The 54,631-nt window shown below is 71.2% G+C and carries 55 protein-coding genes (2 of these 55 running past the window's edge); 23 read left to right on the top strand and 32 right to left on the bottom strand.

What is annotated here, in order from left to right; translation table 11 throughout:
* The 5 genes from QBL25_RS37985 to QBL25_RS37965 form a co-directional block, all read right to left on the bottom strand.
* Positions 1-1,464 carry the 5' portion of an ATP-binding cassette domain-containing protein gene (locus QBL25_RS37985; RefSeq protein ID WP_409061501.1) on the bottom strand. Its footprint begins 939 nt before the window's first position, so the window shows 1,464 of its 2,403 coding nt (coding positions 1-1,464); it begins with the start codon at positions 1,462-1,464; the stop codon falls past the left edge of the window.
* Between the two features lie 148 nt (positions 1,465-1,612).
* Entirely contained in the window at positions 1,613-2,023 is a 411-nt protein-coding gene (locus QBL25_RS37980) for a VOC family protein (RefSeq protein ID WP_409061500.1), read from the bottom strand.
* Positions 2,024-2,182: 159 nt separating this feature from the next.
* Positions 2,183-2,260, bottom strand: coding sequence for a 50S ribosomal protein bL37 (locus QBL25_RS37975; protein ID WP_370443954.1), 78 nt, complete (start codon positions 2,258-2,260; stop codon positions 2,183-2,185).
* A 162-nt stretch (positions 2,261-2,422) separates the two neighbouring features.
* Positions 2,423-3,052 (bottom strand): cysteine hydrolase family protein, encoded by a 630-nt coding sequence (locus tag QBL25_RS37970; RefSeq protein WP_409061499.1) that lies wholly within the window; start codon positions 3,050-3,052, stop codon positions 2,423-2,425.
* 117 nt (positions 3,053-3,169) lie between these two features.
* Positions 3,170-4,162 carry a GlxA family transcriptional regulator gene (locus QBL25_RS37965; RefSeq protein ID WP_409061498.1) on the bottom strand — a complete coding sequence of 331 codons (993 nt, stop codon included), beginning with the start codon at positions 4,160-4,162 and terminating at the stop codon, positions 3,170-3,172.
* A gap of 229 nt (positions 4,163-4,391) precedes the next feature.
* Between QBL25_RS37965 and QBL25_RS37960 the strand changes: the two genes are divergently transcribed.
* Both QBL25_RS37960 and murJ read left to right on the top strand, forming a co-directional pair.
* On the top strand, positions 4,392-5,018 hold the full coding sequence (locus tag QBL25_RS37960) for a hypothetical protein (RefSeq protein ID WP_409061497.1): 627 nt from the start codon (positions 4,392-4,394) through the stop codon (positions 5,016-5,018).
* Positions 5,019-5,065: 47 nt separating this feature from the next.
* The gene (murJ, locus tag QBL25_RS37955; RefSeq protein WP_409061496.1) at positions 5,066-6,748 is read left to right on the top strand and encodes a murein biosynthesis integral membrane protein MurJ; all 1,683 of its coding nucleotides are present in this window, start codon (positions 5,066-5,068) and stop codon (positions 6,746-6,748) included.
* Between the two features lie 88 nt (positions 6,749-6,836).
* Here the strand turns inward: murJ and QBL25_RS37950 are convergent, their stop codons facing one another.
* Positions 6,837-8,060 carry a phospholipase D-like domain-containing protein gene (locus tag QBL25_RS37950; RefSeq protein ID WP_409061495.1) on the bottom strand — a complete coding sequence of 408 codons (1,224 nt, stop codon included), beginning with the start codon at positions 8,058-8,060 and terminating at the stop codon, positions 6,837-6,839.
* Positions 8,061-8,232: 172 nt separating this feature from the next.
* Here QBL25_RS37950 and QBL25_RS37945 point away from each other — a divergent pair, with 172 nt between their 5' ends.
* Positions 8,233-8,475 carry a DUF6411 family protein gene (locus QBL25_RS37945; RefSeq protein ID WP_409061494.1) on the top strand — a complete coding sequence of 81 codons (243 nt, stop codon included), beginning with the start codon at positions 8,233-8,235 and terminating at the stop codon, positions 8,473-8,475.
* A gap of 57 nt (positions 8,476-8,532) precedes the next feature.
* Here the strand turns inward: QBL25_RS37945 and QBL25_RS37940 are convergent, their stop codons facing one another.
* The gene (locus QBL25_RS37940; RefSeq protein ID WP_409061493.1) at positions 8,533-9,150 is read right to left on the bottom strand and encodes a TOPRIM nucleotidyl transferase/hydrolase domain-containing protein; all 618 of its coding nucleotides are present in this window, start codon (positions 9,148-9,150) and stop codon (positions 8,533-8,535) included.
* An 87-nt stretch (positions 9,151-9,237) separates the two neighbouring features.
* Positions 9,238-10,089, bottom strand: a complete 852-nt coding sequence (locus QBL25_RS37935) for a LysR substrate-binding domain-containing protein (protein ID WP_409061492.1) — start codon at positions 10,087-10,089, stop codon at positions 9,238-9,240.
* An 80-nt stretch (positions 10,090-10,169) separates the two neighbouring features.
* On the opposite strand from QBL25_RS37935, the gene QBL25_RS37930 reads away from it, so the two are divergent.
* Positions 10,170-10,544: a DoxX family protein gene (locus QBL25_RS37930; RefSeq protein ID WP_409061491.1), complete on the top strand. Its 375-nt coding sequence runs from the start codon at positions 10,170-10,172 to the stop codon at positions 10,542-10,544.
* Positions 10,545-10,606: 62 nt separating this feature from the next.
* Here QBL25_RS37930 and QBL25_RS37925 read toward each other — a convergent pair whose 3' ends face one another.
* From QBL25_RS37925 to QBL25_RS37890, 8 genes are all read right to left on the bottom strand, one after another.
* Positions 10,607-11,332 carry a M15 family metallopeptidase gene (locus QBL25_RS37925; RefSeq protein WP_409061490.1) on the bottom strand — a complete coding sequence of 242 codons (726 nt, stop codon included), beginning with the start codon at positions 11,330-11,332 and terminating at the stop codon, positions 10,607-10,609.
* A gap of 71 nt (positions 11,333-11,403) precedes the next feature.
* Positions 11,404-12,081: a class F sortase gene (locus QBL25_RS37920; protein WP_409061489.1), complete on the bottom strand. Its 678-nt coding sequence runs from the start codon at positions 12,079-12,081 to the stop codon at positions 11,404-11,406.
* A 185-nt stretch (positions 12,082-12,266) separates the two neighbouring features.
* The gene (locus QBL25_RS37915; RefSeq protein ID WP_409061488.1) at positions 12,267-12,656 is read right to left on the bottom strand and encodes a hypothetical protein; all 390 of its coding nucleotides are present in this window, start codon (positions 12,654-12,656) and stop codon (positions 12,267-12,269) included.
* A gap of 213 nt (positions 12,657-12,869) precedes the next feature.
* Complete coding sequence (locus QBL25_RS37910) at positions 12,870-15,275, bottom strand: phosphoketolase (RefSeq protein WP_409061487.1); 2,406 nt, start codon at positions 15,273-15,275, stop codon at positions 12,870-12,872.
* Between the two features lie 283 nt (positions 15,276-15,558).
* Positions 15,559-17,076 (bottom strand): sialate:H+ symport family MFS transporter, encoded by a 1,518-nt coding sequence (locus tag QBL25_RS37905; protein WP_409061486.1) that lies wholly within the window; start codon positions 17,074-17,076, stop codon positions 15,559-15,561.
* Positions 17,077-17,137: 61 nt separating this feature from the next.
* The gene (locus QBL25_RS37900; protein ID WP_409061485.1) at positions 17,138-17,836 is read right to left on the bottom strand and encodes an N-acetylmannosamine-6-phosphate 2-epimerase; all 699 of its coding nucleotides are present in this window, start codon (positions 17,834-17,836) and stop codon (positions 17,138-17,140) included.
* The gene (locus QBL25_RS37895; RefSeq protein WP_409061484.1) at positions 17,833-18,825 is read right to left on the bottom strand and encodes an ROK family protein; all 993 of its coding nucleotides are present in this window, start codon (positions 18,823-18,825) and stop codon (positions 17,833-17,835) included. Before QBL25_RS37895 ends, QBL25_RS37900 begins: the two co-directional genes overlap by 4 nt.
* Positions 18,822-19,781, bottom strand: a complete 960-nt coding sequence (locus tag QBL25_RS37890) for a dihydrodipicolinate synthase family protein (RefSeq protein WP_409061483.1) — start codon at positions 19,779-19,781, stop codon at positions 18,822-18,824. Before QBL25_RS37890 ends, QBL25_RS37895 begins: the two co-directional genes overlap by 4 nt.
* Before the next feature lie 153 nt (positions 19,782-19,934).
* Between QBL25_RS37890 and QBL25_RS37885 the strand changes: the two genes are divergently transcribed.
* A complete protein-coding gene (locus tag QBL25_RS37885; protein ID WP_409061482.1) occupies positions 19,935-20,645 on the top strand; it encodes a FadR/GntR family transcriptional regulator in 711 nt (236 codons plus the stop codon).
* Here QBL25_RS37885 and QBL25_RS37880 read toward each other — a convergent pair.
* From QBL25_RS37880 to QBL25_RS37870, 3 genes are all read right to left on the bottom strand, one after another.
* On the bottom strand, positions 20,642-22,081 hold the full coding sequence (locus QBL25_RS37880; protein WP_409061481.1) for an exo-alpha-sialidase: 1,440 nt from the start codon (positions 22,079-22,081) through the stop codon (positions 20,642-20,644). The genes QBL25_RS37885 and QBL25_RS37880 overlap by 4 nt on opposite strands.
* A gap of 118 nt (positions 22,082-22,199) precedes the next feature.
* On the bottom strand, positions 22,200-23,201 hold the full coding sequence (locus tag QBL25_RS37875; protein WP_409061480.1) for an acetylxylan esterase: 1,002 nt from the start codon (positions 23,199-23,201) through the stop codon (positions 22,200-22,202).
* A 173-nt stretch (positions 23,202-23,374) separates the two neighbouring features.
* A complete protein-coding gene (locus tag QBL25_RS37870; RefSeq protein ID WP_409061479.1) occupies positions 23,375-24,106 on the bottom strand; it encodes a FadR/GntR family transcriptional regulator in 732 nt (243 codons plus the stop codon).
* A gap of 176 nt (positions 24,107-24,282) precedes the next feature.
* Here QBL25_RS37870 and QBL25_RS37865 point away from each other — a divergent pair, with 176 nt between their 5' ends.
* The 5 genes from QBL25_RS37865 (at position 24,283) to QBL25_RS37845 (ending at position 30,946) form a co-directional block, all read left to right on the top strand.
* On the top strand, positions 24,283-25,878 hold the full coding sequence (locus QBL25_RS37865) for an ABC transporter substrate-binding protein (protein ID WP_409061478.1): 1,596 nt from the start codon (positions 24,283-24,285) through the stop codon (positions 25,876-25,878).
* 80 nt (positions 25,879-25,958) lie between these two features.
* Positions 25,959-26,909 (top strand): ABC transporter permease, encoded by a 951-nt coding sequence (locus QBL25_RS37860; RefSeq protein WP_409061477.1) that lies wholly within the window; start codon positions 25,959-25,961, stop codon positions 26,907-26,909.
* A gap of 1 nt (position 26,910) precedes the next feature.
* On the top strand, positions 26,911-28,923 hold the full coding sequence (locus QBL25_RS37855) for a dipeptide/oligopeptide/nickel ABC transporter permease/ATP-binding protein (protein ID WP_409061476.1): 2,013 nt from the start codon (positions 26,911-26,913) through the stop codon (positions 28,921-28,923).
* A complete protein-coding gene (locus QBL25_RS37850; protein ID WP_409061475.1) occupies positions 28,920-30,014 on the top strand; it encodes an oligopeptide/dipeptide ABC transporter ATP-binding protein in 1,095 nt (364 codons plus the stop codon). Before QBL25_RS37855 ends, QBL25_RS37850 begins: the two co-directional genes overlap by 4 nt.
* On the top strand, positions 30,011-30,946 hold the full coding sequence (locus QBL25_RS37845) for a dihydrodipicolinate synthase family protein (protein WP_409061474.1): 936 nt from the start codon (positions 30,011-30,013) through the stop codon (positions 30,944-30,946). Before QBL25_RS37850 ends, QBL25_RS37845 begins: the two co-directional genes overlap by 4 nt.
* 52 nt (positions 30,947-30,998) lie before the next feature.
* Here the strand turns inward: QBL25_RS37845 and QBL25_RS37840 are convergent, their stop codons facing one another.
* Entirely contained in the window at positions 30,999-31,391 is a 393-nt protein-coding gene (locus QBL25_RS37840) for a hypothetical protein (protein WP_409061473.1), read from the bottom strand.
* A gap of 658 nt (positions 31,392-32,049) precedes the next feature.
* Here QBL25_RS37840 and QBL25_RS37835 point away from each other — a divergent pair.
* Positions 32,050-32,541, top strand: a complete 492-nt coding sequence (locus QBL25_RS37835; RefSeq protein ID WP_409061472.1) for a MarR family winged helix-turn-helix transcriptional regulator — start codon at positions 32,050-32,052, stop codon at positions 32,539-32,541.
* A 131-nt stretch (positions 32,542-32,672) separates the two neighbouring features.
* Here QBL25_RS37835 and QBL25_RS37830 read toward each other — a convergent pair whose 3' ends face one another.
* Positions 32,673-33,836: a PP2C family protein-serine/threonine phosphatase gene (locus tag QBL25_RS37830; protein WP_409061471.1), complete on the bottom strand. Its 1,164-nt coding sequence runs from the start codon at positions 33,834-33,836 to the stop codon at positions 32,673-32,675.
* 371 nt (positions 33,837-34,207) lie between these two features.
* Between QBL25_RS37830 and QBL25_RS37825 the strand changes: the two genes are divergently transcribed.
* The gene (locus QBL25_RS37825; protein ID WP_409062921.1) at positions 34,208-35,050 is read left to right on the top strand and encodes an RNA polymerase sigma factor SigF; all 843 of its coding nucleotides are present in this window, start codon (positions 34,208-34,210) and stop codon (positions 35,048-35,050) included.
* Positions 35,051-35,270: 220 nt separating this feature from the next.
* Positions 35,271-35,510: a DUF5133 domain-containing protein gene (locus tag QBL25_RS37820; protein WP_409061470.1), complete on the top strand. Its 240-nt coding sequence runs from the start codon at positions 35,271-35,273 to the stop codon at positions 35,508-35,510.
* A gap of 69 nt (positions 35,511-35,579) precedes the next feature.
* On the opposite strand, the gene QBL25_RS37815 is transcribed toward QBL25_RS37820, so the two are convergent.
* On the bottom strand, positions 35,580-35,906 hold the full coding sequence (locus tag QBL25_RS37815) for a plasmid stabilization protein (RefSeq protein WP_409061469.1): 327 nt from the start codon (positions 35,904-35,906) through the stop codon (positions 35,580-35,582).
* 292 nt (positions 35,907-36,198) lie between these two features.
* Here QBL25_RS37815 and QBL25_RS37810 point away from each other — a divergent pair, with 292 nt between their 5' ends.
* Together QBL25_RS37810 and QBL25_RS37805 are read left to right on the top strand one after the other, a co-directional pair.
* Positions 36,199-37,041: a SigB/SigF/SigG family RNA polymerase sigma factor gene (locus tag QBL25_RS37810; RefSeq protein WP_409061468.1), complete on the top strand. Its 843-nt coding sequence runs from the start codon at positions 36,199-36,201 to the stop codon at positions 37,039-37,041.
* 351 nt (positions 37,042-37,392) lie between these two features.
* Positions 37,393-37,857: a peroxiredoxin gene (locus QBL25_RS37805; RefSeq protein ID WP_409061467.1), complete on the top strand. Its 465-nt coding sequence runs from the start codon at positions 37,393-37,395 to the stop codon at positions 37,855-37,857.
* A 28-nt stretch (positions 37,858-37,885) separates the two neighbouring features.
* On the opposite strand, the gene QBL25_RS37800 is transcribed toward QBL25_RS37805, so the two are convergent.
* Genes QBL25_RS37800 through QBL25_RS37790 form a run of 3 tightly spaced genes read right to left on the bottom strand, consistent with a single transcriptional unit; the run spans position 37,886 to position 40,367 of the window.
* Positions 37,886-38,242, bottom strand: coding sequence for an STAS domain-containing protein (locus tag QBL25_RS37800; protein WP_409061466.1), 357 nt, complete (start codon positions 38,240-38,242; stop codon positions 37,886-37,888).
* Positions 38,239-39,558 carry a SpoIIE family protein phosphatase gene (locus tag QBL25_RS37795; RefSeq protein WP_409061465.1) on the bottom strand — a complete coding sequence of 440 codons (1,320 nt, stop codon included), beginning with the start codon at positions 39,556-39,558 and terminating at the stop codon, positions 38,239-38,241. Before QBL25_RS37795 ends, QBL25_RS37800 begins: the two co-directional genes overlap by 4 nt.
* Complete coding sequence (locus tag QBL25_RS37790) at positions 39,558-40,367, bottom strand: alpha/beta fold hydrolase (protein ID WP_409061464.1); 810 nt, start codon at positions 40,365-40,367, stop codon at positions 39,558-39,560. The genes QBL25_RS37795 and QBL25_RS37790 overlap by 1 nt, the downstream gene beginning before the upstream one ends.
* Positions 40,368-40,698: 331 nt before the next feature.
* On the opposite strand from QBL25_RS37790, the gene QBL25_RS37785 reads away from it, so the two are divergent.
* The 5 genes from QBL25_RS37785 to QBL25_RS37765 all read left to right on the top strand — a co-directional run bounded on the left by QBL25_RS37785 (position 40,699) and on the right by QBL25_RS37765 (position 46,236).
* Positions 40,699-41,091, top strand: coding sequence for an ATP-binding protein (locus QBL25_RS37785; protein ID WP_409061463.1), 393 nt, complete (start codon positions 40,699-40,701; stop codon positions 41,089-41,091).
* Positions 41,092-41,295: 204 nt separating this feature from the next.
* Positions 41,296-41,802 (top strand): hemerythrin domain-containing protein, encoded by a 507-nt coding sequence (locus QBL25_RS37780; protein WP_409061462.1) that lies wholly within the window; start codon positions 41,296-41,298, stop codon positions 41,800-41,802.
* Positions 41,803-41,944: 142 nt separating this feature from the next.
* Entirely contained in the window at positions 41,945-44,452 is a 2,508-nt protein-coding gene (gene uvrA, locus QBL25_RS37775; protein ID WP_409061461.1) for an excinuclease ABC subunit UvrA, read from the top strand.
* Between the two features lie 64 nt (positions 44,453-44,516).
* On the top strand, positions 44,517-45,026 hold the full coding sequence (locus QBL25_RS37770) for an RICIN domain-containing protein (RefSeq protein ID WP_409061460.1): 510 nt from the start codon (positions 44,517-44,519) through the stop codon (positions 45,024-45,026).
* Between the two features lie 205 nt (positions 45,027-45,231).
* Positions 45,232-46,236 carry a DMT family transporter gene (locus QBL25_RS37765; protein WP_409061459.1) on the top strand — a complete coding sequence of 335 codons (1,005 nt, stop codon included), beginning with the start codon at positions 45,232-45,234 and terminating at the stop codon, positions 46,234-46,236.
* 38 nt (positions 46,237-46,274) lie between these two features.
* Here the strand turns inward: QBL25_RS37765 and QBL25_RS37760 are convergent, their stop codons facing one another.
* Positions 46,275-46,805 carry a GNAT family N-acetyltransferase gene (locus QBL25_RS37760; RefSeq protein ID WP_409061458.1) on the bottom strand — a complete coding sequence of 177 codons (531 nt, stop codon included), beginning with the start codon at positions 46,803-46,805 and terminating at the stop codon, positions 46,275-46,277.
* Between the two features lie 52 nt (positions 46,806-46,857).
* Complete coding sequence (locus QBL25_RS37755; protein WP_409061457.1) at positions 46,858-47,622, bottom strand: class I SAM-dependent methyltransferase; 765 nt, start codon at positions 47,620-47,622, stop codon at positions 46,858-46,860.
* Between the two features lie 197 nt (positions 47,623-47,819).
* Here QBL25_RS37755 and QBL25_RS37750 point away from each other — a divergent pair, with 197 nt between their 5' ends.
* Entirely contained in the window at positions 47,820-48,341 is a 522-nt protein-coding gene (locus QBL25_RS37750; protein WP_409061456.1) for a winged helix-turn-helix transcriptional regulator, read from the top strand.
* Here QBL25_RS37750 and QBL25_RS37745 read toward each other — a convergent pair.
* Positions 48,328-49,164, bottom strand: a complete 837-nt coding sequence (locus QBL25_RS37745) for an endonuclease/exonuclease/phosphatase family protein (RefSeq protein ID WP_409061455.1) — start codon at positions 49,162-49,164, stop codon at positions 48,328-48,330. The genes QBL25_RS37750 and QBL25_RS37745 overlap by 14 nt on opposite strands.
* Positions 49,165-49,518: 354 nt before the next feature.
* Between QBL25_RS37745 and QBL25_RS37740 the strand changes: the two genes are divergently transcribed.
* Positions 49,519-49,698, top strand: a complete 180-nt coding sequence (locus QBL25_RS37740; RefSeq protein ID WP_409061454.1) for a hypothetical protein — start codon at positions 49,519-49,521, stop codon at positions 49,696-49,698.
* A 60-nt stretch (positions 49,699-49,758) separates the two neighbouring features.
* On the opposite strand, the gene QBL25_RS37735 is transcribed toward QBL25_RS37740, so the two are convergent.
* The 3 genes from QBL25_RS37735 to QBL25_RS37725 form a co-directional block, all read right to left on the bottom strand.
* On the bottom strand, positions 49,759-50,679 hold the full coding sequence (locus QBL25_RS37735) for an endonuclease/exonuclease/phosphatase family protein (RefSeq protein WP_409061453.1): 921 nt from the start codon (positions 50,677-50,679) through the stop codon (positions 49,759-49,761).
* 52 nt (positions 50,680-50,731) lie between these two features.
* Positions 50,732-51,664, bottom strand: a complete 933-nt coding sequence (locus QBL25_RS37730) for an endonuclease/exonuclease/phosphatase family protein (protein WP_409061452.1) — start codon at positions 51,662-51,664, stop codon at positions 50,732-50,734.
* 326 nt (positions 51,665-51,990) lie between these two features.
* Positions 51,991-53,091 carry a chitinase gene (locus tag QBL25_RS37725; RefSeq protein WP_409061451.1) on the bottom strand — a complete coding sequence of 367 codons (1,101 nt, stop codon included), beginning with the start codon at positions 53,089-53,091 and terminating at the stop codon, positions 51,991-51,993.
* Between the two features lie 238 nt (positions 53,092-53,329).
* Between QBL25_RS37725 and QBL25_RS37720 the strand changes: the two genes are divergently transcribed.
* Entirely contained in the window at positions 53,330-54,148 is an 819-nt protein-coding gene (locus QBL25_RS37720) for an ankyrin repeat domain-containing protein (protein ID WP_409061450.1), read from the top strand.
* A gap of 29 nt (positions 54,149-54,177) precedes the next feature.
* Here QBL25_RS37720 and QBL25_RS37715 read toward each other — a convergent pair whose 3' ends face one another.
* On the bottom strand, positions 54,178-54,631 hold the end of the coding sequence (locus QBL25_RS37715; protein WP_409061449.1) for a GDSL-type esterase/lipase family protein. The gene runs 743 nt beyond the window's last position; 454 of the gene's 1,197 nt are visible here — the last part of the coding sequence; its start codon lies off the right edge, out of view; the stop codon is at positions 54,178-54,180.

The following is a 54,631-nucleotide window of genomic DNA, read 5'->3' as shown; positions in this document are numbered from 1 at the left end:
GAGCGCGGCGCGGTCGTCGAGATGACGGCCGGTGACGGTGTCGCTGGCCCGCAGGCCGTCGAGGGTGCCCTCGTAGCAGACGGCTCCGCCCGCCGAACCGGCCCCTGGGCCCAGGTCCACGACGTGGTCGGCGATCGCGATCGTCTCGGGCTTGTGCTCGACGACCAGCACGGTGTTGCCCTTGTCCCGCAGGCGCAGCAGCAGCTTGTTCATCCGCTCGATGTCGTGCGGATGCAGGCCGATCGTGGGCTCGTCGAAGACGTAGGTGACGTCGGTGAGCGAGGAGCCGAGGTGGCGGATCATCTTGACGCGCTGCGCCTCGCCACCGGACAGCGTGCCCGCGGGGCGGTCGAGCGAGAGATAGCCGAGGCCGATCTCCACGAACGAGTCGAGGGTCTGCTGGAGCGCGGTGAGCAGCGGCGCCACCGACGGTTCCTTCAGGCCGCGGACCCACTCGGCCAGATCGCGGATCTCCATCGCGCAGGCGTCGGCGATGCTGATCCGCTTGATCTTCGAGGACCGGGCCCCTTCGCTGAGCCGCGTGCCCTCGCACTCGGGGCAGGTGGTGAAGGTGACCGCCCGCTCCACGAACGCCCGGATGTGCGGCTGCATCCCCTCCTTGTCCTTGGAGAGGAACGACTTCTGGATCTTGGGGATCAGCCCTTCGTACGTCAGGTTGACGCCGTTGACCTTGACCTTGACCGGCTCCCCGTAGAGGAAGTCCCGCAGTTCCTTCTTGGTGTAGTCGCGGATCGGCTTGTCCGGGTCAACGAAGCCGGACTGCGCGTAGACCTGCACGGTCCACTGGCTGTCCGACTTCCAGCCGGGGATGGTGAACGCGCCCTCGGACAGCGACTTGGAGTCGTCGTAGAGCTGGGTGAGGTCGATGTCGGAGACCGAGCCCCGGCCCTCGCAGCGCGTGCACATGCCGCCCGTACGCTGGTAGGTCGCCTTCACGGTCTTGGTCTTGGCGTCACCGCGCTCGACGGTGATCCCGCCGCTGGCCCGGACCGACGCGGTGTTGAAGGAGTACGCGCTGGGCGGGCCGATCTGCGGCTTGGCGAGCCTGCTGAAGAGGATGCGCAGCATCGCGTTGGCGTCGGTGGCGGTGCCGACCGTGGAGCGGGGGTCGGCGCCCATCCGCTGCTGGTCGACGATGATCGCGGTGGTGAGTCCGTCGAGGACGTCGACCTCGGGGCGCGCCGGCGTCGGCATGAAGCCCTGCACGAAGGTGCTGTACGTCTCGTTGATCATCCGCTGGGACTCCGCGGCGATCGTGCTGAACACCAGCGAGCTCTTGCCCGAGCCGGAGACACCGGTGAACACCGTCAGACGTCGCTTGGGGAGCTCGATGCTGACGTCCTTGAGATTGTTCACGCGCGCGCCGTGCACCCGGATCAGGTCATGGCTGTCGGCGGCGTGAAGCTCGGGCGACCGTGTCGTCCTTCTCTTGGCCGGGCTCATGGTGTCTCCATCTGTCGGGCGGAGCCGCCCCGCGCGGTCTCCGTCGGTGTCGCCTGGCTCGATCTGATCATCGTCGAGCACTACGTCAGGTTCTACTTCGTCGGCGTGCGCGCGGCAATGGTTCGCCGCCCGCCTCGGGGGCGCCCTCTCAGCGCAGCTCCTTGATGCGGAGGAGGTTGCCCGCGGGGTCGCGGACGGCGCAGTCGCGCACGCCGTAGGGCTGTTCGGTGGGCTCCCGGACGATCTCGGCGCCCTGGGCCCGCAGGCGCGCGAAAGTGGCGTCCAGGTCGGTGGTGGCGAGGAGGAGGCCCGCGTAGGTGCCCTTGGCCATCATCTCGACGATGGTGCGGCGCTCGGCGGCCGTGATGCCGGGGTCGACGGCGGGCGGCTGGAGGACGACGGAGACCTCGGGCCGGCCGACGGGGCCGACGGTGATCCAGCGCAGCCCGTCGTGGCCGACGTCGTGGCGGATCTCGAAACCGAGGGAGTCCCGGTAGAAGGCCAGGGAGGCGTCCGGGTCACTGTGCGGGAGGAAGCTCGCGTGCAGGGTGACGTCCATGCACGGCACGCTAGGCGGGGGCCGGGAGCCGGCGCTTCTCGAATCCTGACCGGTTCGGGCGCCAGATTCCCGAAGGACGCTGCGGGGCGCTTCGGGGGCTGGAAAGGCCTCGAGGGCGGCACCGGTGGTGCCGCCCTCGATCGATCACCGCGCCTGTCGTCAGGACTGGGGACGGCTGCCGTGGTTCGCGCCGTTCTTGCGGCGGGCCTTCTTCTTGCGACGTCGCTTCGAGGACATGGATACCTCCGTGGTTCCGGTGTTGCTTCCCGGGCTCGAAGCCCGGGCGATCATGCGCCCCCTACCCACGCCGACGCCTGGTCATGATGTGTCCTACGTCACTACGCGCGCCACCCGTGGCGATCGGCACCCCACAGGGCCGCGGGCCCGGGGCGCAGGGGCTCAGGCCGGGAGCGCGTCGACGGTGGGGACGACGGTGCCGAACAGGTCGGTGACGCTGGTCAGAGCCGCGCTCTGGAGCGCGGCGGCGGGCAGGACCGTGCCGTCGGGGGCGGTGAGGGCGCGGGTGGCGGTGGCCTCGGCGACGACGGTGGGGCGGTAGCCGAGGTTGAACGCTCCCTGGGCGGTGTAGTTGACGCACATGTGTGTCATGAAGCCGGCGAGGACCAGATCCTTGCCGCTGCCCGGGGCGATCCCCAGGTCCGTCAGCGTCTTCTCCAGCTCGGTGGCGTGGAAGGAGTTGGGGAACTGCTTGACCACGACCGCCTCGCCGTCCACCGGCGCGACCTCGTCGCTGATCGCCCCGATGTGGGCGCGGATGTCGTAGGGGGAGCCTTCCCCGCCGTCGTTGAGGACGTGGACGACCGGGATGCCCGCGGCACGGGCGCGCTCCAGGAGGCGGGCGCCGGCCGCCAGCGCCGCCTCGGCGCCGTCCAGGGCCATGACGCCGGTGCGGTAGGTGTTCTGGAAGTCGATGAGGATCAGTGCGGAGTCGGCCAGCCGGGGCGGCTGGTTGTCCAGGCCGATCACGTCGCGCAGGGTCGTGGAGGGGCGGCTGGTGTGCGTGGTCATGGGTGGGATGCCTTTCGTGTGGTGGCGGTGGTGGTGCTGGTGGGTGTGCGGCATGCGGCGGACGGCATGGCGAAGCCGCGGGACTCGCCCGCACGCCCGGTTCAGGGATGGTGGGATTCAGCTGGTCTGGACGCGGAAGCGGCGGCGGTAGGCCGCCGGGGTGGTGGCGAGCTGGCGGTTGAACGCCCGGTGCAGCGTCTCCACCGAGCCGAGCCCGGCGGCGGTCGCGACGTGGTCGAGCGGACCGTCGGTGGTCTCCAGGAGGCGGCGCGCCACCTCGACGCGGGCGGCTTCCACGTAGTCGGCGGGGCTGGTGCCCGTCTCCTGTTTGAACACCCGGGCGAAGTGCCGCTCGCTCAGGCACATCCGGGCGGCCAGCGCGGCGGCCGACAGGTCCTCGTCGAGATGCTCGGCGATCCACAGCCGCAGTGCGTCGATGTCGCGGCGGGCGGAGGCCGGGCGGCTGAGCGGCACGGAGAACTGGCTCTGGCCGCCCTGCCGCTTGAGGTACATGACCAGTTGCCGGGCCACCGACAGGGCCACGTCCTCGCCGTGGTCCTCGGCCACGAGCGCCAGGGCGAGATCCAGGCAGGCACTGATCCCGGCCCCGGTCCACAGCCGGCCCCGGTCGGTGCGGACGAAGATGGGGTCCGGGTCGACCGTGACGGCGGGGTGCTCGGCGGCGAGCTGGGCGGCGGTCGACCAGTGGGTGGTCGCCGTCTTCCCGTCGAGGAGGCCGGCCGCCGCGAGGACGTGCGCGCCCACGCACACCGAGGCCACGCGGCGGGCCTGCGGCGCGGTCGCCTTGACCCAGTCCACGACCTCCGCGTCGATCCGGGCGACGGGGCCCGCGGCGGTCATGTCGACGGCGCCGGGCACCAGGAGGGTGTCCACCTGCCCGCCGACCTCGTCGAAGCCCACGTCGGCGAGGAGCCGCACCCCCGCCGACGTACGGACCTCACCGGCGCGCGGCCCGGCGAGGCGGACCTGGTAGCCGGCGCGGCCCGCGGTCTCCCGGTTGGCCAGCGCGAAGACCTCGGCCGGGCCGGTGACGTCGAGGAGATCGACATCGGGGAAGACCGCGATGACGACCCGGTGCGAAGGGGACATGCCCCCATCCTCACGGCCCCCACCGATGGCCGCAATGACGGTTCCCTGTCACATCCGGACACGCACCCCACACGGAGGGCCTTGAGCCACGGGGCCCGTTTTCGGACGTCCGCCGGCGCGGACGCATCACGAGCTGATCACGTCCTTCGTGTTTCAACCGCGTGTGACCTAACGTATGGCGCCTGGTTCAACCTTGGGGGGACATATGCGCGTTCGCGCTACTGCGGCTGTGGCCGCCATGCTTCTGGCCGCTCTGACCGCGTGCGGCGGCAGTGACGGTGGGGACGGTGCCGGCACCGCCGACACGAAGTCGGGGAACGGTGCGAAAGGGGCGGCCAAGAAGGTCGACTGCGCCGACGAGAACATAAGCCAGGCCGACTGGACCAAGCACTGCTCCGACGAAGGCGCCGGCGCCGACGCGGAGGGGGCGGAGGAGAAGGCCACGGGGCTGACGTTCGGCGAGTCCTACTCCTGGCCCGACGGCCTGAAGGTGTCCGTCACCGAGGCGAAGGTGTTCTCGGACTACGACGCCGACATGATGGAGTCCGCCGAGCCCGGCAAGACCGACTTCCGCGTGCGGCTGAAGCTGACGAACTCCGGCAAGTCCGCCGTCGCCCTCGACGATCTGTCTCTCATCGTCGAAGGCGCCACGAAGGGCGGCGAGGCCGGGCAGACCGCCTTCGAGAAGGGCGCCGAACCGCTCCAGGGACGCCTCGCTCCCGGCGTCTCCGCGACGAAGACCAACGACAACGTCCTGGAGACGAAGTACGGGAAGAAGATCGTCGTCACCGTGCAGCGCAACAGCGAGAACTACGACCTGGACTTCCCGGAGTTCGCGGGCGCCATCACCGGCTGACGAGGGCCGGCGGCAGCCGCCGGCCCTCGTCGGCATAGGTTGACCGCATGGTGGAGGGGGCGAGCCCTGCGGCGAGGAGCGTGCCGCAGGAGCAGCGGGACGGCGGGCAGCGTGCCGCCCGGCAGCGGAAGGAGCCGGGCGGGCTGGTCCGTTCGTCGCTGCTGATGGCCGCCGGCACGGTGGTGTCACGGGCGACGGGCCTCATCCGGCAGGTGCTGCAAGCCGCCGCGCTGGGCACGGGCCTGCTCGCCAGCACCTACAACACGGCCAACACCGTGCCGACGAGCCTGTACACGCTCCTGATCGGCGGTGCGCTCAACGCCGTCCTGGTACCGCAGTTGGTGCGGGCCAGGGCGACGCAGCCCGACGGCGGCCGCGCCTACGAACAGCGTCTGGTGACGCTCGTGGTGTGCGTGCTCGGCATCGGGACGGCGCTGGCGGTGTGGGCGGCCCCGCAGATCGTGGGCCTGTACATGCGCGACACGCCCGCCACCCACGAGTCGTTCGCACTGACGGTGACGTTCGCCAGGTTCCTGCTCCCGCAGATCTTCTTCTACGGCCTCTTCGGCATCTACGGCCAAGTCCTCAACGCCCGCGAGAAGTTCGGCGCGATGATGTGGACGCCGGTGCTGAACAACGTGGTCCTGGTGGGGATGTTCGCCGCCTACCTGACCCTGATGACCGTGCCCGATCAGGTGGAGGACATCACCGCCGCGCAGGTGCGGCTGCTGGGCATCGGCACGACGGCGGGCATCGCCCTCCAGGCCCTGGCCCTGGTCCCGTTCGCCCGGGCCGCGGGCTTCCGGTTCCGGCCGCGTTTCGACTGGCGGGGCACCGGCCTGGGCAAGAGCGTCCACGCGGCGAAGTGGACGCTGCTGTTCGTCCTGGCCAACCAGGCGGCCCTGACCGTCGTCACGAACTACGCCAACGCCGCCGACCAGGAGCTGCCCGAGGCCGGCATCGGCTACTCCGCCTACACCTACGCGCAGACGATCTGGCTTCTGCCGCAGTCCATCGTGACCGTGTCCCTGGTGACGGCCCTGCTGCCGCGCATGAGCCGCGCCGCGGCACAAGGCCGTCTCCAGGACCTGGGCGCGGACCTCGCCCGGGCCCTGCGCGTCAGCGGCGTGATCATCGTGCCCGCCGCCTTCCTGTTCCTCGCCCTGGGACCGCAGTTCGCCTTGCTGCTCTTCGCCCACGGAACGGCGGACGCCGCGTCGGCCCGCCCGCTGGGACACATGCTCCAGGCCTTCGGACCCGGGCTCATCCCGTTCTCCGCCCAATACCTCCTGCTGCGCGGTTTCTACGCGCTGGAGGACACCCGCACGCCCTTCCTCATGGCGTCCTGGACCGCGGCGGTGAACATCGCCCTGGCCACGGCCTGCCACCTGCTGCTGCCCGCCCGCTGGGCGGTCGTGGGCATGGCCGGGGCCTACACCCTGTCCTACCTGGCCGGGCTCGCGCTCACCGCGTACCTGCTGCGCCGACGGCTCGGAGCTCCCATCGGCGACGGCGGCCTGGGCCGCGCCTACGGCAAGCTGCTGTGTGCCGCGGGCCCGGCCGCGGGCCTCGGCTGGGCGGCGACGCGTGCGTGCGGTCGGCTGGGAAGCGGAACGTGGCCCACTGCCGCCGCGCTCCTCGCCGGGCTGGTCACCACGGTCCTCGGATACCTCGTCCTGGCCCGGCTGCTGAAGGTCGGCGAGCTGCGGCGCCTGCCCGGGATGCGCTGAGCCGAGGCGCCCGGGCACCCGTCCCCGACACCGGCTCCGGGACGCGCCCCAAAGACCCGGTCAGGACCGTCCGCTCAGGTGCCGCACCTCACAGGAAGCGGCGGATCGGCCGGACCGCAAGCTCCCCGGCCCGCTGGACGACGGTGCGCCGCTTCCAGCGGCCCGGCCGGATCTGCTCGCTGACCGCCACGTCCTCGGCGAAGTGCTCGTCCAGGGTCGCGGTGAACTCCGGGTCGAGGACCGCGAGCATGACCTCCTCGTCGTGGTCGAGGGAGCGGCGGTTGAAGTTCGTCGACCCGATCAGCGCGGCGACCCCGTCCACGGTGATGATCTTGGCGTGCATCATCGTCGGCTGGTACTGGAAGATCTTCACCCCGCACGCGGTGAGGTCCTCGTAGTAGTGCTGTCCCGCCAGGCGGCTGACCCGCTTGTCGGTGTGCGGTCCCGGCAGCAGGATCTCCACCTCGACCCCGCGCCGCGCGGTGTCGCACAGCAGCTCGACGAAGTACGAGTCCGGCGAGAAGTACGCGGTGGACAGCCGGACGCGGCTCTCGGCCGACTCCAGCATGACCCGGATCAGCGTCTGCATGTCCTGCCAGCCGATGCTGGCCGAGCCGCGCACCACCTGCACGATGGCGTCGCCCTGCGGGCGCTGCTCGATGAACCGGTCGCGGTCGTCGAAGAGTTCATCGTGGCACTCCGCCCAGTTCTGCGCGAACGCGGCGGCGATGCCGTCCACCGCGGGCCCGTGGACCTCGACATGGGTGTCGCGCCACTCGTTCTCGTTGCGGGCGTCGCCGCACCACTCCTGCGCGATGCCCACCCCGCCCGTGAACGCGGTCTCCTCGTCGACGACCAGCACCTTGCGGTGGCAGCGGTGGTTCTGCTTGAGCGGCGAGAGGTACAGCGGCTTGCGGAACCACGCCACCTCGACCCCGGCCCGGTCCATCGCTTCGAGCTGCTCGCTCTCGATCAGCCGGCTGCCGAACCCGTCGAGGAGCAGCCGCACCCGCACCCCGGCGCGGGCCCGCTCCGCGAGTGCCTCGGCGAACTTCAGGGCGATGTCGCCCTTCCAGTACACGAACGTCATCATGTCGACGGTGTGCTCGGCACGGCGGATTCCGTCGAGCATGGCGGCGAAGATCTCGTCGCCGTTGCGCAGAGGCGTGAGCCGGTTTCCCTCGGTCGCCGCGATCCCGATCAGCCGCTCCAGGCGGCGTCTTATCCGCTGGACGCGGTCTTGTGCGGACGGTTCGTCCGCCTGGGGGCGGGTCGTGGGCGTCAGCTCGGGCTGCTGCTGCGTACTGGTCATGAGGTCACCTGGCCGGTACACGAAGAGAGTCATGAGGCCGCGAGCCCGGTCCGGCACGGGCTGAGCGGCGAGCCGACTTTACCGGGCCGGAAGCAGTGGTCGGCAGGGCCCCACACATACACCCGGCGCGGCAGGGCACACGGCAGGAACGCCTCGACACAGGGAGCTTTTCGTGATCATTGTCGGTATCGTCGCTGTCTGTATCGTTCTGGCCGTCCTCGCGTTCTTCGTGCCGCGGCTTTCGCGGCACCCGGAACGCGGTACTCAGCGCACCCTGGGAGCCGGCTCGCGCGCCGGCAGCAAGGCCCCCGGTGTCCTGGGCCGGATCTTCAGCAAGCCGTTCCGCAGCAGTTCCAAGGCCGTGGGCCGCAGTGGCTCTGCCGGTCGCCGCACTCGTGGCCGCATGCCGTTCTGACGTGCCGCGTCCCTCCACCACCACCCGTCCAGGGCCCGGCAGCGCCGCCGCGCGTACTCACAGACTCGTGAGGAGATCGTCGAGCGGCGGCGGTGTCAGCCCCGGGTCGAGTGCCTCGACGAGCAGGCGGCCGTAGCGGATCTTGCGGCCCTTCTTCGTGCCGAGGAAGCGCCTCAGCTGCTGCTGCCGGGGCCGATCGTGCTGGGCGGGCTGGTGCAGGAAGGTCTGCCAGGCCCGCAGGTCGCCCTCGTCCCGGACGATCTCCTCCACCCGGTCCGTGCCCAGCGCGCGGATGAGTTCGTCCTCCAGGTCCGACACGCACACGAAGAAGTCCCGGTGTGGCGCACGTACCCGCTCCAGGGCGCGGTCGTAGAAGCGCCGCTCCCCCACGTCGCACAGTCCCGCGAGACGCAGGTCCAGGCCGGGCGGTCCCAGCAGCTCGGTGTAGCGCCCGATGCTCATCGCGCCGCCCATCGACACGACGCACACGCCCTCGGCGGCCAGGTCCCGGCCTCGCCGGGCGGCCAGCGCCTCGACCGCCTCGCGATCGCTCGGCCCTTCGAGGAGCACCGCCGCCCGTACCCCCACCCGCGCGGCGAGATCGGCCGCGGGCCCGCCGGGGCCACCGGCCGCCCATGCGCCGACCGCGTCCCGGAACGCCCCCATGTCCGCCATGGGGGCGAGTCTGCACCTTCACCGACGTGACGGCACGCGATATTCCACGGACCCGCCCGGTGACCCCGTCCCGCCTCGCGTACGTGCTCAGTCCCGGTAGGCGGCGGTCGCGATCCGGACGAACGAGTGGATCAGGGGATTCGAGTCGCCTTCGTTCCATGCCACCACCACGCGGCTGGGCGGCATGTCGGTCAGCGGCACCACGGTGAGGCCGTGACCGGGCTCGTGGCCCAGGAGCGTCATGCCGATGGTGCCGTTCCACAGGACGGCCTGCCTGCACTCCGCGACGGCGCGCACGTCCGGGCCTTGCCGTGGTGCGCCGCCGTTCCAGTACGACTGCCACAGCGGATCGGTGCCTTCCGGGAAGACGAACCAGCGGCGGTCGGCGAGGTCCGCCAGCTTGAGTCCGGCGCGGTGGGCAAGCGGATCGTCGGTGCGCAGGAGCGCGCCCACCGGGTCGGCGCGCAGTTCGTGCGCCACGAGGCCGGTCTCGTCGAACGGCGCCCGGGACAGAGCGACGTCGACGAGGCCTGCGTGCAGTCCGCAGGTCGGGTCGGTCAGGTCGGTCTCGCGGATGCGCACCTCGACGCGCGGGTGGTGCCGGCGGTAGGCCCCGGCCAGCCGGATCGCGCCCGGGTCGGCGCTGTCGCCCAGGATGCCGACGGTGAGGGTCGCGGCACCGGCCGCGGCGGCCACGCGCGCGCCCGCCGATTCGGCGTGGTCGAGCAGGGCGCGCGCCTCGTCGAGCAGCACGGCGCCCACGGCGGTGAGGGTGACGCCGGACGGCGAGCGCTCGAACAGCGCGGCGCCGGTCTCGGCCTCGAGGCGCTTGATCGCCCGGCTCAGCGGCGGCTGGCTCATGTGCAGCCGGACGGCGGCCCGGCCGAAGTGGAGTTCCTCGGCGACCGCCACGAAATAGCGCAGGGTGCGTAGCTCCATGCTGCGACGATACCCGTGGGGTATCGGCCGCGCGGAACAGGTCTTGGACGGTCGTGGCGCCGTGGCGGTGCAATCGCCCCATGACCACCGAAACACATGTCGCCTACTGGATCGTCGCCGGGCTGCTCTGTCTCTTCTACCTCTACGGGGGCGGGGTGAAGGTGGTGCGGAGCCGCGAGCAGCTGCGGCCGATGATGGCCTGGGTGGACAGCACGCCGATGCCGGCGGTCCGGGCCATCGGCCTTACGGAGGTGCTGGGCGCGCTCGGGCTGATCCTGCCGCCGCTGACCGGCATCGTCCCCTGGCTGGCTCTGGCCGCGGCCATCGGCTTCGTGATCCTGCAACTCGGGGCGACCAGGGTCCACCTGCGGCGCGGCGATCGCCACATCGCCTTGAACATCACGCTCCTGCTCACCGCGGCCGTGGCCAGCTGGCTCGCGACGACGTGGCTGTGAGGCCCCTGAGTCCGCGACTCCGCGCGCCTGACCCCACGCGGACAACGCCGCCCCGGCCGGCGCTATCTGCCGTTCGCCGAGAAGTGCTGGTAGTCCGGGTTCGCCCAGCGTCCGCCCCACTCCCAGCCGATTCTCCGCATGGCGGTCGAGACCGCGTCCCCGGGGCGGATCATGCCCTTCACCCGGCGGTCGCGCCGCAGGTACGGCGTCGCGGACGCGGGATGGACTCGGCCGTTGACGTCGACGTACGGATTCTCGACGGTGTTGATGTCGATCGCGTTGCCGTACGAGTGCTGCGAGAGCCGGCCCGGATTCCCGGTCACCCGGCGGCAGTTGAAGGCGGAGGTGTTGTCGGCCGCCATCGCCTTGAGGTCGTCGCCGCCGAACTCGGCCATCACCCGCATCCGGCGGATCGGGAACTTCGCCGCGAAGGCCTTCCGGAAGACATGGAGGAGAGGCTTCACCGCGCCCTGGTGGACGATGAGTTCACCGGGATGGATGCGGCCGTCGAAGCCCCAGTGGTTCATGCGGATGAGCCGGAGCTGTCGCGGCGGGACGGGACAGCCGCGACGGTAGGTGGAGCCGAGCTTGGCCTTCGGCACGAAGGTGACCCGGGCGTCCAGGCGCGGGGCGGAGGCGCTGCGGGCGACCGGGGCGGCAAAGGCATCGAGCGTGCGCGCATGTGCGGCGGCACCGCCGTCCCCACTGCCGACGAGGGTCAGGGCAAGGACGGCGGAGAGGACGGGGGCAACGAAGGCTGCGGGGACCACGCGAGGGGCAATTGGCACATTTTGACCCTATGTGTGCGCGAGGCGATTCCGGCGCAGGCCACAGCGCCCGGCCGGGGCGCCCGGCGGCATCACCCGGCCTTGCCGGGGCGTGACCCGGTCAGGTGCGCGTAGACGACGACGTTCCCGGAGTAGCCGTCGGTCTTGCTGTAGGTGCCGCCACAGGTGATGAGGCGCAGCTCGGGCCGCGCCTTGGGGGCGTAGACCCGGGTGCTGGGGAACTCGTCCTTCTCGTATTCCTCGACGCCGTCGACGGTGAACTCCGCGGTCAGTCCGTCCTCGCGGGCCACCAGCACCTTGGCCCCTTTCTTCAGGGCGCCCAGTCCGTAGAACACGGCGGGCCCCACGGGCGTGTCGACGTGCCCGACGATCACGGCGGTGCCGGTGCTGCCGGGCGGGGTGCCCACCGCGTCCCAGCCCGCCAGGTCGGGGTCGTCGGGTGGTGGCGCGTCGAGCCCGCCGTCCTCGGTCCTGGCGAGGGGGGCCAGGGGGACGTCCACGTCGAGGCCGGGGATCCCGACGCGGACCGGGGCCGCCTCGGGCAGGGAAGGCACCGTGACTGCCGCGGCTTTCGCCGGGCCGGGATCCAGGGCCTTGGCCTGGGCCGCCGACGGCCTGGGCGGCGTATCGGCCTTCTCCTCGCCGTCGCCCGTCCAGGACCACACCCCCATGGCGGCGACCACGAGCAGGGCCCAGGACGATATGCGGCGCCATGCCGCACGGGCCGAGGGTGCGGGGGGATAGCTCATGGTGCCGCCGTCCTTGCGCAGGTGGGTCGGTCGAGCCGATGGAAGCGATGGAAGCCGTGGGACGAGGGGACCACGGAAGCCGCGGGACGACGCGAGGGGAGCCGGGGAGCACGGGGCGGGGAGGTCTCGGCCCCGCCGGGCGAGCCTGCACTCCGCCCTGCGGGGCCGGTCGGCCGACGGCGGGGTCAGTCCTGTCCGGCGGCCCGGCGGCGGTGCAGGTACACCGCGGCCGCGCCGACGGCGAGCACGGCGGCACCGGCGGCCAGTTCGACCGGATCGGAGCTGCCCTGGGAGCCGCCCGAACCGGCGTGCACGCCGCCCCTGACGGCGGGGTCCGTGGAGTCGCAGAACCGCTGCGCGGTGGAGGCGGCCATGTTGGCCTCGTCCTCGGCGGCCTTCTTCTCCTCCGGGGTGGCGTTCGGGTCGGCCTTGACCGTGTCGGCGTTCTTCTGCGTGATCTCCGCGTCGTCCAGGGCCTTCTGACAACTCGGCGACACGGCCTGCGCGTTGGGGGCGGCGATGGTCAGCGCTGCGCCCGCAACGGCCAGACCGGTCAGCACTCGGATGGAACGCATGGATGTACCTCCAGTACGGGCGCGGCCCCCCGAAGCTCGTGCCCCGGAATGTTTGGCCGGCGTCGACCGCGCCCCTACCAGCAGCCCTCCCGCTCCGCGGCGTGTCGCTACCGGCGACACGCCGCATCTCCCCCGCACGGCCCACGCGGACCCACCCGTCTGGCGCCGGGGAGCGGGGAAACTGGCACCGGGAAGCGGGAAAGGGGCCGCCGCTCAGTCCTGCCAGGTCCAGTCGCGTACCTCGGGCAGGTCGATCCCGTGCTCGCGCACATAGGCGTGGTGGCGCAGCCGCGTGTCCACCATCCGCTGGCGCGCCTCGACCGCGCGGACGCCCAGGCCCGGCACCCGGTCGATGACGTCCATCACCAGGCGGTAGCGGTCCAGGTCGTTGGCGACCACCATGTCGAAGGGCGTGGTCGTCGTGCCGCGTTCCTTGTATCCGCGCACGTGCAGCTGCGGATGGACCGCGCGCCGGTAGGCGAGGCGGTGCACCAGCCACGGGTAGCCGTGGAACCCGAAGATGACCGGCTTGTCGCGGGTGAACAGCGCGTCGAACTCGGCGTCCGGCATGCCGTGCGGGTGCTCGCCCTCCGGCATCAGCCGCGCGATGTCCACCACGTTGACCACGCGCACCGCAAGCTCCGGCAGGTGGACCCGCAGCAGGCTCGCGGCCGCGAGCACCTCCAGGGTGGGCACGTCCCCGGCGCAGGCCAGTACCACGTCGGGCTCCCGGTCGGGGGCTTCCGTACCGGCCCAGGTCCACACACCGGCGCCGCGCGCGCAGTGGGCCCGTGCCTCGTCCAGGCTCAGCCAGTCGAACCCGGGCTGCTTGCCGGCCACGACCACGTTCACGTAGTCGCGTGAGGCCAGGCAGTGCTCGGCGGTGGACAGCAGGGTGTTGGTGTCCGGCGGCAGATAGACCCGGACCGCCTCGGGACTCTTGTTGAGCACGTGCCCGATGAAGCCGGGGTCCTGGTGCGAGAAGCCGTTGTGGTCCTGGCGCCACACGTGCGAGGTCAACAGGTAGTTCAGGGAGGCGATGGGCGCCCGCCAGGGCAGTTCGCGGGTGGTGCGCAGCCACTTGATGTGCTGGTTGACCATCGAGTCGACGATGTGCACGAACGCCTCGTAGCAGGAGAACAGCCCGTGCCGGCCGGTCAGCAGGTAGCCCTCCAGCCAGCCTTGGCAGGTGTGCTCGGAGAGGATTTCCATCACCCGCCCGTGCCGGGTGAGGTGCTCGTCGACGTCGTGGATGTCTTCCTGCCAGGCCTTCCCGGACGCCCCGTAGACGTCGTCGAGGCGGTTGGACGCGGTCTCGTCCGGTCCGACGAGGCGGAAGTCGCGGCGCTCGGCGGTGTCGGCCATCACTTGGCGCAGGTAGCTTCCGAGCACCCGCGTGGGCTCGTTCACGGTGGCGCCGGGCTTGTCCACGGCGACCGCGAACTGCTCCAGCGGCTTGAGCGGGAGCGAGCGCAGCAGCAGCCCGCCGTTGGCGTGCGGGTTGGCGCCGAGGCGCAGCGTGCCGCGCGGGGCGAGGTCGACCAGCCCGGCCGCCGGGCGCCCTTGGTCGTCGAAGAGTTCCTCGGGCCGGTAGGAGCGCAGCCACTCCTCCAGCTGCCGGCGGTGTTCGGCGCTCTCCCGCACGTTGGACAGCGGCACCTGGTGGGCGCGCCAGGTGCCCTCGACGGGTTTGCCGTCCACCGTCTTGGGGCCGGTCCAGCCCTTCGGCGTACGCAGCACGATCATGGGCCAGCGGGGTGCGGGGGCGTCGTCGGCGCGCTCGGTGTCGCCGTGGGACCTGGCCTCGCCCTGGATGGCCGCGATGCGGTCCAGGCAGCGGTCGAGGGCGGCGGCGAGGTCCCGGTGGACCGTCATGGGGTCGTCGCCGGTGACGTGCACGGGGTCGTAGCCGTACCCGCGCATCAGGGCGTCGAGCTGGTCCTCGGGCAGCCGGGCGGGGATCGTCGGGTTGGCGATCTTGTAGCCGTTCAGGTGCAGGACGGGCAGGACCGCACCGTCGTGCACCGGGTCCAGGAAGGTGTTGGAGTGCCAGGAGGCGGCCAGCGGCCCGGTCTCGGACTCGCCGTCGCCGATGACGCACACCGACAGCAGGTCCGGGTTGTCGAAGGCGGCGCCGTAGGCGTGCGAGAGGGAGTAGCCGAGCTCGCCGCCCTCGTGGAGGGAGCCGGGCGTCTCGGGGGCGACATGGCTCGGCACGCCGCCGGGGAACGAGAACTGGCGGAAGAGCCGGGTCATCCCCTCTTCGTCGCGCGTGATGTCGGGGTAGGTCTCGGTGTACGTGCCGTCCAGCCAGGAGTTGGCCAGGACGGCGGGCCCGCCGTGCCCGGGGCCCCAGATGCAGACGGTGTCCAGGTTCCGCGCCTTGATCACGCGGTTGAGGTGTGCGTGCACCAGATTGAGCCCGGGCGAGGTGCCGAAGTGGCCGAGGAGGCGTGGCTTGATGTCCTCGACCGCGAGGGGGCGTCGCAGCAGGGCGTTGTCCATCAGGTAGATCTGCCCCACCGAGAGGTAGTTCGCTGCCCTCCAGTACCGCTCCAGCGCCTGAAGTTCGGCTTCGGAGGCCGGTTCTGTGGGTGCGTTCACCGCGGGGTCGCCCATGGGTGCTCCTTCCGAGGATGACGGCCGGTCATGACGTCGGGGCGGGGCCCGGCACGGCGGCGTTCGCCCCCGCCGGTCCCGGCGAAGGGCACGGCGCGTCAACGGACGGGTGACCGGCCACGCTCAACGTAACGGCGCACCGGATCGCACGCCTCCCGGAGTCGGCCGGACGCATGCCCCGCGCCATCGGGTTCCCCCTGTGCCAGATGTACACAGGACCGCTGATCCGGCACAAGAGGCGAACGAGACGGCCGTCGTCCTCACCCGCGTGAAGCGGCCCGGGTCACCTGCGGGCGGCGTCACCGAGCGGCGGCGCCTGCTCGTCCGACGGCTGCGGCCCCGTCTGCTGCGGCCCGTCCGTGTGCCGCGGCCGCTCGGACGGCTCGGCCAAGTGGTCCCGCTCCGCCTCCGGGTCCGTGAGCCGGTTCAGCCGGGCCGGTACGTCGAAGCCCACCAGGAGCACCACGATCACCGTGCCCGCGAACGTGAGGACGGCCAGGGCCTGCCCCAGGTCCATCCCGGACGCGAGATGCGCGCCGAGGACGGGGGCGACCGCGCCGCCCAGCGCACCCACGTTGTAGGTGAAGCCGAGCGCCGCGCCCCGGCTCTCGGTGGGGAAGTGGCCGCCGATGTAGCGCGGGAGCAGCCCGGAGATGCCGAAGCTGGTCGCCTGGAGCAGGAAGAGCAGGACGCCGAGCAGCAGCAGGTTGTCGTGCACGGCGAACACCGGGTAGACGAAGGCCAGGGAGCCGAGCAGCGTCAGCGCGTACGCCTTCTTCGCGCCGATCCGGTCGCCGAGGAAGCCCGCCGCCCAGCAGCCGACCATGGTGCCGAAGCCCGCGAAGTACAGGACGTCGGTGATCTGGTCCGTGCTGTAGCCGAGGTCGGTCTTCAGATACGTGGGCAGCAGCGCCTGGATGGGCCAGGAGTACAGGAACGCGAAGAACAGCGTGACGATCATCGACAGGTACAGTGCCCAGCCGCGCTTCCCGCCGAGCTGGACGGCGAAGGCGGCCAGGGAGAGGCCGGCGACCACGGAGAGCACGGGCACCAGGCCCGCGCCGCCGGGGGTGAAGACCAGGAACAGGGAGAGCGTGGCGAGCACGGTCAGGGCGGTGTTGGCCAGGGCCCGGCCGCGGGTCGCGAACAGCGGGCGGAACGGGTTGGGCTTGGCGCCCCGCTCGGCGACCGTCTCGGCCCACTCCTCCGCTTCGGGCAGCGCGCGCCGCATCCACAGCGCGACGGCGATCGGGATCAGGCCGAGGTAGAACATCCACCGCCAGCCCAGCGAGGGCACCACCCAGTTGTAGACCTGCGCGGCGAGCACCGAGCCGACCGAGAAGCCGGAGATGAGGAAGCCGCTCGCCCGGCCGCGCAGCTTCGCCGGCCAGCTCTCCATCACGTACGTGGCGCTGGCGCTGTACTCCCCCGCCATGCCCATGCCGATCGCGAGCCGCGCGGCGAAGAGGCTGTGGTAGTCCCAGGCGAACCCGCAGGCGAACGTGCCCAGGGAGTAGAGCAGGATGCTCAGCACCATGGACGCCTTGCGGCCGTACCGGTCGCCGAGCGCGCCGAGCACCGCGCCGCCCAGCCAGCGGGTGATGAACGCGCCGGAGATCAGGCTGGCCGCCTGGACGGTGCTGAGGCCGAACTCGGCGCTGATCTCGGTGAGGACCAGCGTGATCAGGACGAAGTCGAAGCCGTCGAGGACGTAACCGATCCAGGCGGCGAAGAACGACTTCCACTGGGTGCCGCTCACTTCGCGGTACCAGCGGGGCTTGGCGGGAGATGTGGTCTGCACGGTGACTCCATGATGCGGGGCGGCGCTCGTCCTTGAGCGGCCGGTCGACCAAGTGGGCAGGTCAGTGCTGGTTGAGGGCCGCGACGAAGCGGGCGGTCAGGGCCGTGGGGGCGGTGATGGCGGTGCCGACGACGACGCTGTGGGCGCCGCGGGCCAGGGCCTCGGCCGCTTCTTGCGGGGTGTTGACGCGGCCTTCGGCGACGACCGGGACGTCGGTCGCGGCGGCGAGGGCGGCCACGAGAGCGAGGTCGGGGCCGGTCTGCCGCGGGGTTCCCGGCACGTACCCCGACAGGGTGGTGGAGATGAAGTCGGCGCCCTGCCCGGCGGCGGCGACGCCCTCGGCGAGCGTGGAGACGTCGCCCATCACCAGGGCGCCCGCCGCGTGGACCGCGGTGACGAGCTCGGCGAAGGTGGAGCCGTCGGGGCGCGGGCGGCCGGTGGCGTCCGCGGCGACGACGGCCGCGCCCGCCTCCGCGATCGCCAGGGCGTGCCGGACGGTCGGGGTGATGTAGACGCCGGTGTCGCCGTCCTTCCACAGGCCGATGACCGGCAGGTCGACGGCCGCGGCGACGGCGGCGACGACGTCGGGTTCATTGGCGCGGATCGCGGCGCCGCCCCCGGCCGCGGCCGAGCGCGCCAGGCGTACGAGGGTGGCGGTCTCCCGCATGGGATCGCCGGGCGGGGCCTGGCAGGAGACGATCAGTTTTCCCCGGAGCGCGGCGGCCAGTCCGGCCGCCGCCCCTGTCTGCTGCGTGGTCATGGGCGAACTCCCGGGTGGTGGAGGGGCAGTCTGGTGGTGAGGGTGGCGGCGCCGAGCACGGCCGCGTCATGGCCGAGCAGGGGGGCTCGTGGGAGGAGGCCGCGCAGCGGTGGCATCAGTTCCGCGGCGAAGGCGGCGGCCAGGGCGTCGGTGTACAGGGCGCCGACGCGCGGGACGCCGCCTCCGACGACGACCCGGTCGGGGCCGAGCGCGTTGGCGAGTCCGCCGAGGGCTTGTCCGGCGGCCCGGGCGCCGGTGGTGATGGCGTGGACGGCGTCCGCGTCGCCCTGTGCGGCCCGTTCGGCGACGGCCTCCAGGCGCTGCGCCGCCCTGCCGGTGAGCCGCCGGTAGTGGGCGGTGATCGCGGGCCCGGAGGCGATGACCTCCAGGTGGCCGGTGGCGCCGCAGGTGCAGGGCAGTCCGGCCGCCTGGGGGCTCGGCACATGGCCGAGGTGACCGGCGATGCCCGCGGCGCCGTGCAGCATCCGGCCGTCGACGGCGACGGCGCCCCCGACGCCGGTGCCGATCGCGGCGAACAGCAGCGAACCGTGCTCCGCGTCCAGGGCCGCCAGCTCGGGACCGGCCGTGGCCCGTACGTCGTTGTCACAGGCCACCGGCAGTCCGGTGCGGTCCGCGAGCCCGGTGCCCAGGGCCGTGCCCGCCCAGCCGCGGATCGAATCGGTGGCGCTGGTGACCCGCCCGGTGCGGGGGTCGATGACCCCGGCGGCGGCGATGCCGAGCGCCGAGGCCCTGCGGTCGGGGTCGACCTCGGCGGCGGCCGCCGCCAGCGCGTCGAGCACGGCGTCGGGGCCGCTGCCGGCCGGGGTGGGCCGGGTGTGCCGGGCCAGTACGGTGCCGAGAGAGCCGTTGGGGCCGCCGGGGCCGACAGGGCCGACAGGGCCGACGAGTGCGGCAGCGATCTTGGTGCCGCCGAGGTCGAGGCCTATGAGTGCGCCGTCGCCGGCGCCCGGGCGGGAGCCGGAGCTCATCGGACCGGCGGCAGACCGGCGGCGCGCAGCCGCCGCGCGACCAGGGCGACCGACTCGGCGGACAGCTGGATCTGCGGGAAGGCGGTGTCGCCGCACGCGATGACGCCGAGCAGCTGGAGCGCGGCCTTGAACGAGCCGAGCGCGGAGGAGCTGCGGCCCATGTCCGCCTCCGGGCCCACGTCGACCATGCCGAACAGCTCGACGAGCTGCTCCTGCTCCTTGGCGGCGAGTGACCAGTCGCCGGCGCGCGCGGCCTCGTACAGGCGCACGTACCCGGCGGGGTCGACGTTGCCGATGCCGGGCACGACGCCGTCGGCGCCGGCCAGCAGGGCCGCGTCGACGGTCAGTTCGGAGCCCGTGAGCACGCTGAACTCCGGGGCCGGGCCCTGGGCCCGGCCGTCGCGGCCGCCCAGTTCCACGAGCAGGCGGCGCAGTCCGCCCTCGTCGCCGCTGCTGTCCTTGAGCCCGGCCAGCGTGCCGTCCTCGGCCAGGGCGCGCACCATCGCGGGGGCGAGCTTGCTGTGCACGGCGACGGGGATGTCGTAGGCGAACAGCGGGAGGTCGACGCTCGCGCGCAGGCGGCGGAAGTGCCCGGCGATCTCCTTCTCGTGGGTGCGGGTGTAGAAGGGCGCGGTGGCCACGAGCGCGTCGGCGCCCAGCGCGGCGGCGGCCTCGGCGTGCTCCACGACGCGTGCGGTGGTCGTGTCGATCACCCCGGCGAGGACGGGGATCCGGCCGTCGGCGGCGTTGACCACGGTCTCCAGGACGGTGGCCCGCTGCTCGTCGGTGAGGTAGGCGACCTCGCTGGTGGAGCCGAGGGCGAAGAGCCCGTGCACTCCCCCGTCGACGAGGTGGTCGACGAGCCGGGCGAGGGAGGCGGTGTCGACCTCGCCCCGGGTGTCGAGCGGGGTGCAGACCGGCGGGACGACGCCGCGCAGCGGTGCGGGCAGAGACATGGTGAGGGCTCCAGCTCAAGTGGGTGCGTCGGTCCGCCGCGCGGGGCGGTGACACGGACCGGGACGTGGGACGTAAGATGTCCTACGTCTTGCCTCACCAAAACAGATGCCCCCGCCACCGGTCAAGGGGCAACCGCACCTCAGGAGGTTGTTGTGGCCCGCCCGACCACGGCCCAGGACACCGAGCGCCAGCTGAAGGAGCTGATCCTGGAACGCAGGCTCGCTCCGGGGGATCCGCTGCCCACGGAGAGCGAGCTGACGGAGCTCTTCGGGGTCGGCCGGGTGTCGGTGCGCGAGGCCCTCAAGTCGCTCCAGGCCGTGAACGTCGTCGAGATCCGCCGGGGATCCGGCACCTTCGTCGGCTCGCTCTCCCTGTCGCCGTTCGCCGAGGGGCTGGCCTTCCGGGCCGCCGTCCGCCACCGCCTGGGCCAGCCCGGCCTCTTCGAGCTGATGAAGGTGCGAGAAGCCCTGGAGGCAGGCCTGGTCGGCGCGGTGAGCGCCGGGATACCGGCCGAGGATCTCGCCGTGCTGTACGCCCTCGTGGGCGAGATGGAGGGCGAGGCACGCGGCGGCCGGGTCGCCCGCGCCACCGACCGCGCCTTCCATCTCGCGCTCTACGCCTCGCTCGACAGCCATCTGCTCAGCGAGGTCCTCGACGCCTTCTGGGCCGCCATGGACCGCGTACGCGAAGACCTCGACGACGGGCACCAGGACCCGGACGTCACCTGCGCGCAGCACCGCGAGATCGTCGACGCGGTCGCGGCCGGCGACGGCGAGCGCGCGGTCCGCGCCATGCGGACCCACTTCGACGGCATCCGCGTCCGGCTGGCACCGGACACGGACCCGCCGTCCACACCGCTCTAAGGGGTGAGCGCCACCGTCGCGCTGCTCGAGGCCCGCTTGCCACCGGTCCGGTAGACGGCGGTGACCTCGGCGCTGCCCGTGGCGTCCGAGGGCACGGTCACCGGGACCTTGAGGGTGGCGCCCTGGCCGGGGTCGAGCGCGGGGACGGTGATCTGACGGCTCGTCCAGCCGGCGGGCACGGTGAGGTCGAGGGTGCCCTGGGCGCGACGGGTGTCCATGCGGTTGACCACCTGCACCTCCACCTCCCCGCTCGTGCCCGCCTTCAGGGTCGCGGGCGGGGCGATCGTGATGTCGGCGCAGGTGCCGCCCAGCCACGCCAGGTCGAAGGACGCGTAGGTGAGGTGGTCGTAGTCGCCGCGCTCGTAGAGCAGTCCGACGCGCCCGTTCGGCAGCTTGGTCAGCGTCGAGTAGGCCGCGCTGCCGGGGTCGACCACCTTCTTGATGGGCCAGGTACGGCCGTTGTCGCAGGACATCTTCACGGTGAGGTTGCGCCGTGCCGCGGCGTCCTCGGTGTTGCTGAACAGCAGCCATGAGGACTGCGGGTGCGAGGCCGGGGCCTCGGCGTTGTAGCGGATGATCGAGGCGTTGTTCGCGGGGTCGGTGAGCTGCTTGTCCTGGGTGAAGGGGGTGTAGGTGACGCCGCCGTCGGTGGAGTACGCGATCGTGCGGTAGGGCTTGGAGCGGTTGTTGAGCATGATCCTGCCGTCGGACAGTTCGACGGTCTTGTTCTCGTCGCCGCCGGGGCCGACCGGGGCGCCCGATTTCCAGGTGGCGCCGTGGTCGTCGCTGTAGGCGCTGACGGCGTGGTTGGCGCCGTTGATGCGGACGGCGTACTGCTGGATGAGCCGGCCCTTGTGCGCGCCGTGCCGCAGCTGGATGCCCTCGCCCGACGCGGCGAACATGCCCGCCCAGGCCGGGTTCTTGATCTGCTTCGTGATGCGGCGATGGGTCCAGGTGACCCCGTCGTCGTCCGAGTAGCTGTAGTCGGCCTGGAGGATGTCCGGGTCGCTCTCGTCGTTGCCGGTCCCCGATCCGGCGAAGCCCTGGTTCACCGAGGAGGCGTAGAACATGAAGATGCGGCCGGTCGTGCGGTCGACGAGCAGGCTCGGGTCGCCGTGCCCCTTGGGCGCGGCGGACTTGCGCACCACCTGCTGCGCCTGCCAGGTCACGCCCCCGTCGGTGCTCCGGCGCAGCACGATGCCGAGGTTGCCCGGCAGATCGCCCAGGGTGGGCCGGGCGTCATAGGCCGCGAGCAGGGTGCCCTTCACCGAGGTGGTCAGGGCGGGGATGCGGTAGTAGGGCGAGCCCACTCCGTTGACGGTCAGGTCCTGGGAGGTCAGCTCACCCGGGGCGGCGGGGGCGCCGTGGGCGGTGCCGGCTGCGGTGACGACGAGCACGGCGACGGACAGCAGGGCAAGGGGGACTCTTCGCTGCATGGACGATCTCTCTTCTCGGAGGGGGTGGGGCTTCTCGGGAGGGGAGTTCGGGGGAAGCGCGGGCCGGAGGGGACAGCGCGTGCGGGGGATCGGCGCGAGGGCCCTCCGCGCACGGGGCTCAGGTCCGCGGGAGCGGCGGGCCGTCGAACAGGGCGCCCGCCCAGGCCAGTTGCTCGCGCTGCTGGTGCGCCGCGCCGCCCTCGTGGCCGTTGAAGGCGTAGACCCGTACGTCCTTGGGGCCCGCGTAGTGGTGGTAGGCGGTGAAGCAGGTGGAGGGCGGGCAGATCTCGTCCATCATCGCGACGGAGAACAGCGCGGGAGCGGTGGCGCGCGCGGCGAACAGGGCGGCGTCGAAGTAGGACAGGGTCGAGAACGCGGCTTCGGTGCGGTCGTGGTGCAGCCGCAGGTACTCGGCGATCTCGGTGTACGGCGGCCGGTGGGCGATCTCGGCCCCCCGCGGGATGTTGCAGAGGAAGGGCACGTCGGGCAGCACGCCCGCGAGCCCCGGCACCAGCCCCGCCACGGCCAGCGCGATGCCGCCGCCCTGGCTGACCCCGGCGACCACGATCCGGCCCGGGTCGATCTCCGGGTGCTCGCGCAGGGCCTCGACGCACCGCACCGCGTCGGTGAACACCCGCCGGTAGTAGTACGTTTCGGGGCTCTCGATGCCCCGGGTGAGGAAGCCCGGCACGGTGCCCGCCGCGCCGGCGTCCGTGTCGGGGGTGGCGCCCGCGGCGGCCGACCAGCCCTGGCCCCGGGTGTCCATGACCAGGTGGGCGTACCCGGCGCACGCCCAGCGCAGATGCTCGTGGGGCAGCCCGCGCCCTCGCCCGTAGCCGAGGAACTCCACGACGCAGCCGCGCGGTTCCTCGCTCCCGGCGGGCAGTTGCAGCCAGCCGTGCACCGCAAGCCCCGCGAAGCCCGGCACGGTCGCCTCGTACGTACGGATCTGGGTGAGCCCGGTGTCGACGGGGGTGAAGACGGGTTTGTCCGGCGTGTTCGCGCCGGCCGTGGGGGACTCGCCCAGAGTGCGCGCCCAAAAGGCGTCGAAGTCGGGTGGCTCCGGCAGGTCGGGCCGGTAGGCGCGGCAGTCCGCGAGCGAGAGGTCCGTCAACGGCATGGAGGTGCCCTCCTGGGGTGGGACCGGGATGCCGGCACCGGACGATTCAGACAGAAGACGTCTGATGTCTGGGCGGCAGACGGGACCCTAGGCAGCGCCGCCGAGGGGCGTCAAGGCCCCCGCCCCGCCGGGATCACGGCCCGGCAGGGCGTACGGGAGGGCTTGCGGCCAGGTCAGGCCCGCGCGGCGTCCCGGGCGCGGGCCTCGGAGATCCGGCGCCGCACCGGGGCGTAGTGCTCGCTGAGGGAGGCCATGAAGGCGGCGACGTCACCGGCTCGCGCGGCGTCCACGATGCTCTGGTGCGCGGCGATGGTCTCGTTCTCATCCGCGTGCGTGAAGCCGTCCAGGTGCGGGGCGACGATCGCGTACACGTCCCAGAAGGCCATCGAGAGCTGCTCGACCAGTTCGTTGCCGAGCGGCTCCACGAGCAGCGCGTGAAACGCCCGGTCCGCCTCCACGAAGCCGTGCCCCTCCCCCGCGCCCTGCTCGCGCATGGCGGCCACGAGGCGCTCCAGCGCGTCGAGTTGGCCGGAGCTGAGGCGGGTGACGATCCGGTCGGCCATCCCGCGCTCGACGAGTTCGCGTACGTCCACGAGGTCGGCCAGGACCTGGAAGTCGTCGCCGGGCGAGAGCAGACCGCGGAAGGTCAGGCTCTCCACCAGGGCCGACAGGCTCAGCCGGCCGACATAGGTGCCGTGGCCGTGGCGGACCTCGACGATGTCCAGGGCGTTCAGGATCTTGACGGCCTCGCGGACGCTGGAGCGGCTCGCGCCCAGCGCCTCGCACAGGGCGGGCTCGGTGGGCAGCGGGTCTCCGGGGCGCAGCCGCTCCTCCAGGATGTAGCGCTTGATGCCCTCGACGACTTCCTGGCGCAGCAGCTGCCGGCCGGGCTTCGCGCCGGACATGGGTGAACTCCCCACCTCTTGACCCCTCTCGATTGTCAAGCTACGTTCCCACGCTATCAAGGCATCAGACATCTGACGTCTTATGCCTGAGGTTTGCACGGTCCTCGCGATCCTGCGTTCCCCTCGGCTGCCCGCCCACCCCGTATTTCCCCTTTTTCGACGTCCCTGGAGGACCCGTGCCCGAGCTGAGACCCGCCGGTGTCGAGCGCCGCACCTTCCTGCGGTACACCACCGCCATCGGTACCGCGGCCGCCGTCACGGCGAGCCTCTCCGCCTGCGGCGGCCCGTCGTCGAACGCCGACGGCCCGACGGACGCGGGCGGCGGCAGCGGCGTGATCGAAGCCGGCCTCTCCTACCCGCTGTCCACCGGCTTCGACCCGATGATCACCTCGGGCGCCACGCCGTACGCCGCCAACATGCACATCTTCGAAGGCCTGGTGGACCTCGACCCGGTCACGCTCGTGGCCCGGCCCGCGCTCGCCACCGAGATGCCCAAGAAGATCAACGCGACCACCTACCGGGCCACACTCCGCGAGGGGGCGACCTTCCACGACGGTTCGCCGGTCACCGCCGAGGACGTGGTGTTCAGCTTCGAACGCATCCTGGACCCCGAGAACGCCTCCCTCATGGCTCAGTTCGTGCCCTTCGTCGACACGGTCGAGGCGGTGGACGCCCGCACGGTCGAGTTCAAGCTCAAGCACCCCTTCGCGCTCTTCCCCTCCCGTATCGCCGTGGCCCGGATCGTCCCGAAGAAGATCGTCGAACCGGACCCCAAGGCCTTCGACGCCAAGCCGGTCGGCTCGGGGCCCTACAAGTTCGTCGAGGCCGTACGCGAAGACAAGATCGTCTTTGAGGCGTACGACAAGTACAACGGCGCGCACCCCGCCAAGGCCAAGAAGATGATCTGGCGGCTCATGTCCGACCCCTCGGCACGGGTCAGCGCCATGGAGTCCGGCCGGATCCAGGCCATCGAGGACGTCCCCTACATCGACGTCAAGCGCCTGGCCGGCTCCGCGAAGTCCCGCTCCGTGCAGTCCTTCGGGCTGCTCTTCCTCATGTTCAACACCGCCGACGAGCGCTTCGCCGACAAGCGGGTGCGCCAGGCCCTGCACTACGCCCTGGACACCAAGAAGATCATCTCCACCGCGATGGTCGGCAACGCCGAACCGGCCACCGGCTACGTCCCGGCCACGCACCCCGACTACCACCGGGCCGCCACCGTCTACACCCACGACACGGCCAAGGCGAAGAAGCTGCTCGCCCAGGCGGGCGTCAAGGACCTCTCCTTCACCGTCCTGACCACCGACACCGGCTGGGTCAAGGACATCGCCCCGCTGCTCAAGGAGAGCTGGGAGGCGGCGGACGTCAAGGTCACCCTCAGCATCGCCCAGTCCCCCGCCCAGTACGCCAAGATCGACAAGGGGGACTTCGACGTCCTGGTCGCCCCCGGCGACCCGTCCGTCTTCGGCAACGACGCCGACCTGCTGCTGCGCTGGTTCTACTACGGCTTCTGGCCCGAGAAGCGCTACGGCTGGGGCAAGTCCGCCGCCTACAAGAAGGTCCGCCAGACCCTGGACCAGGCCGCCCGGGCCGCCGACGAGCAGCAGCGCGCCCAGTTGTGGGGCGAGGTCACCGACCTCGTGGCCGACGAGGCGGCGCTCTACCCGATCCTGCACCGCAAGCTGCCCACGGCCTGGACCGAGCAGGCCCTGCCCGGCTTCAAGCCGCTGCCCACCACCGGCCTCTCCTTCCTGGACGTCGGCCGCGCCTGACCGCCCCGCCCGTACTCCACGGGCCGGGGCCCCGCGCCAGGAGCCCCGGCCCGGTCCGCCCGACCGCAAGGAACCCGACGATGGTTGCTTTTCTCCGGCTCGCACTGCGCCGCGTCGCGATGATGCCGGTGATGATCCTCGGCATCGCGCTGCTGGTCTTCGTGGTGTTGCAGTTCTCGCCGGCCGACCCGGCCTTCAACGCGCTCGGGGAGAGCGCCAGCCCCGCGGCCCGCGCGGCCTTCGCCGAAGCCAACGGCCTCAACGACCCGCTGCCGGTGCGCTACTTCGACTTCCTGGGACAGCTGCTCCACTTCGACCTGGGGGTGACGGTCCCGCCCAGCCAGCCCGTCGCCGACCGGATCGGCGCCGCCTTCCCGCTCACCCTCCAGCTGACCTTCCTCGGCCTGCTCCTCGCGGTCGTCCTGGCCGTCGTCTTGGGCGTCCTGGGCGCCATGTACCGGGACCGCTGGCCCGACCAGCTGTTCCGGGTCTTCTCCATGGCCGGCGTCGCCGTCCCCTCCTTCTGGCTCGGGGTGCTGCTCATCCAGCAGTTCGCCCTGAACGTGCGGCTCTTCCCGACCGGCGGCTACACCAACCCCGCCGACTCCTTCGGCGGCTGGCTCACCACCATGGCCCTGCCCGCGTTCTCGCTCGCGGTGCCCGTCGCCGCCTCGCTGGCCCGCCTCGTACGGACCTCGATGGTCGCCGAACTCGACCGGGACTACGTGCGCACCGCCCGCGGCAACGGCCTGCCGGTGTCCCTCGTCATCCGCTCGGTGCTGCGCAACGCGCTCGTCACCCCGCTGACCGTGCTCGGCGTCAAGGTCGGCTACCTGCTCAGCGGGGCCGTCGTCATCGAAGCGATCTTCGACCTGCCCGGCATGGGCAAGCTCATCCTCGAAGGTGTCACCGGCGGCGACGTCGCCCTGGTCCAGGGCACCGTACTGACCATCGCCATCGCGTTCCTGGTGGTCAACGTCATCGTCGACCTGCTCTATCTGCTGGTCAATCCGCGCATCAGGACGGTGTGACATGTTCGCCACCGGCCATCTGGCCAAGAAGCTCTCCCGGCCGGGCATCGCCTTCCGCGCCCTGCCCCTCACCTCCCGCGTCGCCCTCGGCGTCCTGACCGCCGTGGTCCTCGCCGCCGTCTTCGCCCCACTGCTCACCCAGGACCCGCTGACCACCGGCACACCGGTCCAGCCTCCCGGCGGCGCCCACTGGTTCGGCACCGACCGGGCGGGCCGCGACGTCTTCGCCCGCGTCGTGCACGGCTCGCGCTACTCCCTGGTCATCGGGCTCGGCGCGACCGCGCTCGCCCTGGCCGTCGGCGCGCTGCTCGGCTCCCTCGCCGCCACCTCGCGCAAGCTCGGCGACGAGACCGTCATGCGCACCCTGGACGTCGTCATGTCCTTCCCGCCCATCGCGCTGGCCGCCGTGCTCGTCGCGGTCTTCGGCACCAGCGTCCCGGTCATCATCTTCACCGTCGCCTTCGTCTACACGCCCTCACTGGCCCGCGTCGTGCGCGCCAACGTGCTCTCCCAGTACGGCGAGGACTACGTGGCGGCGGAGAAGGTCATCGGCGCCCGCCGCGGCTACATCGTGCTCCGGCACGTCGCCGTCAACTGCATGGCCCCGGTCATGGTGTTCGCCACCGTCATGGTCGCCGAGGCGATCATCTTCGAGGCCAGCCTGTCCTTCATCGGCGCCGGCGTGCAGGACCCCGACCCCAGCTGGGGCAGCGTCCTGGCCTACGGCCGCCAGATCCTCCTCGCGGGCGGCTGGTGGGCCACGTTCTTCCCCGGCCTCGCCCTCCTGATCACCGTCCTCGCGCTCAACATCCTCTCCGAGGGGCTCACCGACGCCTCCGCCGCGCCGAAGCACGCCCGCGCCACGGCCGGCACCACCCCGGGCGACGCGCCCGAGGCCGTCGAGGCCGGCGCCCCCGGGGCCGCCTCTCCGGTAAGCGTCCCTCCGGCGACCGCTTCCCCCGTGGACATCGACGCCGCCCTGGCCAAGCTCGCCCAGCGCGTCCGCGCCACCGAGCCGGCCATCACGCCCGTACGCGCTGACGCCGCCGAACTCCTCGTCGTACGCGACCTGTCGATCCGCTTCCCCGACCGGTACGGACAGACCCCCGTCGTCGACGCGCTCACCTTCACCGTCCACGAGGGCGAGACCCTCGGCCTGGTCGGCGAGTCCGGCTGCGGCAAGTCCATCACCAGCCTCGCCGTCATGGGGCTGCTCGCCCGCAACGCCGAGGCAGGCGGCGAGATCCGCTACCGCGGCCGGGACCTCTTGACGCTCCCGGCCAAGGAGCGCCGGGCCCTGATGGGGCCGGAGATCGCGATGGTCTACCAGGACGCGCTCTCCTCCCTCAACCCCTCCGTCATCGTGGGCACCCAGCTGAGGCAACTGACCTCGCGCGGCGGCACCAAGACCCCCGCCGAGCTCCTCGACCTCGTCGGCCTCTCCCCCGAACGCACCCTGCGCAGCTACCCGCACGAGCTCTCCGGCGGCCAGCGCCAGCGCGTCCTCATCGCCATGGCCCTGTCCCGCGATCCCCGCCTGCTGATCGCCGACGAGCCGACCACCGCCCTCGACGTCACCGTCCAGGCCCAAGTGGTCGAGCTCCTGGTCCGGCTGCGCGAGGAACTGGGCTTCGCGATGGTCCTCGTCTCGCACGACCTGGCCCTCGTCGGGGATCTCGCACACCGCGTCGCCGTGATGTACGCGGGCCGCATCGCCGAGATCGGCGACACCCGTTCCGTGCTCACCGACCCCGCCCACCACTACAGCCGCGGCCTGCTCGGCTCGGTGGTCTCCCTGGAGGCCGGGGCCGAGCGGCTGCACCAGATCCGCGGCGTCGTGCCCGCGCCGGGGGGCTTCGGCGCCGGCTGCCGGTTCGCCTCACGCTGCGCGGCCGCCGACGACCTGTGCCGCAGCACCCCGCCCGCCCTCACCGTGCGCGGCGCCGCGCACGACCACGGCTTCGCCTGCCACCACCCGGCGAACGCCGCCCAGTTGGAAGGGAGCGCCCTGTGATCAGGCTCGACGGCGTCCACGTACGCCACAAGGCACGCAGCGGAGGCGTCTTCCGGCGCGACGCCGTCCACGCGCTCACCGACGCCACGCTGGAGATCGGCCGCGGCGAGATCGTCGGCCTGGTCGGCGAGTCGGGCTGCGGCAAATCCACCCTCGCCCGGGTCCTGACCGGACTCCAGAAACCCACCGAGGGCCAGGTCAGCTTCCACGGCCGCGATCTGTGGGAGATGTCGGCGGCCCAGCGCCGCGACGACTTCGGCTCGTCGGTCGGCGTCGTCTTCCAGGACCCGGCCACCGCGCTCAACCCGCGCCTCACCGTCCGGCGGATCCTGCGCGACCCCTTGGACGTGCACCGGCGCGGCACCCGACAGCAGCGCGAGGCCCGCGTCCGGGAACTCATCGACCTGGTCGGCCTGCCCGGACACACCCTGGCCGCCCTGCCCGGCCAGCTCTCCGGCGGCCAGCGCCAGCGCGTGGCCATCGCCCGCGCCCTGGCCCTCGAACCGGAGCTGATCGTCGCGGACGAGCCGACCTCCGCGCTGGACGTGTCCGTACGCGCCCAGGTCCTCAACCTCCTCGTCGACCTGCGTGAACGCCTGGGCCTCGCCATGGTGTTCATCTCCCACGACATCCAGACCGTGCGCTATCTCGCCGACCGCATCGCCGTCCTCTACCTCGGCCGCATCGTCGAGGAGGGCCGGGCGGCCGACGTGGCCGGCTCCCCCGCCCACCCGTACACCGAGGCGCTCCTGTCGGCGACCCCCAGCCTGCTGGAGGCGACCGAGCGCATCGTCCTGACCGGCCCGGTCCCCTCGGCCACCCACCCGCCGTCCGGCTGTCCGTTCCGCACCCGCTGCTGGAAGGCCGACGACGCCTGCGCCGCCCTCTTCCCCGCACCGGACACCGGCGCGGACGGACACCGCTGGCACTGCGTCCACCCCCAGACTCCCCGGCAGCCGCTCGCCCTCGACCCGGTTTCCCCTACCTCACCCGCGCCGTCCGAACGGCCCGCAGCATCCGCCTCGCCCGAACAGCCCGCATCGCCTGTGCCGCCCGTACCGCCCGTACCGTCCGCTAGGAGCACCGCATGACCTCCCGCACCCCCCGCTACCGCGGAGTGATCCCGCCCGTCGTCACCCCGCTCGACGCGGACGGCGAGATCGACCGGCCTTCCCTGGAGCGGGTCGTGGGCCACCTCATCGACGGCGGTGTCAGCGGCCTGTTCGCCCTCGGCAGCTCCGGCGAAACCGCCTATCTGACGCCCGGACAGCAGGACGAGGTCGTCAAGGTGATCACGGCAGTGGCCGCGGGACAGGTGCCCGTCCTGGCCGGAGCGATCGAGACCACCACCAACCGGGCCGTCGAACGGGCCCGCGCCGCGGCCGGCCTGGGCGCCGACGCGATCGTGGCCACCGCCCCCTTCTACACCCGCACCCACGCCACGGAGATCGACCGCCACTTCCGGGACCTCGCCGCCGCCGTCGACCTGCCGCTCCTGGCGTACGACGTGCCGGTCTGCGTGCACAGCAAACTGGACCCGGAGCTGCTGCTGCCGCTCGCCGCGGACGGTGTGCTGGCCGGGGTGAAGGACTCGAGCGGCGACGACGGCTCGTTTCGCCGACTGGTCCTGGCAGCCCGGGAGTTGTCCGACTTCTCCGTGCTCACCGGCCACGAGCTGGTGGTGGACGCGATGATGCTGTCCGGCGCCGACGGTTCGGTCCCCGGCCTGGCCAACGTCGACCCGCACGGTTACGTGCGCCTGCACGAGGCCGCGGTCCGCGGCGACTGGGCCGCCGCCAAGGCCGAGCAGGACCGCCTGGCCGGACTCTTCGACATCGTCCGGGCCGCCGACCCCGGCACGGCGTCGGCGACGGCCGCGGGCCTCGGCGCGTTCAAGACCGCCCTGATGCTGCGCGGCATCATCACCACGCGGGTGATGAGCCCGCCGATGCGCTCCCTTGACGACACGGAGACGGCGACGATCGCCGACTGCCTGCGCCGGGCGGGGCTTTCCCTGGCGTAGGGAAGAAGAGGGGCCTTCCCTGGCGTGGATACCTGGGTCCGGGCGGCGGCGCTCAGGGTGCCCGCGCCGCTCCGCCGCCCGGATCGGACGGGAACAGCCTGGCCAGCGGGCGGACGAGGCGGCGCGCCGCACACCAGGCGATCAGGAGGGAGAGGAAGAGCAGCGCGACGTCCGCCGCCACATGGACGAGGCCGCCGAGCTCGGCCCGGCCGATCAGCACCGAGCCGGCCGAGCTGACGAACCAGCCCACCACCGTCACCACGGACGCCGCGACGGCGACCGGCACACCACCGAGTCCCAGCGCGCGGGCGTCCGCGTCGGAGTCGAAGCTGTCGGCCTCGGCGCCGCCGAGTGCGACAAGCAGCCAGAACCCCAGGACCACGGGGAGAGCGGCACTGAACAGGATGGCCGGAAACCCGGCCACCGCCCGCAGGAATTCCCCCATCGCTCCGCCCCCTCGGCACTCGCGTCCGCAGCTCGGCTCGGATCCCGGTGCCGCAAGCACGCTTCCGCGCTGCGGCACCGGGACCGCGCCCCCCGTTCCTGCCACGAGCATCCTGGCCCGGCGGACGGCCCGGGCGCATTGCCGCATCCCGGCAGTCTTGCCGCGTCCTTGATGCCGGAACGGCCGAGGCGGAGGGCGAAGGTCGCGGCGCGGCAGGGAAGTTGCGCCGGAGGACCAGCGTGAGGCGGCGACAGGCCCCGCGCACGAGGGGGCGAGAGGGGCCAGGGGGGCGAGAGAGCTTTCTTGACAACTTTCTTGCCACTTGGTCCGCGCCGTCGTCGCGGTCCGGCGCCTCCCGGGACTCCCGTACGGATGTGAAGGGGCCGTGCCCGAGTCGCGGATACCACGCGCACACCCCCCCTCGCCAGCAGAGCCCGGGGTGGTTTCCACTATGATTCGTCGCACAACCACCCGCGACGAGATGCGAACCGGTGCCGCGTGCTCGACCGGCGACAGCGCCGCACCGTGCCCCACCACCATGTGAGAGACAAGCTCCGCGATCCGCGTGTCCTTGTAGGCCTTTCCGGTTCCGGGGTATGGACCGTGCCCCGGTGGCAAGATGTACAAGTGAGACAACGCCGATCGGAGTGTCATCGACATGGTTCTGAGTCCCGAACCCGATCACGGCTCCGGGGATGCGGCTCTCGCGGGTTCAGAGTTCATCGAACTGCTCGAGGTCATGTGGGAACAAGGCCGTGAGGCCGTTCCGACCGGGCCCGTGTCGCCGTCCCAGCTGCGCGTGCTGTACGCCCTGGACCGCGAAGAAGGCATCAATCTGCGGATGCTGGCCGAGGCCCTCGGCTCGGCTCCGCCCTCGGTGAGCCGTCTGTGCGACCGGCTCCAGGCCACCGGGTTCATCGAGCGCACGCCGAGCCCGGTCAGCCGCAGGGAGCTGGAGCTGCGGCTGACCAGCCACGGCCGGGCCTACCTCGCCGACCTGCGCAAGCGCCGCGAGAGCATCCTGATGGCCACCATCGACGCCATGCCCGCCAAGACGCGCCGCGCCCTGCTCGAAGGACTGCGGGGCTTTCGTGACGTGGCCACCGCGCAGGAGGACGACGGAGCCAGAACCTGGCGCTCGGTCGGTTAGACCGGACCGAGCGGGCCCGTGAGCACCAGGCCCGGCCCGTCGTCACTTCCCTGCTCACGTCACATGCGGTCCGGCGTCCGAAACGTACGGGTCAGTGTCCGGCACGTACGGATCAGCGCCGAGACGTACGGCTAGCGGCCGAACCAGTCGAGGCAGACCACCAGAGCGTCGTCGTCCAGCGGCAGCGACCCGCGGTACTCGCCGAGATCCCGCAGCACCGCCTGCGGCACCTGCGCCGCCGGCAGCATGCGGTGCGCGGACAAGGACCGCGCCAGCGCCCGCTCCCCGTACCGCTCCCCCGCCTTCGACACGCTCTCGTAGACGCCGTCGCTGCTCACCAGGATCCGGTCGCCCGGCTCCAGGCGCAGGCGCTCCACCACGTAGGCCGTCTCCTCGAACATGCCCAGCGGGAGCTGCGCGTCGAATTCGACGGGCTCGACCGCTCGCCCCCGGAACCTCCACATGCGGGGCGATCCGGCGTCGACGACCTCCACCTCGCCGGTTTCGAGGTCGAAGCGCAGCAGCAGGACGGCTGCGTGCAGCTCGCCGCGGTACTGCGCGTACACCGCCTGGTCGGCGAGGCTGGCCTGGCCGGGCAGGTCGAGGCCGGCCCGGCGGGCGTTGCGCAGCGCGTTCACCACGAGGTTGGTGAGGAGCGCCGCCTCCATCCCCTGGCCCATTCCGTTGGTGACGGTGAGCGTGAGGTGGCGCGAGGAGACCGACCAGTCGAAGTTGTCGCCGAAGATCGCGTACGCGGGCTCCAGGTGGGCGCCCAGCTGGAACTCCGGACGCGTCACCGAGCGGCCGGGCAGCAGCTGCCACTGCATCTCGGCGGCGAGCGTGAGCCGGGAGGCGCGGCGCGCGAGCAGGTACAGATCGGTGTCACGCTCGGCGACCAGGACCTCGTGGCCGAGGGCCTCACAGATGCGCTGCATCTCCGACAGGTGGGTCTTGTCGTGGCGTGCCTCGGGCAGGGTGACGGTGAGGACGCCCATGCGGTCGCCCCGGACGGTCATGGGCAGGTGGACGGTCATCATGCCGTCCACGACCTTTGACTCGACGTGCGGTTCCTGCGCGCCGAAGGCTCGGCCCTGGGGACTGCCCTCGATGGGTACCGCCTCGGTGACGAGCGGCACCTCCTCGACCATCTGGAGGGTGGTCAAGCCGTAGTCGGCGAGCCGCAGCTCCACCCTCTCGACCCCGTACTGCTCCCGCAACGCCCCCGTCACGACATCGAGCAGTGCATCGGGCGCCGCGTTGCGCAGCTCCCGCTCGACGGCAGCGATTCTGTCCACGTGATCCTGCTTCTCGTTTAGCCACGCCGAATTGACCCGGCCGACAGCGTCCTCCGTCCGTCGGCCTTCGGCGTCGGGGGACTTGCACTCCAGTCCAACACGGCGCGCCCGAGGAGTCACTCCGGTGGCTGGGGCTGTCAGGTTTGGGCGATGCCTGACCGAGGCCGGGCAACATCCCACATCGTACGATGCACGGAGACAACTATTTCCCCACAGCAAGAAAATTTGGGTCAACGCACATGCCTCGCATGACTCGGGGCAGGGGCGATACGAAGAAGCTTCGTAGACCAGGGGAGGTAGAGACGATGTCACTGATCTCTGAGCAGGCAGGTATGACCGTGGAAAAGAACGAGACGGTGGCCCCGGGCCAGATGTCGGCATCGAGTGAGGCGTCCGCCGTCGAGGGTGCGCTGCCGTGGATAGAAGACACGGACAAGGTCGCCCCGAAGGACGCACGCGAGCTGTCGAAGATTTTCTTCGACCGGCTGCAGACCTTGGAAGAGGGCACGCACGAGTACCAGTACGCACGCAACACCCTTATCGAGATGAACCTGACGCTGGTGCACTTCGCCGCCCGCCGCTTCCGCAACCGCGGCAACGGCGACATGGAAGAGATCATCCAGGTCGGCACCATCGGCCTCATCAAGGCGATCGACCGGTTCGACCTGAGCCGCGAGGTCGAGTTCGCCACTTTTGCCGTGCCCTACATCCTCGGCGAGATCAAGCGGTTCTTCCGCGACACCACCTGGGCGGTGCACGTGCCGCGCCGCCTCCAGGAGCTGCGTGTGGAGCTCGCCAAGGCCAAGGAGGAGCTCTCCGCCCATATCGACCATGACCCGACCGTGAAGGAACTTGCCGAATACCTGTCCATCACCGAGGACGAGGTCATCGAAGGCCTCGTCGCCTCGAACGGCTACACCGCCGGCTCCCTGGAGTCCCCCACCGACGGCGGTGAGAGCGCGGCCACGCCGACGCGCACCCTGGCCGACGTGATGGGTGGACCGGACCCGGCGATGGAAGCGGTGGAGAATCTCCACACCCTGGCACCGCTCCTCGAAGCACTCGACGACCGGGAGCGCCGCATCATCGAACTGCGCTTCGGCCAGGAGATGACGCAGTCGCAGATCGGCAACGAGCTCGGCGTCTCCCAGATGCACGTCTCCCGCCTCCTCTCCGGCACCCTCAACAAGCTCCGCAGGGGCATGCTCGCCTGACGGCAGCGCCATGTGGCGCCCCCGGCGGACGCGTCCGCCGGGGGCGTCGTCTTTCGGAGGCGCCGCCTTCCGGAGGCGCCGTTTTCCGGTCGGCGGCCACGGGTCTGGGCCGGGTTCCACCGGGCGTGATCCTCACCTCACGTCCCGTCAGATTGATCTGTTCCGCCATGGGCACACGGGCGGAGCGCTGATCACACCGCACCCCGAGAAGAGGACGCTCATGCTGCTGGCCCACCCCGTGGTCCTGGAAGACCTGGTGGAACGCTACAAGGCCCTTGCCGTGCTGCGGGCCGACCAGGGAAGCCCCGAGAGCCGGCAGGAGTACGCCGACGTCGCCTACGGCCTGTGCGTCGCCACCGGCACCAGCGACATCGACGCCGCCCTCGTGGCCGCGTTCCACCATCTGCCCGGCGCCCGGCCCACCGACGACTCCGTGCTCTCGGAGGAGGCCCTTCTCTAGCGCGTCCCCCCGGTCGGCCGCGCGCTCGACGCGGCCGACCGATCCACCGACTGACAGGCGTTCGGCGACTCAGCGGCCGAGCGCCTGCTTGAGTTCCTGCTTGTTCATGGACGAACGGCCCTCGACGTTCTTCTTCCTGGCCTCCGCGTACAACTGATCCTTCGTCGGGCCCTGCGCGCCGCTGTGCGACCGCTCCCCGCCCCGCTGATACGCCGACTTCCTGTCCTGCACGGACGTCTTGCCGGCCGTCTTCGACTCCCCCGAACGCGCCCGCTCCTTGTTGACGGTCCGGGAGGCGATCTCCTTGGCGCGCTTCGTCGACGCCCCGCGCTCCTCGGCGCTCTCCTTGATGTGTTCGTACTGGCGTTCACGCTTCTTGCTCGATCCAGCAGGCATGCCATGCACCTTTCTGTGGGCGTTTGGTCCCCATGTTTCTAGGAGGCCGCGCGGTGCGTATGTCGACGGAACGGGCTGGAGGGACGGTCCTCGTGGGGCCGCTCACCGGAAGATCTGCATCCGGAGCGATGTCGTTTGTTTTCTCTCCGAGTCCGGGGGCAGGCGAAGTTCGTGCTTCGGACCGGAGGCGCATTCGCGGGGAGCGGTATGCCCCTCCCGTCGGATGCCCGGCTCCGGGTCCACCCGTTCCTCCGCGGTCATTGAACGCCCACCGCCTGAGGAGCGACTCCTGATGCTTACCGATCTCACCGCGACCTCCGCACGCCGTCGAACCGGTACGCGGCACATCCACCACGACGCTCCCGACACCGAGTCGGCATTCGCGCACCTGGCCACGCTTGAGGGCGGACCGGAGTTCGACCTGCTCTGCGAGGAGATCGTGACCGCCTGGCTGCCCATGGCACACCGGCTGGCGAGCCGCTTTCGCAACAAGGGTGAAAACCTGGAGGACTTGCGGCAGGTCGCCGCGATGGGCTTGATCAAGGCGGTCAAGCGGTTCGACCCCGAACGGGGCGCTTTCGAGAGTTACGCGGTGCCGACCATCACCGGCGAACTGCGCCGGCATTTCCGCGACCGCATGTGGGACGTACGCGTGCCCCGTCGCGTCCAGGATCTGCGCAACAAGGTGCGGGTCGCGCGCCGCGATCTCCTGGACCAGCCCGGCAGCGCCGCCGAGCCCAGCACGACGGCCATCGCCGAACAGGCGGAACTGACCGTGGACGAGGTCCGCGAGGGGATGGAGGCCATGACCAGCTACAGCGCCCTGTCGCTGGACGCGGAGGTCTCCGCCGACCCCGACGGCTTCAGCCTCGCGGACACGCTCGGGGAGTCCGACCCCGCCTACGACTGCATCACCGACCGGGAGGCCGCCAAGACCGGGCTGCGCCGGCTGCCGGAGCGCGAACGCACCATCCTGTACCTGCGTTTCTTCGAGGACATGACGCAGAGCAGGATCGCCGAGGAGCTGGGCATCTCCCAGATGCACGTCTCCCGGCTGATCACCACCAGCTGCGCCCGTGTGCGCGCCGAGGCCGTCCGCGGAGAGGACGGCGCCGGGCACGCGCAGGCGGCCTGACCGCGGGCCGCGCACGGACCGTGCGCGGCCCGCACCGAGTCCCTGGGGCGCCAGGGCCGCCCCAGGGACTCAGACCACACCGGCCGACGAGCCGTGCAGGGCCTTCGCCGAGCGTGCCGAGCACCGAGCGCCGTGCCAGGCACCGTGCCCAGCGCAAGGAATCGCCCACGGCGGCCCACTGCTCGCCACGTCCACCGAACGGGTCCGAGCCCCACTCTCCTTACCGCCGAGTAGTATCGCGGCCACGCCGCCTTGCGAGGCCAAGCCGTCAGGAGATCTCGTGCACTCGCCCGCCCCACGCCCACCGGCTCCCCTCCGCTCCCACCCCCGCCTCGGCCGAGGAGTCCAGCGATGACCCGCGTACAAGTCGGCTCCCTCGTCGACGACTTCACCCTGCCCGACGAGACGGGTACGCCCACCAGCCTCACGTCCCTCCTGTCCGAGGGCCCGGCGGTGATCTTCTTCTACCCGGCGGCGATGACCCCCGGCTGCACCGCCCAGGCATGCCACTTCCGGGATCTGGCGGCCGAGTTCGCCGCGGTGGGCGCCAAACCGGTGGGCATCAGCTCGGACGCCGTCGAGCGCCAGCGCGAGTTCGCGGGCCTGCACACGTTCGGGTTCCCCCTGCTGTCGGACCCACAGGGCGTGGTCCGCGGCCAGTTCGGCGTGGCCCGCGGCTTCGGTCCCCTCCCGACCAAGCGAACGACTTTCGTCATCGGACGCGACCGCCGCGTACTGGAGGTCGTCCGCAGCGAATTCCGCATGAACACCCACGCGGACCGAGCCCTGGAAACACTGCGGAAAGCGGCCGGCTGAAGCACCGGGCGGGGCGATGCCCCGCCCGTCAGACGGATGAAGCCGTCCAGGCCGCCTCCGCCGCCTGGGGTGTGGGGTAAGTGGGGAAGATCTGGGACAGGCCCACCAAGCTGAGCGTGCGGGTGAGGGCGGCGGGGACCGCCGTCAGGGCGATGGTCGCGTCGGCGGCGCGGGTGTGGTTGCGGGCGGCGATCAGGGCCGAGATGCCGCTCGAATCGCAGAGGGCGATGCCGCCCAGATCGACGACCAACTGCTGGCCCGGCTCCAGGGAGAGGGCCGGCAGGGCCCCGCGGAACCGGGCGCAGGTGACGTAGTCGAGTTCTCCGACCAGTTCGACGACGGGTCCGGCGACCGTGGTGCGGGTGCGGATGGCGAGCTGGGTCACTGGTGCCCTTCACTGGGCTGTCGGGGCACGCCGATGGCCAGGACGGCCGTGTCGTCCTCGACCCCGGTGCCGAAGGAGTCGAGCAGATCGCGGATCGCCGCGACGGCGCCCGGGGCGGTCGTCGGTGCCAGCGCCCGGGCGAAGCCGAGGAGGGCTTCGTCCCCGTACCGGTCGTCCTCGTCGTTCGACGGCGTGTGGGCCTCGGTGAGTCCGTCGGTGTACAGGAGCAGGGTGTCTCCTGCCGCGAGGCAGATGGTCGTGGTGGCGATGTGCGCGTCGGGCAGGACCCCGACGAGCTGTCCGCCGGGGGTGGGCAGGTGGTCGGCGCTTCCGTCCGCGCGCAGGAGCAGGGCCGGGGGGTGGCCGCCGCTGGCCAGGGTGATGCGGAAACCGTCCCCGCCCGGGTCGGGCGTGAGCAGCCCGAACACGACCGTGCAGAAGCGGGGGTCGTCGCCCTGGTACTCGTGGTTGAGGACCGTGTTGAGGTTGCCGAGGACGGCGACCGGGTCGGGATCGTAGACGGCGGCTGCGCGCAGCGTGTAGCGGGCCAGCGACGTGATGGCCGCGGCCGCGGCGCCCTTGCCGCACACGTCCCCCAGGAACAGCCCCCACGTCCCCGCGGCGAGCGGGAAGAGGTCGTAGAAGTCGCCGCCGACCATGTCGGCGGAGGCGATGTGGTAGTGCGCGGCCACGTCCAGGCCGGGCACGCTGACCAGCGCCGGGGGCAGCAGCGTCTGCTGGAGCACGGCGTTGACCCGCTTGAGTTCCTCGCGTTCGCGTTCCGCCTCCTGCCGGGCGCGCAGCAGCTCCGTCTCGTACGCGCGGCGGTCGCTCGCGTCGAAGATCGTGGTGCGGATCAGCAGTGGCTGTCCGTCGCCGCCGTTCTTGACCGTGGAGGTCACCAGGACGGGCAGGCGGCTGCCGTCGGCCGCCTTCAGTTCCAGGGCGACCCCGCTCACCTCGCCCTGCATGCGCAGCAGGGGGGCGTAGTGCGTCTCGTGGTAGATCCGGCCGCCGACGGTCAGCAGATCGGCGAACGTCGTGTGGCCCACCAGGTCGCTGCGGGCGTATCCGAGCCAGCCGAGCAGCGTCGCGTTCACCTTGGCGATGGTGCCGTCGAGGAGCGTGGAGAGGTAGCCGCACGGCGCGTGCTCGTACAGGTCCTCGACACTGTCCTCGAGCAGCGCGGAGAAAGCCGGGGTGTTCGACGGATTCGACGGATTCGAGGGATTCGACGGATACGAAGGAGTCGAAGGGTCTGCGGGGTCCCGGGGGTCCGAGGGGCCGCCGCTTCCGCCGTCACCGGACCGGCTCATCACCGCGTGGACCCGGCGAAGTCGGCGATCGCGGCGGCCGTCTCCTCCGGCGCGGCGAGCTGGGGGCAGTGCCCCGTCGCGTCCAGGGTGACGAGCCGGCTTCCGGAGATCTGGTCCCGTACGAAGGCTCCGACCTCCGGAGGCGCGATCGCGTCACGGGAGGACTGCGCCACCAGGGTGGGCACGCCGACCTGGGCGAGGTCTTCGCGGTTGTCGGAGAGGAAGGTGACGCGGGCGAAGACGCGGGCGATGTCCGGATCGGTGCGGCAGAAGCTGTTGGTCAGCTCCTCACCGAGCTCGGGCCGCTCGGGATTGCCCATGATCACCGGAGCCATGGCGCCCGACCAGCCCAGATAGTTCGCGTCCAGGGAGCCCAGGAGCTCGTCGATGTCCTCGGCGCTGAATCCGCCGCGATAACCGTCGGCCGGATCGTCGATGAAACACGGCGAGGGGGCGAGCAGCACCAGGCCGGCGAATGCCTCCGGCTCCCGCACGGCGGCCAGGACGCCCATCATCGCGCTCACCGAGTGCCCCACGAAGGTCACCGGGCCGAGCGCAAGATCACGGCAGATCTCCAGGACGTCCTCGACATAGCCGTCGAGGGAGGAATAGCGCTCCTCGCTCCATGCCGACAGATCGGAGCGCCCGGCCCCGACGTGGTCGAACAGCACCACGGTGAAGTCGCGCTCCAGCAGCGGCACCACCAGCCGCCACATGTTCTGATCACACCCGAACCCGTGCGCCAGCATCACCACCGGGCCGCCGGCACGGCCGGTCACCGTCACGTGGTTCCTGCTCAGTGCGGTCATTGGCTCATGGTCCCAGAATCCCCGCCGCCCGCCGCGTCGAGGCCCCCGGCACCATCCGGGACACGGCCCAGGACACGATCAGGACACGGCCGCGGCCATCAAGTGCTGGGTGCCGTTGCCGTGCGTCTGTCACCATGTTCTCGACTGCACTCACCGCTGCGGCGCGGGCCAGGGCATGCGCACACGCGAACGGACCATCGATCCGGGCCGGAGCAGAATGCGCCGCGTTCGTCCGGGTAGGGGAGCAGGAAACTGGGGACGCGGGACCGAAGGTGGAGAGGAAATGGAGTCAGCCGGTAGTGGCGGCGAGGGATCGTTGGCAGCTCATCCCATGGCTTTCGCCGTCCCCCTGGACGAGGGAGACTCCTCCATCTCCGAAGCACGTCACCTCGCCCTGGACTTCCTCGGCCGCGCCCAGAAGGAGCAGGGCCTCGAAGTCTCCGCGCGGGCGATGGACCTGACGCAGCTGGTGGTCAGCGAGCTGGTCACCAACGCCCGCAAGTACGCGCCCGGGCCCATGCTGATGGAGCTGCGCATCGTGGACTCCGCGGTGGCGGTGACCGTCCACGACAGCGTGCGCGCCCGTCCCGTGGCCCGCTCCGAGGACCCGCACAGAATCGGCGGGCACGGCCTGGAGATCGTCAAGGCCGTCGCCCGGGAGTTCCGTGTCGACCTCGAACCGGCGGGCAAGCGCGTCACCGCCCACATCGCCCTGGCCGACTAGCGCCCGGCGTCGGTACCGCGGAACCGCGTCGCCGTAGAACCGTAGGACCCCTCCCGGCCCCTCTCCGACCTTTCGGTGGGCCGCAGGAGTGACACACGCGACGGCCGGGTACACGAGGCACCTCGTGGACCGGTGAGCGCGTTACGTATGTGAGCGCGCCGCATAGGTGTACGCCCCCCTCCCCTGCCGAGAAGGAGCCCTGACATGCCGGACAAGGCCAAGGACAAAGCCACGGACGTCGTGGAGCTGATCCTCGACGATCACCGCCGGATGGAAGAGCTGTTCCGCGACATGCGCAGCGTGGAGGCCGAGCGGGCCGACGCCCTCAAGAAGTTCGCCGCCCTGCTCATCGCGCACGCCCTCGCGGAGGAGGCCGAGGTCTACCCCGCCCTCAGGCGCTACCGGGACATCGACAACGAAGAGGTCGAACACGGGGTCGAGGAACACGAGGAGGGCAACGAGGCGCTCCTCGCGCTCCTGGAGGTGAAGGACGTCGGCTCCGACGACTGGGACGAGAAGCTGGAGAAGCTCGTCGAGGCCGTGACCCACCACACCGACGAGGAGGAGCGCACGATCCTCAACGGCGCACGCGAGAACGTGGCCATGGAACGCCGGGAGGAACTGGGCGCCGCTTTCACCAAGGAGCGCGACAAGCAGCTGGACGCGGACTGCGGAAGCATCGACAACATCCGCCGCATCGTGAAGAGCTGACCGCCGGACGGGCAGACCGACCGCCGGACGAGCGAGCCGGCGGCCGGACGAGCGAGCCATCGGCCGGGCCCGCATCTGAGCGGGCCCGTTTGCCACGCGTGGCGGCCGACCGCCACGGCTCGGAACGGCTAAAGACATCCCCATGGAAGAAAATGCGGCCGCCCCCTGCGTACGTGTCCGAGGCGCCAGCGAGCACAACCTGAAGAACGTGGACGTCGACATTCCACGGGACGCCATGGTCGCCTTCACCGGCGTGTCCGGCTCGGGCAAGTCCTCGCTCGCCTTCGGCACCCTCTACGCCGAGGCCCAGCGCCGGTACTTCGAGTCCGTGGCGCCCTACGCCCGTCGCCTCCTCCAGCAGGTGGGGGCGCCGCACGTACAGGAGATCACCGGGCTGCCGCCCGCGGTGGCCCTGCAGCAGCGCCGCGGGGCGCCCAGTTCGCGGTCCACCGTGGGCACGCTCACCACGCTGTCCAACCTGCTGCGCATCCTCTACTCGCGTGCCGGGACCTACCCGCGGGGCGCCGAGCGGCTCGAAGCCGAGGCCTTCTCGCCCAACACCTCCGCCGGAGCCTGCCCCGAGTGCCACGGCCTGGGCGTCGTGCACGACGTGACCGAGCAGCTGCTGGTCCCCGACCCCTCGCTGAGCATCCGGGACGGCGCGATCGCGGCCTGGCCGGGCGCCTGGCAGGGCGCCAACCTGCGCAGCGTCGTCAACGCTCTGGGCATCGACATCGACCGGCCCTGGCGCAGGCTCAAGAAGAAGGACAGGGAGTGGCTGCTCTACACCGACGAGCAGCCTTCCGTCCTCATCGAGCCCGAGCCCGGACGTATCGACTACGGCTACCACGGGAAATTCTGGAGCGCCCGCAAACACGTCATGCACGTGCTCGCCGACTCCAAGAGCCAGCGGATGCGCGACCGCGCGATGCGGTTCGTCCAAGGTGTGCCCTGCCCCGCGTGCGGGGGCAGCGGCTTGCGGCCCGAAGCCCTCGCGGTCACCTTCGCCGGCCACTCCGTCGCCGAGGTCAACGCGATGCCCCTGACCGAGGTCGCGAGCCTGCTGCGGCCCGTCGCACAGCTGCGGGAAGCCTCCGCCACCACCTCCACCGCCCGCTCCGGGGAGACCACCGAGGTCGCGGTGCGGATCTGTGCCGACGTGGTCGCACGCGTCGAGGTGCTGCTCGGCCTCGGGCTCGGCTACCTCAGCCTCGGCCGCCGCTCCACGACCCTCTCGCCCGGCGAGGCGCAGCGCCTGCGGATCGCCACCCAGCTGCGCTCCGGACTGTTCGGCGTCGTCTACGTCCTCGACGAGCCGTCCGCGGGACTGCACCCCGCCGACGCCGAGCCCCTGCTCGACGTCCTGGACCGGCTCAAGGCCTCGGGCAACTCACTGTTCGTCGTGGAGCACGACATGGACGTCGTACGGCGGGCGGACTGGGTCGTCGACATCGGACCCGGCGCCGGCGAGGGCGGCGGGCAAGTGCTCTACAGCGGTCCGGTCGCCGGCCTCGAAAAGGTCGCGGAGTCGGCCACCGGCGACTACCTCTTCGGCCGCGTCCGGCCGCCCGTGCGTCGCCCGCGGACACCGCAGGGCTGGCTGCACCTGCGCGGTGTCTCCCGCCACAACCTGCGGAACGTGTCGGTCGACGTACCGCTGGGCGTCCTGACGGCGGTGACCGGCGTATCGGGATCCGGGAAGTCCACCCTGGTCACCCAGGTGCTCGCCGAGGTCGTACGCGAGCATCTGGGGCTCGCGCCCGAAGAGCCGGGAGACCCGGACGGGCAAGGCGAGCACGACGAGGCGGCGCTCGAAGTCGACGTACAGGACACCGAGGGCCTGGAAGCGTTCGACCGGCTCGTGCGGGTGGACCAGCGGCCCATCGGCCGCACACCCCGCTCGAACCTGGCCACGTACACGGGCATGTTCGACGCGGTACGCAAGCTGTACGCGGGGACGGACGAGGCGAGGGCGCGCGGCTACTCCCCCGGGCGGTTCTCCTTCAACGTGCCCGAGGGACGCTGCGAGACGTGCCAGGGCGAGGGATTCGTCTCGGTCGAGCTGCTGTTCCTGCCGGGGACCTACGCCCCGTGCCCGACCTGCCACGGCGCGCGGTACAACGCAGAGACGCTCGAAGTGACCTACCGGGACCGGCACATCGCGGAGGTCCTGGCGATGTCCGTCGACGAGGCCGCCCAGTTCCTCACCGATGTGCCGGCCGCCTCCCGGAGCCTGGAGACGCTCCGCGAGGTCGGCCTGGGGTATCTGCGGCTCGGCCAGCCCGCGACGGAGCTCAGCGGCGGGGAGGCCCAGCGCATCAAGCTCGCCACCGAACTCCAGCGGGCCCGCCGCGGCCATGCGCTCTACCTGCTCGACGAGCCGACCGCGGGTCTGCACCCCGCGGACATCGCCCTGCTGCTGCGCCAGCTGCACCGGCTCGTCGACGCCGACAACACGGTCGTCCTGGTCGAGCACGACCTCGACACGATCGCCACCGCCGACTGGGTCATCGACCTCGGTCCGGGCGGCGGCGACGCGGGCGGCCGGGTGGTGGCGACCGGCACCCCCGCGAAGCTCGCCACGTCACGCCGCAGCGCCACGGCCCCCTACCTCGCGACCCGGCTGACACGCTTGGACCAGCACGGGTAGCCCGAAGCGGTGACGGACGGGCGTGCGGGGCACGGGCGCCGCCGCTGCGCGCAAGAACTTGTACGTGCCCACAGCCAAGATCACCTTCATTCTGGCGGCAGCCGTGCTGCTGTCCTCCGCCTCTACGGCGCCCGTCCCCGCCGCGTCCGCTTCCTCGGCCTCACCCTCGGCGGCGGCCTCGGCCGTCCCGCTGGTGCAGATCTCGGACGTCCGGGACGGCGGGTGTCTCACCGTCATGAGCGGCGACGACCGCGACCGCCTGCCGGTCGCGATCGACGACTGCACCCCGGACATGCCCGACGACAAGTGGAGGAGGCCGAACACGAAGGTCACCACCTACCGCAGCAAGTTCAACGACGCCTGCCTCACGGCGAGAGGCCACTACGTCGAGCCCGCCACGGCGCCCTGCAACGGGAGCACGGCGCAGAAGTGGATCAGAAGACCCGCGCCGGGCGGAGTCCGCCTGGAGAGTTTCCGCCATCGCGGCGGGTGCATCGGCAGGATCTCCGGCGGCCAGGGAGTCGACGGAGACGTCAACCTCGTCCCCTGCGCCGGGGCCTCGGTCTGGCGTTGAGGGGGCCGAGTCATGGCCTCTCCGGCAGCCGCCGCACTCCCCCCGCACCGTCTCGTCATCCGGCCCTCCCTGTCCGACGGCGGACTGATCGGTTAGAAAGGAGTGATCGGCCAGAACCCAAAAGGAGCGGGCCCGGCCGCCGACCGCAAGGCGCCTTCGGACCACGCCCGCCCGCCACCGCCCCCACCCAGAGGTTGTCCCGCACATGCCCGCCGCCGCAGCTCCCTGGCTGCTTCTCGCCGTCTTCTCCGGCACCCTGATATCCCTGCAAGCACGTATCACCGGTGAGCTCGCCGCCGGGCTCGGTGGCGACGGGTTCGCCGCCGCGGTGATCTCGTTCGGTTCGGGGTTCGTGGCGCTGAGCCTCGGGCTTCTCGTGCTGCGCGGGCCTCGCCGCGGGGTCGGCCGGGTGCTCGCGGACGTGCGCGGCGGGTCGCTCAAGTGGTGGCAGGTGCTCGGCGGCTTCGGGGGTGCCGCCTTCCTGCTCGCGCAGGGGCTGACCGTCGGAGCTCTCGGGGTCGCCCTGTTCACCGTGGCGATCGTCGCGGGTCAGGTCAGCGGGGGCCTGCTCTTCGACCGGATGGGGCTCGGTCCTGCCGGACCGCAGCGGCCCACGCGGCGCAGGGTCGTCGGCGCGGTGCTCGTCCTGGCGGCCGTGGGCCTGTCGATGGCGGACAAACTGGGCGGCGGCTTCCCGTACGTGATGCTGGTGCTGCCGCTGGTGGCGGGCGTCTGCGTGAGCTGGCAGCAGGCGGTCAACGGGCATGTGAAGAACGCCGCGGGGTCCGCGTACGCGGGAACGTTCTTCAACTTCGTCGCCGGTACGGGCGCGTTGACCGTGATCTTCCTGGTGCACGCCGTGGCCGCCGGGATCCCCTCCCGCCTGCCGACCGAGCCGTACGTCTACCTCGGCGGCCTGGTCGGCATCTCCTTCATCACCATCGCGGTCGCCACGGTCCAGAAGCTCGGCGTGCTGCTGCTCGGCCTGTGCACGATCACCGGCCAGCTGGTCGGCTCGCTCGCCCTCGACCTCCTGGTGCCGCACGGCGACACGCAGGTCACCACGGCCACCGTGGCGGGCGTCGTGCTCGCCCTGGCGGCGGTCGCCCTCGCGGCGCTCACGGGCCCGCGGACGGGCCGAGTGGTGGCTTCGAACACCACGGCGCGTACGGAGACCGGGGAACGGGTCGACGGCCCAAGCGGGCCATGACCGCCACGGCGTGACCGCCACCCGCTGAACCCCCGGCCTCACGGAGCCGTGAGCGCCCAGCGCTCGTGATCGCGCCACGCGCCGTTGATGTACTGGAAGGCCGGGGAGAAGCCCTCGCGCCGGAACCCGACCCGCTCGATCAGCTTCAGCGAGGCACGGTTTCCCGGCTGGATGTTGGCTTCCAGCCGGTGCAGGCCCAGCTCGCCGAAGGCGAAGCGCACCACGAGCCCGAGCCCCTCGGTCATGTACCCCTGCCCGGTCGTGGACGCGTACGCGGTGTAGCCGAGCACCCCGCTCTGCAGCGTCCCGCGGACGATGTTGTTGATGTTGACGCCGCCCACGATCTGCCCGGTGCTCGCGAGACAGATCACCAGACCCTCACGCGTGGGCTGTTCCAGCAGATCCAGCGAACCGTCGAACGCCTCCCGCGTGTTCTCCCGCGCCCCGAGCCAGCGGGCGAGCATCTCCGCGCTCTCCTCCCGCAGAGCGTGCACCTCCGCGAAGTCCGCGCGGTCGAGTCTCCGGATGGCCACTCGCGGCCCCTGTGCCACATGACTGCCGTCGATCATCGGCGCATCGTACGCAGTGACCCCGGCTCCGGGACCGGGCCGGGGGGCTCACCTATCCCTGGCGTACCGCGTGTCCGAGGTACGTCACCAGTGGCTTCGTGCTCGCGGGTTCGAGCACCATGTCGACCAGCTTCGGCAGCTGTTCGTCGGTCAGCGTGCCGCGCCTGCGTCCGCGTGTCGCCGACACCAGACTCCGTACGTTGCGCGGCTTGAACCCGATGACGCCCTTCGCCGAGAACCCTGCCCGGTCGAAGGCTTCGGCGAGCTCTTCGGGGCGGCGCAGGCGGTGCGCGGCGTAGCGGCCGGGCGGCATGATCCGGGTGCCCGGGAAGGCCTGGAAGGCGCCGAGGTAGATGAGGCGGGACACGGGGGTGCGGTTCACCGTGTCGTAGACGAAGGCGCCGCCGGGGCGCAGCACGCGCGCCGCCTCCGCGAGGACCGCGTCCGGCTTCTCGGTGATCTCCAGCGTGTCGGCGCAGTACACGAGGTCGAACGAGCTGTCCGGCAGGTCGAGTTCTGTCGCGGGTGCCGTCCGGTAGGTGACGCCCAGGCCGCCGTCCGCGTCCGAGGCGAGAGCCGTGGCGGCGGCGGAGGGATCGGTGGCGACGACCTCGAACCCGAGCTCGGCGAGGCCGCGGGCCAGGACTCCGCGCCCGCTGCCCACGACCAGCACCCGGCTGCCGTGGGTCGCGAGCCCCAGCTCACCGAGGACGCGCCGCAGGTAGTCCATGCGTACGGACTGGAAGGTCAGGGCCCGGATGTGGCGTCCGTCGACGGCCGAGGCCGAGTCGAGTGCGATGAGCGGGGCGGCGGTCATGGCAGGCTCCCTCGACGATCAACGTCTGGTTCTCCATCGGTCCCGGACCCCGGATCCGGATGCCGGCTCCGGATACGAGTCGGGATGCCGACTCCGGATTTCAGGTTTCGGATTGCAGGCTTCGGATTACAGGTTCCTTCAAGAAACCTAGCATCCATAAGTTCCCTCGGGGAACTCATGGCCTTTACGGTGGAGGGGTGACCCGCACCCCTCTCTCCGACGTCGCATGCTCGATCGCCCGCGCGACCGACCTGTTCGGTGACGCCTGGACGGCCCTGATCATGCGTGACGTCCTGATCGGCATCCGCCGCTTCGACGAGCTGGCCGAGGACCTCGGCCTGTCCCGCAAGGTCCTCGCCGCGCGGCTGGCCCGCCTCGTCGAGGAGGGCGTGCTCACACGCGAGCGGTACCAGGCAAGCCCGCCCCGCGAGGAGTACGTCGCCACCGAGAAGGGCCGGGAGCTCTACCCCGTCCTCCTGGCGCTGATGACCTGGGGCGACAAGTGGTACGCGGGCCCCGAGGGACCGCCGACGAGGATCCGCCACGACGCCTGCGGACACGTCACCACCCCGGTCGTCGCCTGCGACGCCTGCCGGGAGCCGCTCACGGTCACCGACACGACCCAGCTGCCGGGTCCCGGCGGACGGGTGGCGGCGGGCACCCGGCTGCTGGGCCCGCTGATCGCCGCCCGCGAGGAGAGCGACGCTAGAACGGCTTGAGGTCGGCTTCCACCAGGGAGTGGTCCGAGTACTCACTGGGGTGCACGCGGTGCGCGAGCGGCTCGATGCCGCGCAGGAAGACGTAGTCGAACTTGCTCAGCCAGTCGGTGGTCGGCTCACACGCGCCGACAGGGGTGGGGCGGCACCGCGGGTCGGTGTCCGTGGCCAGGTCCCACATCGGGGCGAGTTCCGGGGCCTCCGGTACGGCGTTGAAGTCGCCGATGACGATCGCGCGGTCGTGCCGGGCGACGGCCGCGGCGAGCACCTTGGTCTGGCCCGCCCGGAAGGTCTCTTGCTGCCGTTGGGCGAGATGGGTGTTGAAGACCCGCACGGACCGGCCGCCCACGGTGGTGGTGACGGCCATGTAGCCGCGGTCCTCGGATCCGCCGTCGGGGTACTCGACGTTCACCCGGTCCGTCATCGGTGCCGCGGAGAGGATCGCCTGACCGAAGCCGCCGGGGCTCCACGGCGCTCCCCCGCAGCGCCCCCAACTGGTCAGGACCGAGCCGTATTCGACGTGGTAGACCAGCCCGTGCAGATACTCCAGGTAGTCCCGGATCCGCGCGACGTCACCGACACACGCCTCCTGCATGCCGATGACCTGAGGCGCGTACGAGGCGATCTGTGCGGCCCGGTCGACGTCGCTCTCCTCGCAGGGGTTGCAGATGTTCCAGGTCATGACGCGGTTCGGCACGACGGCCTTGACCGGCTCGACGGGCGGCCTCGCGAAGAGGGCACTGCCCGGTGCGCTGGGGCCGATGAGCACCAGACAGGCCAGGGTCATCGCACCCGCGAGCAACCGCGTGCTCCTTCCGAGCACCATCGCCTCCTCAGTGTGGACGCACAGGGCATCTGACGTCTCCACACACGAGGTTATGGGACGCGCCGCCGCCGGCCACACGCGCACCCGCCCCTACAGGGGCCCCATGGCCCAAACCGAACACCATCGGATGCGCCCCGCACCACCACGACGCTCCCGATCCACCCGACAGCAATGTTTCGCCTTCAACATGCTGCCGATCCGGCACTTGGTGAGCTTCACTGTTCTTGCCGCCTGTCGTGCACAGCGGTACAGAGAGTGAGGCAGCGTCCGGCGCACACCCTTGCGACCGTTCGCAACTCACTCCGCGATCTGGGGACTTGACCAGGTGAGAGGCCTAGCGACGGGTGCACAGCCATGGCAGACGCGTACTTCACGACGGAGCAGTGCCCCAGCTGCGGCCGCCACACGGACGGCCTCTCCGAGCGCTTCACCTGCACCGTCTGCGACACGATCTGGACCTCAGGGATCTCGGAATCAATCGTCACCCTGGGCCCACCGGACACAAAAGTCCTCAGCCACCCCAAACGAACCTGAGACCGGGCCGCCCACGAAGTGGACCTACCTCCCTTCGCGGGCGGCCCGACACGATCGGTGTCACATCACGACACCGGCCCACAGTGGGTCGTGGTCGGAGTGGGTGGCGTGGGTCGCATCGGCCCACGTGACGTTCGCACCCGAAGGAACGAAGAGATAGTCGATCTTTCCCTGACTGTGCGTGGATTCGCCGGAGCGGCAGTACACGTAGACGGGCGGGAACGTCCAGATCACGAAGCCCCGCTTGATCTCATTGCCGCAGGGGCTGTCGACCTCCTTGAACTCGCCGTGCGCACCCCGCTGGTAGTTCGGGTGGTAGAAGTTGTCGGTTGCTCCGGAAAGCGGGTCGTCGTTGAGGTCACCACCGAGCACCTTGGTGTATCCGGCGTACGTGCCGGCGAGGATTCCCTTGGCGACGGACGCCTCGTGACGGCGGGCCCGCAGGTGCGGGCCGTCGTTGCCCACCGTCAGGTGCGTGCTGCACGCGACGGTCTTGCGGGCCTCGGAGCGCACACACACCATCTCGCGTTGTTCGTAACCGCCCGGCGACTGCAACGGGTGAGCCACAGCGGTCGCCGCGTCGAATCCCAAGTCGTTGCGGAAGAGCACCGCGTTGCCGAAGTCCGAAGGGTGCTTGCACCGGGCCGTCGTGCCGTCGCCTCCTGTGACCGGGTCGAACACCACGGTGTAGGCGGGGAGTTGGCTCTGCAGCCTTTCGTTCCAGTCTCGGCAGGTCTCTTGCAGGGTCATGAACGCGGGGCTGCGGTCGTTGACGCTGCGTACGAGCGCGTCGGGTACCTCATTGCCCTTGGGGCCGTGCTCCTCGTTGCCGCCGGCCATGTTGAACTGTCCGACGGTGAACTCCGCCGGGGCTGCATCCGGCGTCGAATCGTCGGCGAGGGCGCCGGGTGCCCACGCGACACTGCCCGTTCCCAACAGAATGGCGCTCAGTACCAGCGCCGCTTTTTCACGTATGCGCATGCCTTCTGTCCCTACTTCGTCGCGCCGCTGTGCGGCTGGGGTCCGGGAATGGTCAGGCACTGGGCTTGACGGTCGCCTTGAGCATCCAGTGGTCGCTGAGCCGGCCGACGTCGTAGCGCCATGACCCGACGTAGATCGGTCGCCCTTGCTCAAGGTCCCAGCCGTAGTCGCTGAAGAAGAGGTAGTCGAGCTTGGAACCGGCGACATTGCGGCAGCCCTTCAGGTACCACGGGCCGGTGGTCGTGCACTTCTCATCCGAGTCGCCCTCGAAGTTGCCGTCGTAGAGGGGATCGATACCGTCGTCACCGGGCTTGAGGTTGAGATCGCCCCCGATGATGGTGCGGTATCCCCCGTTCTGCCAGTCCCTGGCCTGGTCGCGGAAGTCCCGGGCGGACGCGTTGCGCAGCGCCTTGGACGGGTCGGCATTCTGGTTGGCGAAGTGACTGGTGCAGGCCAGGAGCTTGTTGCCTCGGTCCTCGATGCAGGCGGCGCCCTGCGTGTGCTTTCCGCCGGGTTCCGAGGTACTGCCGAAGGTCATGTCCCAGCCGGGCTCGCCCTGCCCGTCATGGACGAGGTCGCTGCCCGGAAGCTTCTTCATCGCGATGGCGACGCCCGCATCGAACTTGCCGCTCCTGGGGCATCGGACCAGGTCATCCGTCCCGATGGTCTTGGCCGTGCGGTGGCGGACGACCCATTCGGCGGAGGTCTCACGGTTCAGCGCCGCCTCCAGCGGCGCGGAGTGCAGGCTGTCGCAGGCTTCCTGGATCATCACGACGGCGATCGAATCGTCGTCCTGGACCCGGTCGACGAGCTCGTCGATCTTCCGGGATGCGTGATCGCTGTTAGGACAGCTGTTGATGGCTCCGCAGATGTTCCAGGTCAGTACGCCGACTCTGGGCGGCACGCTGCGCGGGTCCGTGTCCGCCGCCTTGTCCGCGGTCGCGGCGGTCGGGTTCGTCGGTGCCTGGGCACCGGCCGGCTGCACTGGTGCGAGTGCGAGCACGGCCGCTGCCAGCACCCCGCCTAAGAGTGCCTTGATGCCTTTCACTGTTTTCCCCCTCTGCGTCGGAGTGCAGCACGGGGGAAGGCGGAATCCATGAATCCGCCGTGTGGCTCGCCCCCCGTTGAGCACATCACTGTGTTTCCGTCCCCGTGGTCGCGGGACCGGCACTAAAACTTTCTAGGGGGGCCTGCTTGGCATGTACAAGGCATCTTTGGGCCAAGTCGACGCAGCGCCCACACCCGTGCGACTGCGCCGTTTGATCCCAAGCCGGAGATGTTCAGCATGTTTGTCAGTCTCGGCAGACCGCGCTAGAAGAGCCGCTTCACGTTGTCGCCGAACGTCCAGCCCTTTGCGCCGTCCCAGTTGATGGACCAGGTCATCAGGCCCTTCAGTGCGCCGTTGTAGTGGTTCCACGCCTGGGTCACCAGGTTCGGGGGCATGTGGCCGCCGCCCGCGCCCGGTTGGGCGGGGAGGCCCGGGACCTGTTTGTCGTAGGGGACCTTGATCGTCGTGCCTTGGATGACCAGGCCCTTGTTCAGGCAGTCCGTCTGCGCGGTGAATCCCTGGACGGTGCCGGCGGAGTAGGAGTCGCCGGAGCAGCCGTACATGCTGCCGTTGTAGTACTGCATGTTCAGCCACCAGAGGCGGCCGTTGTCCGCGTACTTCTTCACGATGGGGAGGTACGCGCCCCAGATCGAGCCGTAGACCACGCTGCCCCCGGTGACGTACGCCGTCTCGGGTGCCATCGTCAGGCCGAAGTTGGACGGCATGCGGGCCAGGACGCCGTCGATGATGCGGATGAGGTTGGACTGCGAGGCGGAGAGCTGGTTGATGTTGCCGCTGCCGACGAGGCCGGTCTCGATGTCGATGTCGATGCCGTCGAAGTTGTACTTCTTCAGGATCGGCACCACCGTCTCGACGAAGCGGTCGGCGACCTTGCTGGAGCTGAGGTCGATGCCCGCCGCCGCGCCGCCGATCGACATCAGGATCGTGGCGCCGTTCGCCTTGGCCTGGCACATCTCGGCCGGTGTGGCGACCTTCACCGTCGCGTCCATGCCGTCTTCCCACAGGACGGTGCCGTCGGAGCGGATCACGGGGAACGCCGCATTGATCACGTTGTAGCCGTGGTCACGGATCCGGGTGTCGGTGATCGGGGTCCAACCGAACGGCGGATGCACGCCGTTGGCGGCACCGTCCCAGTTCTCCCAGTACCCCTGGAGCACCTTCCCGGCGGGCTTCGACTTGACCGCGCACGTGTCGGCCTGCGCGCCACGGCTCGCGTGCGCGGCTTGGGCGGCTTGGGCGGCTTGTGCGGCGGCCCGCTGGGCCACGGTTCTGGTGTCCTGGCGGTCCTGCCCTGCCCCATCGACGTACGCGGCACCCATGAGCATCGGTACGGCGAAAGCCATCGCCAGGCCGGCAGCCAGAAGGCGGGGACGGGGGCGGCGGGAAGTGCGTGCGGGAGCGTGGGGAGAGGTTCGGGATGACACGCTTACCTCCTGGACTGCGGTGCCTGGAGACGTAAGTGGTGCGACGCGCCACACCGTAAAGAGGTCCAGACCTGCCGTCAATAGGTCTGGACCATACCGATCGAGCAGGAGGCCTCTTCTTATGGACTGCCCCACGAACAGTCACAAGGACAGTCACATGGACAGCCCCACGAACAACCCCAGGGATACGCCCGTGGCCGTCCTCGACTCCACCGACCCCCTGGCCATCTCGGTGACCGAGGCGATCCGGAGCGGTGACGTCCACGCGCTGCGGCACCTCCTGGCCACCCACCCCGCGCTGGCCGCCGGCCGGATCAGCAAGGACGGTCCCGCCGCGGGACGGCGGAGTCTGCTGCACGTCGCCACCGACTGGCCGGGGCACCACCCGCACGCCGAGGCGGTCATCGCCACCCTGGTCGCGGCCGGCGCCGATCCCGACGCCCGTTTCGTCGGCGCCCACACCGAGACGCCTCTGCACTGGGCCGCCAGCAATGACGACGTCACCGCGGTGGACGCCCTCGTCGCGGCGGGCGCCGACATCGAGGCCTCCGGCGCGGTCATCGGCGGCGGCACTCCGCTCGCCGACGCGCGCGGCTTCGGGCAGTGGCGGGCGGCCCGCAGACTCCTGGAACTGGGCGCCCGCGCCGACCTTCAGGACGCGGCCACCCTTGGCCTGCTCGATCAGGTGGAGACCTTCCTGGCCGCCCCCGACTCCCCCACGCGGTCCGAGATCACCAGCGCCTTCTGGGGCGCCTGCCACGGAGGCCGACTCCCCACCGCCCGGCTCCTGTTGGAGCAGGGAGCGGACGTGAACTGGATCGGGTACGACGGCATGACGCCCCTGGACATCGCCCGCGCCCAGGCCGCCGCCCGCGGACAGGATCTCCCCGGCCCGCAGGATGCCGGTCAGAGCGGTGACGACATCGTCCAGTGGCTGCTCGCCCGAGGAGCGAAGACCCGCGCCGACCTCGGGTAAGCCACCTGCGCGGCAGAGGTGGTCCCGCCTTAACCCTCTCGGCCCGCGAAAGCACCCTCGCCCTCGAACGCCAGCTTGGCGAACCGTTCGCCCATGAGGCGGTGAGTGGCGGCGTCCGGATGGATCTGGTCGGGCAGCGGAAACTCGGCGGAGTCGGCATCCCCGTACAGCTCACGTCCGTCGAGGTAGTACAGGTTGGGGTCCTCCGCCGACCGCTGCTCCACGATCCGGGCCAGCTCCTCGCGGATGACGCTCAGGGTCAGCTTCCCGCTCGCGCGCTCCGCGGGATCACCCATGGCGATGAACTGAAGCCGTCCGGAGCTGAGATCGCTGAAGTCCGGCGCGCTGGGGCCCGGTGTGTCCTCGTGGATGGGGCACAGTACGGGCGAGACGACCAACAGCGGCGTACGGGGCCGGCCTTCACGGATGGTGTCGAGGAAACCGTGGACCGCGGGGCCGAAGGCGCGTAGGCGCATCAGGTCG

The sequence above is a fragment of the Streptomyces sp. SYP-A7185 genome, from assembly GCF_046103685.1.
Taxonomy (GTDB): Bacteria; Actinomycetota; Actinomycetes; order Streptomycetales; family Streptomycetaceae; genus Streptomyces.
The sequence above is the reverse complement of the archived record's forward strand: the minus strand, read 5'-3'. Positions and strand labels throughout refer to the sequence as shown.

What these genes read in the sequence shown, in the direction of transcription:
- QBL25_RS37980 (WP_409061500.1), bottom strand. Translation starts at nt 2,023, where the DNA reads ATGGACGTCACCCTGCACGCGAGCTTCCTCCCGCACAGTGACCCGGAC.
- QBL25_RS37975 (WP_370443954.1), bottom strand. Translation starts at nt 2,260, where the DNA reads ATGTCCTCGAAGCGACGTCGCAAGAAGAAGGCCCGCCGCAAGAACGGC.
- QBL25_RS37970 (WP_409061499.1), bottom strand. Translation starts at nt 3,052, where the DNA reads ATGACCACGCACACCAGCCGCCCCTCCACGACCCTGCGCGACGTGATC.
- QBL25_RS37965 (WP_409061498.1), bottom strand. Translation starts at nt 4,162, where the DNA reads ATGTCCCCTTCGCACCGGGTCGTCATCGCGGTCTTCCCCGATGTCGAT.
- murJ (WP_409061496.1), top strand. Translation starts at nt 5,066, where the DNA reads ATGGTGGAGGGGGCGAGCCCTGCGGCGAGGAGCGTGCCGCAGGAGCAG.
- QBL25_RS37950 (WP_409061495.1), bottom strand. Translation starts at nt 8,060, where the DNA reads ATGACCAGTACGCAGCAGCAGCCCGAGCTGACGCCCACGACCCGCCCC.
- QBL25_RS37940 (WP_409061493.1), bottom strand. Translation starts at nt 9,150, where the DNA reads ATGGCGGACATGGGGGCGTTCCGGGACGCGGTCGGCGCATGGGCGGCC.
- QBL25_RS37935 (WP_409061492.1), bottom strand. Translation starts at nt 10,089, where the DNA reads ATGGAGCTACGCACCCTGCGCTATTTCGTGGCGGTCGCCGAGGAACTC.
- QBL25_RS37930 (WP_409061491.1), top strand. Translation starts at nt 10,170, where the DNA reads ATGACCACCGAAACACATGTCGCCTACTGGATCGTCGCCGGGCTGCTC.
- QBL25_RS37920 (WP_409061489.1), bottom strand. Translation starts at nt 12,081, where the DNA reads ATGAGCTATCCCCCCGCACCCTCGGCCCGTGCGGCATGGCGCCGCATA.
- QBL25_RS37915 (WP_409061488.1), bottom strand. Translation starts at nt 12,656, where the DNA reads ATGCGTTCCATCCGAGTGCTGACCGGTCTGGCCGTTGCGGGCGCAGCG.
- QBL25_RS37910 (WP_409061487.1), bottom strand. Translation starts at nt 15,275, where the DNA reads ATGGGCGACCCCGCGGTGAACGCACCCACAGAACCGGCCTCCGAAGCC.
- QBL25_RS37900 (WP_409061485.1), bottom strand. Translation starts at nt 17,836, where the DNA reads ATGACCACGCAGCAGACAGGGGCGGCGGCCGGACTGGCCGCCGCGCTC.
- QBL25_RS37895 (WP_409061484.1), bottom strand. Translation starts at nt 18,825, where the DNA reads ATGAGCTCCGGCTCCCGCCCGGGCGCCGGCGACGGCGCACTCATAGGC.
- QBL25_RS37890 (WP_409061483.1), bottom strand. Translation starts at nt 19,781, where the DNA reads ATGTCTCTGCCCGCACCGCTGCGCGGCGTCGTCCCGCCGGTCTGCACC.
- QBL25_RS37880 (WP_409061481.1), bottom strand. Translation starts at nt 22,081, where the DNA reads ATGCAGCGAAGAGTCCCCCTTGCCCTGCTGTCCGTCGCCGTGCTCGTC.
- QBL25_RS37875 (WP_409061480.1), bottom strand. Translation starts at nt 23,201, where the DNA reads ATGCCGTTGACGGACCTCTCGCTCGCGGACTGCCGCGCCTACCGGCCC.
- QBL25_RS37870 (WP_409061479.1), bottom strand. Translation starts at nt 24,106, where the DNA reads ATGTCCGGCGCGAAGCCCGGCCGGCAGCTGCTGCGCCAGGAAGTCGTC.
- QBL25_RS37860 (WP_409061477.1), top strand. Translation starts at nt 25,959, where the DNA reads ATGGTTGCTTTTCTCCGGCTCGCACTGCGCCGCGTCGCGATGATGCCG.
- QBL25_RS37855 (WP_409061476.1), top strand. Translation starts at nt 26,911, where the DNA reads ATGTTCGCCACCGGCCATCTGGCCAAGAAGCTCTCCCGGCCGGGCATC.
- QBL25_RS37845 (WP_409061474.1), top strand. Translation starts at nt 30,011, where the DNA reads ATGACCTCCCGCACCCCCCGCTACCGCGGAGTGATCCCGCCCGTCGTC.
- QBL25_RS37840 (WP_409061473.1), bottom strand. Translation starts at nt 31,391, where the DNA reads ATGGGGGAATTCCTGCGGGCGGTGGCCGGGTTTCCGGCCATCCTGTTC.
- QBL25_RS37835 (WP_409061472.1), top strand. Translation starts at nt 32,050, where the DNA reads ATGGTTCTGAGTCCCGAACCCGATCACGGCTCCGGGGATGCGGCTCTC.
- QBL25_RS37825 (WP_409062921.1), top strand. Translation starts at nt 34,208, where the DNA reads ATGTCGGCATCGAGTGAGGCGTCCGCCGTCGAGGGTGCGCTGCCGTGG.
- QBL25_RS37820 (WP_409061470.1), top strand. Translation starts at nt 35,271, where the DNA reads ATGCTGCTGGCCCACCCCGTGGTCCTGGAAGACCTGGTGGAACGCTAC.
- QBL25_RS37815 (WP_409061469.1), bottom strand. Translation starts at nt 35,906, where the DNA reads ATGCCTGCTGGATCGAGCAAGAAGCGTGAACGCCAGTACGAACACATC.
- QBL25_RS37810 (WP_409061468.1), top strand. Translation starts at nt 36,199, where the DNA reads ATGCTTACCGATCTCACCGCGACCTCCGCACGCCGTCGAACCGGTACG.
- QBL25_RS37805 (WP_409061467.1), top strand. Translation starts at nt 37,393, where the DNA reads ATGACCCGCGTACAAGTCGGCTCCCTCGTCGACGACTTCACCCTGCCC.
- QBL25_RS37795 (WP_409061465.1), bottom strand. Translation starts at nt 39,558, where the DNA reads ATGAGCCGGTCCGGTGACGGCGGAAGCGGCGGCCCCTCGGACCCCCGG.
- QBL25_RS37790 (WP_409061464.1), bottom strand. Translation starts at nt 40,367, where the DNA reads ATGACCGCACTGAGCAGGAACCACGTGACGGTGACCGGCCGTGCCGGC.
- QBL25_RS37785 (WP_409061463.1), top strand. Translation starts at nt 40,699, where the DNA reads ATGGCTTTCGCCGTCCCCCTGGACGAGGGAGACTCCTCCATCTCCGAA.
- QBL25_RS37780 (WP_409061462.1), top strand. Translation starts at nt 41,296, where the DNA reads ATGCCGGACAAGGCCAAGGACAAAGCCACGGACGTCGTGGAGCTGATC.
- uvrA (WP_409061461.1), top strand. Translation starts at nt 41,945, where the DNA reads ATGGAAGAAAATGCGGCCGCCCCCTGCGTACGTGTCCGAGGCGCCAGC.
- QBL25_RS37765 (WP_409061459.1), top strand. Translation starts at nt 45,232, where the DNA reads ATGCCCGCCGCCGCAGCTCCCTGGCTGCTTCTCGCCGTCTTCTCCGGC.
- QBL25_RS37760 (WP_409061458.1), bottom strand. Translation starts at nt 46,805, where the DNA reads ATGATCGACGGCAGTCATGTGGCACAGGGGCCGCGAGTGGCCATCCGG.
- QBL25_RS37755 (WP_409061457.1), bottom strand. Translation starts at nt 47,622, where the DNA reads ATGACCGCCGCCCCGCTCATCGCACTCGACTCGGCCTCGGCCGTCGAC.
- QBL25_RS37745 (WP_409061455.1), bottom strand. Translation starts at nt 49,164, where the DNA reads ATGGTGCTCGGAAGGAGCACGCGGTTGCTCGCGGGTGCGATGACCCTG.
- QBL25_RS37740 (WP_409061454.1), top strand. Translation starts at nt 49,519, where the DNA reads ATGGCAGACGCGTACTTCACGACGGAGCAGTGCCCCAGCTGCGGCCGC.
- QBL25_RS37735 (WP_409061453.1), bottom strand. Translation starts at nt 50,679, where the DNA reads ATGCGCATACGTGAAAAAGCGGCGCTGGTACTGAGCGCCATTCTGTTG.
- QBL25_RS37725 (WP_409061451.1), bottom strand. Translation starts at nt 53,091, where the DNA reads ATGGCTTTCGCCGTACCGATGCTCATGGGTGCCGCGTACGTCGATGGG.
- QBL25_RS37720 (WP_409061450.1), top strand. Translation starts at nt 53,330, where the DNA reads ATGGACAGCCCCACGAACAACCCCAGGGATACGCCCGTGGCCGTCCTC.